This is a genomic window from Kitasatospora sp. NEAU-CNBT7 (genome assembly GCF_057220535.1).
Map to the genome: position 1 here is coordinate 1 of NZ_JBXQQB010000031.1, position 56,743 is coordinate 56,743.

Below are 56,743 nucleotides of genomic sequence, written 5' to 3' on the forward strand. Positions count from 1 at the left end.
TGCAGGAGACTGCCCTGGAGTTCCGCGCGCAGCGCGGGGGTGAGGACGGCTCCGGCACGGTCGACGAGGAGGGCCATCTCGTAGCCCACCAGACCGATGTCGGAGTCGGGGGAGGCGAGGACGGCCAGGGCCGATCCGTCGCTGACCGCCATCAGGAACAGGAAGCCCCGCTCCATCTCGACGACGGTCTGGTTGACCTCGCCGCCCTCGAAGATCCGGCTGGCGCCGGAGGTCAGCGAGGTCAGCCCGGAGGCGACCGCGGCGAGCTGGTCGGCGCGGTCCCGCGGGAAGCCCTCGGACATGCACAGCAGGAGACCGTCGGCGGAGACCACCACCGTGTGCGACACCCCGGGGGTGTTGTCCACGAAATTGGTGATCAGCCAGTTCAGGTTCTGTGCGGCCTGGCTCATCTGACTCAACTCAACGCTCCTGGTGCTCGGGGCCGAAGCCGTAGGTGCCATCGGCGTTGCGCTGCCCGTCATGACCGGGACGGTTGCCGCGTGCCGCGCCGCCGAAGCCGTCGAATCCCTGCTGGCCCTGGCCCTGGGGGGCACCCGGGGCCTGGCCGGCCGCCGGACCGGTGCCCGCCTGCCGGCCCTGCTGGATGCCGCGGCGCAGGTTGGTCAGCCGGCCGCGCACCTCCTCGGGGCTGCGGGAGACCTGCGGACCGGTCAGCGGGGCGGACTCCGCCGTGCCGGACACCAGGTTCGCCTGCGGGGTGCGGCGCGGGAGCCCGGAGGTGGTGAGACCACCCGTCGAGGGCTCGCGCAGCTGCTCGGCCCGCCGCCAGCGCTCGTCGTTGGCCGACGGGCGCCACGGGGCCTCCGGCTGCTGCGGCGCCTGCGCCTGCTGCTGCGGCCGGGCCTGGCCCTGCGGCTGCTGCGGCGCCTGGCGCTGCGGAGCCGGGCGGCCCTGCTGCGGCTGACCCTGCTGCGGGTGACCCTGCTGCGGGTTGCCCTGCGGGGCGATGCCGGGGGCCGAGGTGCCCGGGCGCTGCGGCTGGTAGGCCTGCGGGCGCTCGGCGGCCTGCTGACGGACCCACTGGGTGTCCTCGGGGCCCGGGCCGGTCGGCAGGGCCATCGGCTGCGGGCGCTCGGCGGCCTGGCGCTGCGGGGCCTGGCCCGGCTGCGGGTACGCCTGCTGGGCCTGGTCCTGCTGCGGCTGGCCGGCCGGTCCGGGGACGTTGGGCAGCACCGGCTCGACCAGACCGAGACCCAGCGGGTCGCGCGGGTCGATGTCGCTGGCCTCGAACCGGGGACGGGCGAACTGCGCGGTGGACTCGGCCGCGCTCTCGGCGGAGGCCTGCGGCAGCTGCTGCGGCTGCTGCTGCGGACGGCCCTGCGGGGCCGGCTGGCCCTGGGGACCCTGCGGGCGGCGCGGAGCCAGCCCGCCGCGGGCGGCGGGGCCGCCGGCCTGGGCCTGGTCGGCCCGGCCGTGCTGCGGACGCTCACCGAACAGGCCCGGGTTCTCGGGCAGTTCGGCACCGCCGCGGGGCTGCGGACGCTCGGGCGCGGGCCGGCGGGCGGCCTGCCCGTCCTGCGGCTGCGGGGGCTGCTGGGGCTGGCGGCGCGGCATACCGCCGGGGGCGCCGCCACCGTTCGCGGGCGCGCCCGGGGCACCGGAGGCGCCGGGCACCCGGCGCGGCGGCAGGCCGTCGCTGCGGTTGCCCTGCTGCTGGCCGCCCTGCTGCTGGTTGCCCTGCGGGGCGTTGCGCTGGGGCGCGCCGCCCTGCTGCGGCTGGCCGCCCTGGCCCGTCGGGCCGCTCTGCAGCGACTGGCCGACCTCACGGGTCGGCAGGCCGCCGGCGCGGCCGCCGGGGCCGCCGGACGGCTGGCCGCCCTGCGGACCGTTCTGGGCACCGCCCTGCGGGCCGCCGGCCGGCAGCGCGCCGAGCTGCGGACGCCCGGCGCCACCGGCACCCGGGCCCTGGCCCAGCGCGGCGGCCTGGCGGCCGGAGAGCGCGTCGGCCGCACCGGCCCGGCCCTGCTGGCGCGGGGTCGGGGCGACGCCGCGCTGCTGCTTGCCGCCCGGGCCGCCGGGACGGCCGCCCCGGCGGTCGGCGGAGTTGGTGACGTCGACCGGGAGCATGACCAGCGCGGTGGTGCCGCCGGAGTCGCTCGGACGCAGCTGGATCCGGATGCCGTGTCGCAGGGACAGGCGGCCGACCACGAACAGACCCATCCGGCGGGACACCGAGACGTCCACCACGGGCGGGCTGGCGAGGCGCTCGTTGATGTCCGCCAGGTCGTCGGGGGACAGGCCGATGCCGGTGTCGTGGATCTCGACCAGCACCCGGCCGTCGGGCAGGGCGTGGCCGGTGACCCGGACCCGGGTCTGCGGGGAGGAGAACGAGGTGGCGTTCTCCAGCAGCTCGGCGAGCAGGTGGACGAGGTCGTTGACGACGCGGCCGGCGACCTCGGTGGACGGGACGGCGGCGAGCTCGATGCGCTCGTACTGCTCCACCTCGGAGGCGGCGGCGCGGAGCACGTCGACCAGCGGGACGGGACGGGTCCAGCGGCGGCCCGGGTCCTCACCCGCGAGGACGAGGAGGTTCTCGCCGTTACGGCGCATACGGGTCGCGAGGTGGTCCAGCTTGAAGAGGCTGGCCAGCTGGTCCGGGTCGGCCTCGCGGCTCTCCAGCTCGGAGATCAGCGACAGCTGGCGCTGGATGAGGCCCTGGCTGCGGCGCGAGAGGTTGGTGAACATCGCGTTGATGTTGCCTCGCAGCAGCGCCTGCTCGGCGGCGAGGCGGACCGCCTCGCGGTGCACCATGTCGAACGCGTGGGCCACGTGGCCGATCTCGTCCGCGGAGTCGACGCCGACGGGCTCGACGGTGACGTCGACGTCCTGCGGGTCGCTCTCCGACAGGGTCTTGACCAGCTCGGGCAGCCGCCGCTCGGCGACGTCCTCGGCCGCGGTCTGCAGCCGGGTCAGCGAGCGCACCATCGAGCGGGCCATCAGGGCCGCGCCGGCGATGGCGACGATGAGGACGATCGCGACCAGCGCGGCGTTGATCAGGGCCTCGGTGTCGGCGTCGGACTGCAGCGCCTGGGCCTTGCCGTCGAGGTCGTCGACCAGGGAGGTCTCGATGTTGCGCTCGGCGGTGATCTTCGCCGAGGCGGCGTCGTACCAGTCCTTGTAGCTGCGGCTCTCGGCCTGCTGGATGCCGTTCGGGTTGAGCACGGCCTTGGTGAACCGGTCGGAGTCCGCGATCAGCTGGTTGTAGCTCATCTGGGCCCGCTTGGCCCGGGCCTCGCCCTCGCCGTAGATGGCGGTGAAGTTGGCGAGCGCGTTGTCCTCGTTGCCCTGCAGGCGGATGCCGAAGGTCTCGTCCGAGGCGATCAGGTCCGGCTGGCCGGGGCGGGCGAGCGCGGCGCTGATCAGCGCGCGCTGCATGGAGGTGGCCTCCTTGGCCAGCGAGAACTGGCGCAGCGCACGGGTGGTCTTGATCAGCTCGGTGCTGTTCGAGGTGATCGCAAGGTCCTGGATGATGTCGATCAGGTCCTTGATCATCACGTCGTAGCTGGTGATGGTCGCCTGGATGTTGTCGTTGTTGCGGTACGCGTTGGTCCGCGCCGCGGTCAGCTGGTTGAGGTCCTTGCGGACCTGCAGCAGCAGCGTCTTGCCACCGGCGAGGTCGAGCTCGTCGAACTTGTCGGCGCTGGCGTTGAACGCCTTGCTCAGCGCGTCGCTGTTCTTGCGGGCCTCGACCACCTCGGGGTCGGTGGCGTCCTGGCGGGCGGTGAGCGGACCGGCGCTGATGTCGCGCTCGGTCTGCAGCGCGTTGGCCAGGTTGGTGGCCTTGCGGGCGAGGTCCGCGAGGTCCTTCATCTGCGCCAGCTGGCGGGAGTTCTCCAGCGAGGTCTGCACCCGCAGGCCGCCCAGCACGAGCGCGACCATCACGGGCAGCAGCAGCAGGGCGATCAGACGCGTCCGGATCCGCCAGTTGCGCATCGCGAACCGGCTCATGCCGGTGGCCCGGCGGCGGTTCAGCGTTCCGCGCAGCCGGGATCGGCGGCTCTGCTTGTCGGCCTGCTCGGCGCTGTCCGCGCCGCTGCCGTTGTCGCCGGGTTCTGGCTCGGAGCCGCCGGAAGTCAACCGATCGGCGGCAGCGCCGGTCATCGGTGCTGCCTGGTGGGAGCCTGACATGGGCTCGCGCTGCTCCGGGTCACCCGCGGCGCCGCTGCCCCTCTTGAAACGTCCCTGCACTGGCGTCGCAACCTCTGGACCGGGCGCCCCTCCCGCCGGTGGCGGGATAGGGCGGTGTCGAGTTTTTCCGTGGCATTCCAGCACAGGCGGGGAAGTCCAACAAGGGGCGTTACCCGTCGGTGTCCTGGGCTACCCAGTGCGTGCGCCGCTTCACGGACTGTGCGGTAGGGGTGCCGGAATACGGCCCTTTTCGGACACTTGCCGGATGCATGCCAAGTGGGCTGCGGATTCCTCCGCGCGCCGGAGGTCCCAAAATGTCCGAGATATCCCCTATGTCGGCTGATTCCTCTCGCCGGAATTAACCGGGATCGCGGTAATTTTCCCGGCGATTGTGAGCAAAGTCACATCGCAATGTGTAGCTTTGGTCACGGCGGTTGTGACAAGAGATCCTTAGCCTGGCGGCGGCGGGCGCACCGGTGTGCGCCGCCGCTTTTTCAGCCTGCCCATCCCGAGGCGCGTCCAAAAGTCCCGGCCCGTGCCGGGGCGGCCGCCGTCGCGGACCCGACCAACGAACCCAAGGTGTGACGCCATGTCCGAGCCGACGAAGAAGGCTCCGAAGTCCACGCTCAACATCCGGCCCACGGCCAACCCGCGTAGGACGACCCTGGCCTCCGTCGAGGACTTCGGCCAGCTGCCCGGCTTCACCGCGCAGGCGCCCCGCGAGTACTCCACCGAGCTGCCGGGCAGCACCGCCAACCCGCGCCGCACGGTGCTGATGGTGGCCCCGGCCCCGCGCACCCCGCAGGACTGACCCGCCGGCCGCCGTACGCCGGCACCAGCGCCACCGAAGGGGCGCCGACCGCACACCGCGGCCGGCGCCCCTTCGCCGTCCGGGCCCGGGCCGGCTGCCGTCCGCCCGCGCCCGCCCGACGTCCGCCTGTCGCCCGCTGCGGGCGGCCCCGCCGTGCGGCGGCGGCCGACGGGCCACGCGATAGCCTGGGGATGATCGAGCAGGGCCCCGATCCGCGGGCCCCGCCAGCGTCCGGGCGCCCCGGCGGCCGACGAACCGAGAGGTTGCTGGGCAGTGCGCATTGCCAGGTTCTCCGTCCGGGAGGGAAGCCCTGCCGCCGGCAGCGTCTCCTTCGGCGTCGTCGAGGGCGATCCCTCGGACCCCGACTCGCTGGTGCTGCACGCACTGGCCGGGCACCCGTTCGGGACGCCCCAGCCGACCGGCGAGAGCTACCGCCACAAGGACGTCCGCCTGCTGGCCCCGATGCTCCCCAGCAAGATCGTCGCGGTCGGCCGCAACTACGCGGCGCACGCCGCCGAGCTGGGCAACGAGGTCCCGGCCGTGCCGCTGACCTTCTTCAAGCCCTCCACCTCGGTGGTCGGCCCGACCGAGGCCATCGCGTACCCGCCGTTCTCCTCGGACGTCCAGCACGAGGCCGAGCTGGCCGTGGTGATCGGCCGGATGTGCCGCGAGGTGCCCGTCGACCGGGTGCCCGAGGTGATCCTCGGCTACACCTGCGCCAACGACGTGACCGCCCGCGACGTGCAGCAGCGCGAGGGCCAGTGGGCCCGGGCCAAGGGCTTCGACACCGCCTGCCCGCTCGGCCCGTGGATCGAGACCGACCTGGACCCCGCCGACCTGGCGGTCACCTGCACGGTCAACGGCGAACTCCGCCAGGCGGGCCGGACCTCCCTGATGGTCCGTCCGGTCGCCGAGCTGATCGCCCACATCTCCGAAGCGATGACCCTGCTCCCGGGCGACGTCATCCTCACCGGCACCCCCGCGGGTGTCGGCCCCATCGGCGTCGGCGACGAGGTCGCCGTCACCATCGAAGGTATCGGCACTCTCGCCAACAAGGTCGTCTCCCGTGATTGAGGCTGTAAGCGTGGCTAACTCCGAGCTGGACCCGGCCGTCCGGGTCCGCTTCTGTCCCTCCCCGACCGGCAACCCGCACGTCGGCCTGGTCCGCACCGCCCTGTTCAACTGGGCCTTCGCCCGCCACCACGGCGGCACGCTGGTCTTCCGGATCGAGGACACCGACGCGGCCCGCGACTCCGAGGACTCCTACAACCAGCTGCTGGACGCGATGCGCTGGCTCGGCTTCGACTGGGACGAGGGCCCCGAGATCGGCGGCCCGCACGCGCCGTACCGGCAGTCGCAGCGGATGGAGATCTACGCGGACGTCGCGGCCCGGCTCAAGGCGGCCGGCCACGCGTACGACTGCTACTGCTCCACCGAGGAGCTGGACGCCCGCCGGGAGGCCGCCCGCGCCGCCGGGAAGCCCAGCGGCTACGACGGCCACTGCCGGGCGCTGACCGCCGACCAGGTCGAGCTCTACCGGCAGGAGGGCCGGCAGCCGATCGTCCGGTTCAGGATGCCCGACCACACCCTCACCTTCGACGACCTGGTCCGCGGCCCGGTCAGCTTCGACCCGAAGGACGTCCCGGACTACGGCATCGTGCGGGCCAACGGCGCGCCGCTGTACACCCTGGTCAACCCGGTCGACGACGCGCTGATGGAGATCACCCACGTGCTGCGCGGCGAGGACCTGCTGTCCTCCACCCCGCGTCAGATCGCCCTCTACGCGGCCCTCGCCGACATCGGCGTCGGCAACGGCACCACCCCGCGCTTCGGCCACCTGCCGTACGTGATGGGCGAGGGCAACAAGAAGCTGTCCAAGCGCGACCCGCAGGCCTCGCTCAACCTCTACCGCGAGCGCGGCTTCCTGCCCGAGGGCCTGCTCAACTACCTCGCGCTGCTCGGCTGGTCGCTCTCCGCCGACGACGACCACTTCTCGATGGACCAGCTGGTCGCCGCCTTCGACATCGCGGACGTGAACGCCAACCCGGCCCGCTTCGACCTCAAGAAGTGCGAGGCGATCAACGCCCGGCACGTGCGCGAGCTCGCGCCCGAGGAGTTCGTCCGCCGCCTGGTGCCCTACCTCCAGGCCCCCGGGCTGCTGCCGGCCGAGCCGACCGCCGAGCAGCTGGAGCTGCTGGCCGCGGTGGCGCCGCTCACCCAGGAGCGGATGGTCGTGCTGAGCGAGATCGTGCCGATGGCCGGCTTCCTGTTCGTGGACCCGGCCGCCTTCGCGGTCGACCCGGACGACGCGGCCAAGGTGCTGACCGCGGACGCCCGTCCGGTGCTGGAGGCCAGCATCACGGCGCTGGAGGAGCTCGGGGACTTCACCCCGGAGCCGATCCAGGCCGTGCTGCGCGAGGCGCTGGTGGACGGCCTCGGCATCAAGCCCAAGTTCGCCTTCACCCCGCTGCGGGTGGCCGTCACAGGCCGGCGGATCTCGCCGCCGCTCTTCGAGTCGATGGAGCTGCTCGGCCGCCCCGAGACGCTGCGCCGGCTGCGGGCCGCGCTGGAGCTCGTACCGGCCTCCTGAGCCGGACCGGGGCGCCTGCGGGCCTGGTGCGCTGACCAGGCCCGCAGGCGCCCACGGCGCTGCCTGCGGTTCTCAATTTTGGAGCGGGGCCGCGCGTCGGGTAATGTTCTTTCTGCGCCGCCCGGGCAGGGAGGCGCGGGACACCGAGGAAGGCCCCGCAGGGGTTGAACTCTGGTGGGGTATGGTGTAATTGGCAGCACGACTGATTCTGGTTCAGTTAGTCTAGGTTCGAGTCCTGGTACCCCAGCGCAGTACGCAGTAACAGGTAGTGCAAGCAGTACAGGCCCCCGTTGTGTAGCGGCCTAGCACGCCGCCCTCTCAAGGCGGTAGCGCCGGTTCGAATCCGGTCGGGGGTACGCAATGCAAATTGCAAACTGAATAAGGTTGACGAGTATGCCCCCGTTGTGTAGCGGCCTAGCACGCTGCCCTCTCACGGCAGTAGCGCCGGTTCGAATCCGGTCGGGGGTACTCAGCACCAGTGATGGTGCGGGCCCCCGTTGTGTAGCGGCCTAGCACGCTGCCCTCTCACGGCAGTAGCGCCGGTTCGAATCCGGTCGGGGGTACTTTTGGGGTATGGTGTAATTGGCAGCACGAGTGATTCTGGTTCATTTAGTCTAGGTTCGAGTCCTGGTACCCCAGCCAAACAGCTCCGGGTGACCGGGGCTTTTTTGTTTTTCCGGTGACCGCTTCCGCCGTGCCGCCGACCGTCGAAGGCCCGCCCCGATCCCGGGGCGGGCCTTCTCCGTGTCGTCGGCCGGGAACGGCCGGCTCAGCCGCGGCGCAGCGCCTCGGTGAGGCGGTTGGCGGCCTCGATGATGGCCTGGGCGTGCAGACGGCCCGGGTGGCGGGTGAGGCGCTCGATCGGGCCGGAGACCGACACCGAGGCCACCACGCGGTTGGAGGGCCCGCGCACCGGCGCGGAGACGGACGCCACGCCCGGCTCGCGCTCGCCGATCGACTGGGCCCAGCCGCGGCGCCGTACGCCGCTCAGCGCGGTGGCGGTGAACCGGGCGCCCTGCAGGCCGCGGTGCAGGCGCTCGGGCTCCTCCCAGGCGAGCAGCACCTGGGCGGCCGAACCGGCCTTCATCGGCAGCGTGGAGCCGACCGGGACGGTGTCCCGCAGACCCGAGAGCCGCTCGGCGGCGGCCACGCAGATCCGCATCTCGCCCTGCCGGCGGTAGAGCTGGGCGCTCTCGCCGGTGACGTCGCGCAGGTGCGTGAGGACCGGGCCGGCGGCGGCCAGCAGGCGGTCCTCGCCGGCCGCGGCGGAGAGTTCGGAGAGCCGGGGGCCGAGGATGAAGCGGCCCTGCATGTCCCTGGTGACCAGGCGGTGGTGTTCGAGTGCGACGGCGAGCCGGTGGGCCGTGGGCCGCGCCAGACCGGTGGCGGCGACCAGCCCCGCCAACGTGGCGGGGCCCGACTCCAGTGCGCTGAGCACCAGAGCGGCCTTGTCGAGAACGCCGACGCCGCTTGTGTTGTCCATGGCTCGATACTGCAGTCTCAGTACGCGAGACGCAAGTTCAATTCGGCGAGAAAAGCGCCACTCTGGATGCAGCAGCCCGGGAGACACCCAGGATGGACCCCTCACCAGGTGTCCACATCCTGGACACGATCCGGCGTGCAGGTCGCCCTGGGGCGAGCCTCACCAGGGTGGCTCGGGACACGACCTCGACGACACGAGAAGGCCGGCAATGCGGCCGGCTGGAGGGAAAGCGATGGGACGGACACTGGCGGAGAAGGTCTGGGACGACCACGTCGTCCGGCGCGCCGAGGGCGAGCCCGACCTGCTCTACATCGACCTGCACCTGCTGCACGAGGTCACCAGCCCGCAGGCCTTCGACGGGCTCCGGCTGGCCGGCCGCACGGTCCGCCGGACCGATCTGACGATCGCGACCGAGGACCACAACACCCCGACCCTCGACATCGACAAGCCCATCGCCGACCCGGTCTCCCGGGTCCAGCTGGAGACGCTGCGCCGCAACGCCGAGGAGTTCGGCGTCCGGATCCACTCGCTGGGCGACATCGAGCAGGGCGTGGTGCACGTGGTCGGCCCGCAGCTGGGCCTGACCCAGCCGGGCACCACCGTGGTCTGCGGCGACTCGCACACCTCCACCCACGGCGCGTTCGGCGCGCTGGCGTTCGGCATCGGCACCAGCCAGGTCGAGCACGTGCTGGCCACCCAGACGCTGCCGCTGGCCCCGTTCAGGACGATGGCGATCACGGTCGAGGGCGAGCTGCCCGAGGGCGTCACCGCCAAGGACCTGATCCTGGCCGTCATCACGAAGATCGGCACCGGCGGCGGCCAGGGCTACGTCCTGGAGTACCGCGGCTCCGCCATCCGCAGCCTCTCCATGGAGGCCCGGATGACCGTCTGCAACATGTCGATCGAGGCGGGCGCCCGGGCCGGCATGATCGCCCCGGACCGGACCACCTTCGACTACCTGAAGGGGCGCCCGCACGCCCCCCAGGGCGAGGACTGGGACGCCGCGGTCGCGTACTGGGAGACCCTGGCCACCGACGAGGACGCGGTCTTCGACCACGAGATCTTCATCGACGCCGCCGAGCTCACCCCGTTCGTCACCTGGGGCACCAACCCCGGACAGGGCGCCCCGCTGGGCGCCGACGTGCCGGACCCGGCGTCCTTCGAGGACCCGCAGGAGCGGATCGCCGCCGAGAACGCGCTGAAGTACATGGGCCTGACGGCCGGTACGCCGCTGCGCGAGGTCAAGGTCGACGCGGTCTTCGTCGGCTCCTGCACCAACGGCCGGATCGAGGACCTGCGGGCCGCCGCGGCCATCGTCGAGGGCCGCACCATCGCCGAGGGCGTGCGGATGCTGGTCGTCCCCGGTTCGGTGCGGGTCGCGCTGCAGGCGGTCGAGGAGGGCCTGGACAAGGTCTTCACCGCCGCCGGCGCCGAATGGCGGCACGCGGGCTGCTCGATGTGCCTGGGCATGAACCCGGACCAGCTGGCCCCGGGGGAGCGCTGCGCCTCCACCTCGAACCGCAACTTCGAGGGCCGCCAGGGCAAGGGCGGCCGCACCCACCTGGTCTCGCCCCAGGTCGCCGCCGCGACCGCCCTGCTGGGCCGGCTGGCGGCCCCCGCCGATCTGTCGTCCAACGTCGCCGTGGAGGCCTGAGCAGCATGGAGAAGTTCACCACCCACACCGGCCGGGCCGTCCCGCTGCGCCGCAGCAACGTCGACACCGACCAGATCATCCCGGCGCACTGGCTGAAGAAGGTCACCCGGACCGGCTTCGAGGACGGGCTGTTCGAGGCCTGGCGCAAGGACGAGGACTTCGTCCTGAACCGGCCCGAGCGGGCCGGCGCCACCGTCCTGGTGGCCGGCCCCGAGTTCGGCACCGGCTCCTCCCGCGAGCACGCCGTCTGGGCCCTGCAGAACTACGGGTTCCAGGCGGTCGTCTCCTCCCGCTTCGCCGACATCTTCCGCGGCAACTCGCTGAAGAACGGCCTGCTGACGGTGGTTCTCCCGCAGGAGACGGTGGAGCGGCTGTGGGCGCTCACCGAGGCCGACCCGACCGCCGAGATCACGGTCGACCTCGAGGCCCGCGAGGTCCGTGCCGAGGGCGTCCGGGCCTCCTTCGAGCTGGACGACAACGTCCGCTGGCGGCTGCTGAACGGCCTGGACGACATCAGCATCACGCTGCAGAACGAGGACGCGATCTCGGCCTTCGAGGCCACCCGCCCCGCCTTCAAGCCGCGCACCCTTCCGGCGGCCTGAGAACGCGCTTTCTGATGCTTCGCCGGTTGACCCGCTCCCCGTCGGGGGGGCGGGTCTTCGGCTGTTCGGGACGGGGAGTTCGGCCCGCTGCACCCGGCTGCATAAACCCCCGGGGCAGCGCAACTCCGTACAGATGGCACAATCGTTGCATGCACCGGTTCCCCGAACCTCCGTACCCGGGTGGCGAACCCGCGTCGCCGGAGGGGACGGACGGTGCAGCCGGCAGTCGAATTGACGACCGGACGGACCACCACACCTCACCTGCTGAGGAACCGGACGACTCGGAAGTCACGGCGCTCTACGCGCTTGTGGCCGAGCGGTTGAAGCAAGCACACGCTCGCGTTTCTGCGCTGAACGTGTCAACCGATGCAAAGACCGCTCTCACTCGTCAACTGCTGATCGTCACGGAGACCGCGAAGCGCGATCTCCCCGAGGCGGCGCGGCGGTTGAGTCGCTTTGTGCATGACCTCGACGAGGGGCGCCGGCCGCACCTGTGAGGTCGCCGACGCGCAAATCCATTGCGACACTAGGGTGATTCACGCGTTCGGTAATTGAAAGTCCGCAGATACATACCTAACGTGCGAAATGAACGGATGGATTCATCCGGCGCCCGTTTCCGAAGGGGAAGACGTGAACAAGGCTCAGCTTGTCGAAGCGGTGGCCGAGCAGCTGGGCGGTCGCAAGGCTGCCGCAGAGGCCGTCGACGCAGTGCTCGACACCATGGTGCGTGCCGTTGTGGCAGGAGACCGCGTGTCGGTCACCGGTTTCGGCACCTTCGAGAAGGTGGAGCGCTCGGCGCGCTTCGCCCGCAACCCGCAGACCGGCGAGCGCGTCAAGGTCAAGAAGACCTCCGTGCCGCGGTTCCGCCCGGGCCAGGGCTTCAAGGACCTGGTCTCCGGCAGCAAGAAGCTGCCGAAGGAGGGCCCCTCGGTGAAGAAGGCCCCCAAGGGCTCCCTCACCCCGGGCAAGGGCGGCACCACCGCTGCCGTGAAGCGCGCCGCCACCAAGCGCGCCGCTGCCGCCGCCGCCGCGCCGGCCGCCGCCGCGGCCAAGAAGACGGCCGCCCGCAAGGCGACCACCACCGCGAAGAAGGCGGCGGTCAAGAAGACCACCACCGCCCGCTCCGCCGCCTCCAAGACCACCGCGTCGAAGACCGCGGCGGCCAAGACCACCGCGGCCAAGACGACGGCGGCCAAGACCACCGCGGCGAAGACCACCGCGGCCAAGAAGGCCACCACCGCGAAGACCGCGGCGGCGAAGAAGACCACCACCGCGAAGAAGGCGACCGCGACGGCGAAGAAGACCGCGCCGGCCAAGAAGACCGCGACGCGCAAGACCACCGCGCGCAAGGCCACCGCCAAGTAAGGCCCTGGCGACCCCTCAGCCGACGGCCCCTCAGTACGCGGGGGAGCCCCGGCGGCGGGAGCGGCACGCGTGGCGCTGGTTTCACCGACGGCCGTGGCGGCCCGGACCCGGGAGCATCTCCGGGGCGGGGCCGCCGCGGCCGTTCGCCGTCCGGGGGTGGGCTGTTCGGGGGTACCCGGGGCTGCCGGGGGGCTGGGGGCAGTAGGCGCTCGGGGCCGAGGTGCTGCCCGGGCGCGCGCCGGCCTGATACCGGGTCAGCCGGGTCGGCCGGGTCAGCCGGGTCGGTCCGTTGAGTCCCGCCGGCCGCCGGCGACCGGGAGCTCGTAGACGATCTCCCAGCGGGCGTCCGGGATCACCAGGTCGGCGGTCTCCACCGCCCGCCCGTCGGTGTCCAGGTAGGTGCGCTCGACCAGGGTCACCAGGTCGCCGGCCGAGATGCCGAGCAGGTGCGCCTGCTCCTGGGTGGCGCGGGCCGGGCGGGGGCGCTCCACCACGTGGTCGACCACGACGCCGATCGAGGCCATCCGCTCCACCACGCCGCGCCCGGCCAGCGGTCCGAGCTCCGGCAGCAGCACCGGGGTGCCGTCGGTGAGCGCCATCGGCTCCCAGCTCTCCGCGGTCTGCACCGGACGGCCCTCGGCCAGGAACTCGTAGCAGGTGCGGACGGTCGGCTCGCCCGGCGCGATGCCGAGGCGGGCCGCGATGTGCGCCGGGGCCGGGGTGCGGGCGTAGCTGTGGGCGTCCCAGCTGTCCTGCGGGCCGCGGTCGCCTGGGTCGAGCCACGGCGGGGTGGGGCCGTGCGGCCGGCGGAGCCCCGAGCGGACCATCCGGCGGCGCTCGGTGGGCACCCGGACGTAGGTGCCGGACCCGGCCCGGCCCTCCAGCAGCCCCTCGGCGATCAGCAGTTCCTGCGCCCGCTGGAGCACGTTCGCGCCCACGTCGTAGCGCACCGCGAGCCGGGCGCGGGACGGCAGTCGCTCGCCGACCTGCCACTCGCCCCGGGTCACCCGGTGGCGCAGGTCGTCGGCGATCCGCAGGTACGGGGGCTCCTGTGAGGGCATCCGGCACTCCCGGCGGCAGGCGCGGCCCCTGCCGCGTTCGGCAGGGTGGGTGACTCAGCGTTGACAAGCTAATGCATCAGGTGGAATCTAATGCCTTAGATTCACGTTGCGTGATCGATCAGTGACCGACTGCATGCATGGAGAGGCGTCGCGTGCGGAGCACCTGGGCGTTTGACCTCGCCGGACGTCTCGCAGGCCGGATCGCGGCCGCCACCGGGACCAGGGCCCGGGTCCGCCGGAGACCGGAGGGCGGCGGCTACCGGGTGGAGGCGGAGCTCCCCGAGGGACTCGGCGACGTGGCCCATCTGGTGCTGCTCTCGGTGCTGGCCGAGGCGGACCGCTACGGCCACCGCTACTGCGGGGAGACGGACCTGGTCTGGGCCGAGGTCGACGACGACCGGGCGGGCCGCGGGGCGGCCGGCGGGAGCGGCTGAGCCGGGACGCCGTCCGCGCACCGGTGTCGGTCCCGGACTCAGGACTCCGCGCCCGGGTCGGGGAAGGTCTGCAGGGTCAGGAAGACCACCCGGCGCGCGTCGCCGGCGCCCTCGGTGCGGATCCGCACCCGTTGGCCGGGGCGGAGCAGCCGCAGGCCGCCGGCGTCGAAGGCCGCGGCGTCGAAGGGCACCGGGGTGCCGTCGTCGAGCAGCACGGAGCCCGCCCGGGTCGCCGGGTCGAAGGTGAACGAGGTGGCCTGCATGCCAGCAGCATAGCGAGCGGGCGGGGCCCGGCCGGCGGTCCGTCCGGGGCGCGGACCCGGCCCGCGGGGCCTCGGGCCGGGCGGGACCGGCGAGTTCGGGGCGGCCGCGGGCGGGTGCGGGTCGCAGGCGCCGGCACGGAGCGGCGAACCGGGCCGGTGCGGGTCCGGCGACCCTCCGGGCGGCGGGCGGGACTTCGTGCACGCGGCCTACCCCAGGCCGGCCGCGGCCTCGGCGGTGTGGCGGCCGACGCCCAGGGCGAGTGCCTCGGCCAGGTCGCTGCCGGTGTCCACGTCCCGGCGTACGGACGGGACGCCGGGGAGCGGGAGTTCACGGGCGCCGAGGGCGGCGTGGCGGTGGCGGGAGCCGGGGCCGAAGGCGGGCCGCAGGCGGTGGCCCGGGGGGCAGGCGAGCAGGGTGGTGCCGGTGCCGGGGGTGTCGGAGAGGAAGGCGCGGTGGTCGGGGGGTGCGGCGGCGAGCACCAGGGCGAGTTCGGCCGGCCGCAGGGCGGGCAGGTCGGCGGAGAGGGTGGCGACGGGGGCGTGCGGCGCGAACAGCCGCGCACGCGCGACGCCGTGCGCCAGCGCCGGGTTGAGTCCGCCGAGCCGGCCGGCGGGCTCGTCGTCGACCACCACCGCGCCCAGCGCGCGGACCGGTCCGGCCACCGCCGGGTCGCCGGTGACCACCAGGACCCGGGCGACGGACGGGCAGGCGAGCGCGGCGGTGACGGTGTCCAGGGCGAAGGCCAGCGCGAGTTCGGCCCGGCGCGCCCCCGCGTACGGTGCGAGCCTGCTCTTGGCCACCTCCAGCGGTTTGACCGGCAGGACCAGGGACCAGCGGGGTACGGCGGCGCCCCCCGGACCGGGCCCGGGCGGGGAGGGTGCGGGCGTGAGCGGCCCGGCGGGGCGTACGGTGTCCTCGGTCATCGGCGCCATTGTGGCGCCGCGTCCCGGGGCCTGGCCAGCGCCGCCGTCCTCGCCGACGTGCGGTTGCTCACGTGCCCGCGGCTGTCGGGCAGGTCCGCTCGACAGTCGGTCCGCCCGCGGGTGAGACTGGTCCGCGCCAAGAGGCGCAGGTCAGCCCCCACCCGTTCACGGCAGCGCTGCAGTGGCAGTGCCGCAGCGGCGGTGCGGGGTGCGGGACGGGGCCGGTGGCCCTGGCCGGTGCAGGCCTGGGGTGACATGGGACGTGCGGCACCTCGGTGCCGCACCGGATGAGGAGGAGCTGGGGTGGCCCGCCGCTCGTACGCCAGGTTCGGCAACGCCGACTACGGCATCTGGTACCGCTTCGCGGCCGTGCTGGTGAAGCCGGTGACCACCGCCCTGGTGAAGCCGCAATGGCGCGGATGGGAGCACCTCCCGAAGGAGGGCGGCTTCATCGCCGCGGTCAACCACAACTCGGTGATCGACCCGGTGGTCTACGCGCACTGGCAGTACAACAGCGGACGGCCGCCGCGGATACTCGGCAAGTCCCAGCTGTTCTCGGTGCCGTTCATCGGCTTCATGCTGCGCAAGACCGGCCAGATCCCGGTGTTCCGCGAGTCCACCGACGCCGCCGAGGCGTTCCGGGCCGCGATCGACGCGATCGAGCGCGGCCAGTGCGTCCAGTTCTACCCGGAGGGCACCCTCACCCGGGACCCCGAGCTGTGGCCGATGACCGGCAAGAGCGGCGCCGCGCGGGTCGCGCTGATGACCGGCGCGCCGGTGATCCCGGTGGCGCACTGGGGCGCGCACGAGATCGTGCCGCCGTACGGCCGGGGCGGGAAGAGCAAGTTCAACCTCTTCCCCCGGCACAAGGTGACGGTCGCGGCGGGCCCGCCGGTGGACCTCAGCCGCTACCAGGGCAAGGAACTCACCGCCCAGGTGCTGCGCGAGGCCACCGAGGACATCATGACGGCCATCACCGAGGTGCTGGCCGGCATCCGCGGCGAGCAGCCGCCGGCCGTCCGGTACGACATGCGCCGGGCCGCCCGGGAGCGGGCCGCCGCGGCCGAGGGCAAGGGCGACCGGGCGGCGGCCAAGGAGACCGGTACCGAGGAGCAGGCCCAGTGACCCGTTGTGCGGTGTTCGGGAACGGGTCCTGGGGGACCGCCTTCGCGATGATCCTGGCCGACGCGGGCTGCGAGGTCTCGCTGTGGGGCCGCCGCAAGGAGCTGGCCGACGCGATCAACCAGACCCGGGTCAACCCGGACTACCTGCCGGGCGTGGTGCTGCCCGACGCGGTGCGGGCCACCGCGGACCCGGCCGAGGCGCTGGCCGGCGCGGACTTCGCGGTGCTCGTGGTGCCTTCCCAGACGCTGCGCGAGAACCTGGCCGCCTGGGCGCCGCTGCTCGGCCCCCGGACCGTCCTGGTCAGCCTGATGAAGGGCATCGAACTGGGCACCGCCAAGCGGATGACCGAGGTGCTGCAGGAGGTCGCCGGGGTCGGCCCGGAGCGGGTCGCGGTGGTCAGCGGCCCCAACCTGGCCCGTGAGATCGCCAACCGGCAGCCCGCCGCGACGGTGGTGGCCTGCTCCGACGAGTCGGTCGCCAAGCGGCTCCAGACGGCCTGTCACACCCCGTACTTCCGCCCGTACACCAACACCGACGTGGTCGGCTGCGAGCTCGGCGGGGCGGTCAAGAACGTGATCGGCCTGGCGGTCGGCATGGCGGACGGCATGGGCCTGGGCGACAACACCAAGGCCACCCTGATCACCCGCGGCCTGGCCGAGACCACCCGGCTCGGGGTGGCGCTCGGCGCCGACCCGCTCACCTTCGCGGGCCTGGCCGGCATGGGCGACCTGGTGGCCACCTGCTCCTCGCCGCTGTCGCGCAACCACACCTTCGGCACCAACCTGGGCCGCGGGATGACGCTGGCCGAGGCGACCGCCGCCACCAGCCAGACCGCCGAGGGCGTCAAGTCCTGCGAGTCGGTGCTGGACCTGGCCCGGCGCAGCGGCGTCGACATGCCGATCGTCGAGGCGGTGGTCGACGTGGTGCACAACGGCCGGCCCACCCACGAGGTGCTGAAGGGCCTGATGGCGCGTTCGGCGAAGCCGGAGCGCCGGTGACGGGAACAGGCAACATCCGCACGGTAGTCTCAAAAGCGATATGAGCATCGAAAAGACCTCCCCGGACCACGCGGCCAAGCCGCGCGTCGCGATCGTCTTCGGCGGCCGCAGCTCCGAGCACCCCATCTCGGTCGTCACGGCCGGCAGCGTGCTCCGCGCGATCGACCGGAGCAAGTACGAGGTGCTGCCGATCGGCATCACCCATGAGGGCCGCTGGGCGCTGGTCGGCGACGAGCCGGACCGGATGGCCATCAGCGACGGCAGGCTGCCCGACGTCGACCAGGTCGCCGAGTCCACCGAGGGCCAGGTCGCGCTGCCGGGCAGCCCGGCCAGCCGCGAGGTGGTCTGGAGCGAGCCCGGTGCCGCGCCGAAGGTGCTCGGCGAGGTGGACGTGGTGCTGCCGCTGCTGCACGGCCCCTGGGGCGAGGACGGCACCATCCAGGGCCTGCTGGAGCTCTCCGGGGTGCCGTACGTCGGCTCCGGGGTGCTTGCCAGCGCGGCCGGCATGGACAAGGAGTACACCAAGCGGATCCTCGCCTCGCACGGCATCGGCGTGGGGGACTGGACCGTGGTCCGGCCGCGCGAGTGGGAGAGCGAGCAGGGCCGGGCCGCCGCCCGGGAGCGGATCGCCGCGCTCGGCCTGCCGCTGTTCGTGAAGCCGTGCCGGGCCGGTTCCAGCATGGGCATCACCAAGGTCAAGGACCTGGCCGCGCTGGACGCCGCGATCGAGGAGGCCCGCCGCCACGACCCGAAGATCATCGTGGAGGCCGGGGTGACCGGCCGCGAGATCGAGTGCGCGGTGCTGGAGTTCGAGGACGGCCCGCGGGCCAGCGTGCCGGCCGAGATCATGGTCGGCGGGGACTTCGAGTTCTACGACTTCGAGGCCAAGTACATCGACTCCTCCGAGGTCGAGATCCCGGCCCGGCTCGACGACGCGCAGACCGCCGAGATCCGCCGCCAGGCCGTGGCCGCGTTCGAGGCGCTCGGCTGCGAGGGGCTGGCCCGGGTGGACTTCTTCCTGCTGGAGGACGGCAGCTGGATGGTCAACGAGATCAACACCATGCCCGGCTTCACCCCGATCTCGGCCTACCCGAAGATGTGGGAGGCCAGCGGGGTGCCGTACCCGGAGCTGATCGACCGGCTGCTGCAGGCCGCGCTGCGGCGCTCCACCGGACTGCGCTAGCCCGTACCACGGCGGGCGGGGAACCCCCCCGCGGGGGGGGGGTCCCGCACCCGGTGGGTCCCCGGACCTCCCCTGTGGCGTCCCCCCCCGAGATGGATCCACCCCGCCCACCGGCGTCAGGACACCCCCCCTGGGGGGGGGGTCCCCGCCCGCCGTCGGGTCCCGGACCGTCCGTGGTCACAGACCGTCCGGGATGGTCGCCTTGATGGCGTCGGTGAGCGAGCTGAGCGGGTCGGCGTAGTTCGGGTAGGCGCCCTTGGGCACGTACACCTCGACGTACGCCTTGCGGAGCGTGGTGACGAAGCGGTAGCCGCCGTCGTCGCTGCCGGACGTGCCCCACTGCACGTCGTTGACCTCGGGGGAGTTCTTCAGCGGGTCGTCGTCCAGGTAGCCGGGGCGCTCCAGGCCGCAGCGCAGCACCGTCCGGGGCGAGCTGCCCCAGGCGGCGGTGTACGGGGAGGCCGGCGACGGGTCCTGCCGGGGGTGGCCGAGGACCGTGGCGGGCAGCGCCTTGTCCAGGGCCTCGCAGTACCGGGCCGCTTCGGCGCGCGGCGTCGGCGGCGTGACGTCGGCGGGGCCGGTCCAGGCGGCGGTGAGCAGCACGATGCCGCCCAGCAGTACCACCGGCGGGGTCAGCCAGCGGACCGGGGCGGGCAGCGTGGTCAGGCGGGAGGTCAGGGCCATCCGCCGATGCTAACCGGGCTTTACAGGTGCACCACCGGGCAGGTCAGGGTGCGGGTGATGCCCTCGACCAGCTGGACCTGGGCGACCACCAGTCGTCCCAGGTTGTCCATGGTGTCGGCCTCGGCGCGGACGATCACGTCGTAGGGACCGGTGACGTCCTCGGCGGTGACGACACCTTGGATCTTGGAGATGGACTGGGCCACGGCCGTCGCCTTGCCCACCTCGGTCTGGATCAGGATGTATGCATGGACCACAGGGACCTCCAGGCGGCTCGGAACGGAGATCGCCCTCCGGGTCCGGCCAGGGTGGTGCGACGGGCCGACCGGCAGGCTGATCACCACGCTACCGCGCGGTGCGGCCGCTGCGGGAGTCCCCTGCCGGGCCCGAGGGCGTACGCTGCGCGCGGGGGCGCACGGTACCTGACGGGCGCAGGGGCGCCGACCACGGCCGCGGAGCCATCCGCCGGGCCGGACGAGTTGAGTTGAGAGGACGGCAGATGCAGGGGACCGTGGGCGAGCTGGGCGAGTTCGGACTCATCCGGGAGCTGACCGCCAGGCTGCCGCTGACCCCGGCCGTGGAACTCGGACCGGGCGACGACGCCGCCGTGGTGAAGGCCTCCGACGGACGGGTGGTGGCCACCACCGACGTGCTGATCGAGGGCCGGCACTTCCGCCGCGACTGGTCCACCGCCTACGACGTCGGCCGCAAGTCCGCCGCGCAGAACCTGGCCGACGTGGCCGCCATGGGCGCCGTGCCGACCGCCATCCTGCTCGGCCTGGTCGCCCCCGCCGACCTGCCCACCACCTGGGCCACCGAGCTGATGGACGGGCTGCGCGACGAGTGCCAGGTGGCCGGCGCCACCGTGGTCGGCGGCGACGTGGTGCGCGGCGAGACCATCACGCTGGCCATCACCGCGCTCGGCGACCTGCAGGGCCGCGCCCCCGTGCTGCGCTCCGGCGCCACGGTCGGCGACGTGGTCGCGGTGACCGGGTGGCTGGGCTGGTCGGCCGCCGGGCTCACGGTGCTGCAGCGCGGCTTCCGTTCGCCGCGCGCCTTCGTCGAGGCGCACCGGCGCCCCGAGCCGCCGTACCACGCGGGCCCGGCCGCCGCGGACCTCGGCGCCACCGCGATGGTCGACGTCAGCGACGGGCTGGTCGCGGACCTCGGCCACGTCGCCAAGGCCAGCGGGGTCGACATCGACCTGCGCGCCGCCGACTTCGACGTGCCGGCGCAGATGGCCGACATCGGGCAGGCGGTCGGGGTGGACCCGCTGCTGTGGGTGCTCTCCGGCGGGGAGGACCACGCGATCGTGGCCACCTTCCCGAAGTCGGTCCAGCTGCCCGCCCGTTGGCGGGTGGTCGGCGAGGTGGTGCGGATCGCGGGGGCGGCGCGCGGCGGGCGGGTCACGGTCGACGGGGCGCCCTGGGACCGGGTCGGCGGCTGGGACCACTACGCGCAGGACTGACCCCGGGCCGCGGGCGGCCGGTCCCCGTCGCACGGGGGAGTGACGGGGCCGTCCGCGGTGGCGCGGGAAGCCGGGTCCGGGCGGCCCGGGTGCGTAGGCTTGCGCTGTTGCCGGCCGGCCCGGCCGCCTGCACCGGGCCCCACACAGCGGGAGAGCACACCCACATGCGCATCGGTGTCCTGACCAGCGGCGGCGACTGCCCCGGCCTCAACGCGGTGATCAGGTCGGTGGTCCACCGCGGCACCGACGTGCACGGGGACGAGATCGTCGGGATCGAGGACGGCTTCCTCGGGCTTATCGAGGGCCGCAGCCGGGTGGTCTCGCACGACGACGTCACCGGCCTGCTCACGCTGGGCGGCACCATCCTGGGCTCGGCCCGGGTCAAGCGCGAGCGGATCGAGTGGGCCGTCGACAACGCCCGGATCCTGGCCCGCAACATCGGCGTCGACGCGCTGATCGCGATCGGCGGCGAGGGCACGCTGACCGCCGCCCGGATGTTCAGCGCGGCCGGGCTGCCGGTGGTCGGGGTGCCCAAGACCATCGACAACGACATCGACGCCACCGACGTCACCTTCGGCTTCGACACCGCCGTGCACGTGGCCACCGACGCGATCGACCGGCTGAAGACCACCGCGGAGTCCCACCAGCGGGTGATGGTGGTCGAGCTGATGGGACGCCACACCGGCTGGATCACCCTGACCGCGGGGATGGCGGGCGGCGCGCACGGGATCCTGATCCCGGAGAAGCCGTTCGACATCGAGGCCGTCGCCCGGATGATCGAGGAGCGGTTCCGGCGCGGCAAGACCTTCGCCATCATCGCCGTCGCGGAGGGCGCCGAGCCGCTGCCCGGCACCCTGCGCTTCGAGCACGGCCACGTCGACCAGTACGGCCACCGGACCTTCGGCGGGATCGGCACCCGGCTCGCCAACGAGCTGGAGGGCCTGCTCGGCAAGGAGGCCAGGCCGGTCATCCTGGGGCACACCCAGCGCGGCGGCACCCCGACCGCCCGCGACCGGGTGCTCGCCACCCGGTTCGGCTGGCACGCCGTGGAGGCCGTCCACAAGGGGGCGTTCGGGCACTTCACCGCACTGCGCGGCAACGACATCCGGCTGGTGTCGATCGGGGACGCGGTCACCCGGCTCAAGACCGTGCCGACCGCCCGCTGGCTGGAGTCCGAAGCGGTGCTCTGAGCGCGGTGCCCCGGGCGCGGGCCGGTAGGTTGGCGGCATGGTTTCGACAGTCCACCCCACCCCCGCGCCGCCGCGGGTGCTGACCGTGGCCGGTTCCGACTCCGGCGGCGGCGCCGGCATCCAGGCCGACCTCAAGGCGATGCTGGCGCTCGGCGTGCACGGCATGAGCGTGATCACCGCGGTCACCGCGCAGAACTCGCTCGGCGTCCAGGGCTACTGGGAGCTGCCCGCCGAGGCGGTCCGCGCGCAGTTCCGCAGCGTCGTCGACGACATCGGGGTGCAGGCGGTGAAGACCGGCATGCTGGCCTCGGTCGAGCTGGTCGCCACCGTGTCCGAGCTGCTGGCCGGCGTCGGGGCGCCGGTCGTGGTGGACCCGGTCGGCGTCTCCAAGCACGGCGACGCGCTGCTCGCCGCCGAGGCCGTCGCCACCGTGCGCGAGCTGCTGCTGCCGGTCGCCACCCTGGCCACCCCCAACCTGCACGAGGTGGCCCAGCTCACCGGCATCGAGGTGGGCGGGGAGCGCGACATGCGGGCCGCGGCCGAGGCGCTGCTCGCGCTCGGGCCCGGCTGGGTGCTGGTCAAGGGCGGCCACCTGGCCGGTGACGCCGCCGACCTGCTGGTCGGCGCCGACGGCGGCGAGCACTGGTACCGCGCCCCGCGCTACGACAACCGGCACACCCACGGCACCGGCTGCACCCTCGCCAGCTCGATCGCCGCCGGGCTGGCCCAGGGCGCCGCGGTGCCGGACGCGGTCGCCGCGGCCAAGGAGTACATCACCGGCGCCATCGCGGCCGGGTTCCCGCTGGGCGCGGGCATCGGTCCGGTCGACCACGCCTGGCGCTGGCGCTGACCCTGGTCCCGGACGGGTCCGGACACGACACTGCGGGGGTCAGGAGTGGTGACTCCTGGCCCCCGCAGCGCCGTGCAGGACCGGAACAACAGAGCAGCCGACCCACCCGAGGATGGATCGGCTGTCCGGAGGACCGGCTTACCGGTCTGCGCGTCAGCGCGAGACCTTACCGGCCTTGATGCACGAGGTGCAGACGTTGAGCCGCTTCGGCGTCCGCCCAACCACAGCGCGCACCGTCTGGATGTTGGGGTTCCAACGACGAGGGGTACGGCGGTGCGAGTGGGAGATGCTGTTGCCGAAGCCCGGCCCCTTGCCGCAGACGTCGCAGTTGGCAGCCACAGGAGTCACTCCAAGACTTCAGATCAGGTACGTTCGAAAACCCCGGCTGAGCGAACGCCCCACTCGCGTGGGGTGAATCGGTTCAAGGGGTGAGCCCGGGTTGTTCCAGGCAACCGCAGAAGCATACATCGGGTGCTCCCGCTGAACGAAACTACCATGCTCAGGGCCGTGATCGTTCCGGTCGGCGGCACCGCCCGCCGCCGGGGCCGCGCGGGCGTCGCGGGGCCGGGCACCGATAACCTGCCTGCATCGCCCTAGCCACCGCGTTCAGTCGCGTTCCCGTGGCGTTCACCCGGAGGAGACCTGGTGCTGGACACGCTCGACGCCGCGGCCGTCCGCACCTGGTACCGGCTGGCGCTGGCCGCCCTCGGCCAGGCCCGCGAGGAGATCGACGCGCTCAACGTCTTCCCGGTCCCCGACGGGGACACCGGCACCAACCTCTACCTGACCGTCGAGTCCGCGGCCGCCCACGCGGAGACCCTCTTCGCCGACCACCCCGAGCCCGGCCTCGGCCCGGTGACGGCCGCCGTCTCCCGCGGCGCGCTGGTCGGCGCCCGCGGCAACTCCGGCGTCATCCTCGCCCAGTGGCTGCGCGGCGCCGCCGCCGCACTGGCCGACGGCGGCGGGCCCGAGCAGCTCCGGCGGGCGCTGGCCGGCGCCGCCGAGGCCGCCTACCAGGCGGTCGCCGAGCCGGTCGAGGGCACCCTGCTGACCGTCGCCGCCGCGGCCGCGCGCGGCGCCCAGGCCGGCCCCGGCACGCTGCCCGCCGTCGCCGAGGCCGCCTACCGGGCCGCCCGCGAGGCGCTGGTGCGCACCCCGCAGCAGCTGGACGTGCTGGCCGACGCGGGCGTGGTGGACGCCGGCGGCCGCGGCCTGGTCACCGTCCTCGGCGCCCTGGTGGACGCCGTCAGCGGCCAGACCCCGATGGGCCCGGTCGCGCTGCGCGCGGCGGCCGCCGTACCCGCCCCCGGTCCCGCGGCCGGCTGCGACGGCCACGAGCGGCCGGCCGGCCCCGGCCACCCCGCCTTCGAGGTGATCTACCTGCTGGACGCGCCCGACGAGGCGCTGCCGGGACTGCGCACCCGGCTCGCCGGCCTCGGCGACTCGCTGGTGGTCGGCGGCGGCGACGGGCTGTGGAGCGTCCACGTGCACGTCGACGACGCCGGGGCCGCCGTCGAGGCCGGGATCGAGGCCGGCCGGCCGCACCGGATCCGGATCACCCACTTCGCGGAGGCCGCCGCCCGGGCCGGCGAACGCGCCGGCGAGCCCGCCGAACCCGCGCCGAGCGGCCGCGCGGTGCTCAGCGTGGTCACCGGCAGCGGCCTCGCCGAACTCTGCGAACAGGCCGGCTCCGCGGTGCTCTTCGCCGACCCCGACCACCCGCCCGCCAGCGTCGAACTGGTCGAGGCGGTCCGCCGCTGCGCCGCCCGCGAGGTGGTCCTGCTGCTCAACGACCCCGAACTGCGCGCCGCCGCCGGGGCCGCCGCCGACCAGCTGCGCGAGGAGGGGCTGCGGATCGCCGTCCTGCCCACCCGCTCCCCGGTGCAGGGCCTGGCCGCGCTCGCCGTGCACGAGCCGGCCCGCCGCTTCGACGAGGACGTGGTCGCCATGACCTCCGCGGCCGGCGCCACCCGCTACGCCGAACTCGCCGTCGCCGAGGGCGAGTCCTGGACCATGGCCGGTGTCTGCCAGGCCGGCGACGTGCTCGGCCTGATCGACGGCGACGTCGCGCTGATCGGCACCGAGCTGGCCGACACCGCACGCACCGTGCTCTCCCGGATGCTCGCCGCCGGCGGCGAACTGGTCACCCTGGTCCTGGGCGAGGGCGCCCCCGACACCCTCGCCGCCCTGCTCGACGCGCACGCCCGCCGGCAGCGGCCGGAGGTCGACACCGTGGTCTACCGCGGCGGCCAGGAGTCGGCGCCGCTGCTGATCGGGGTGGAGTAGCCCGTCCTGTCCGTGCCGTGGTGTCCAATAGGTGCTGATGGGCGCTCTCGACGAATCACTGACCAAGCTGGTCGGCGACCGCACCGCCAAGGTGCTGGCCGACAGCCTCAAGCTGCGCACGGTCGGCGACCTGCTGCACCACTACCCGCGCCGGTACGTCGAGCGCGGCTCGCTCACCAGCCTGGACGAGCTCGAGGTGGACGAGCACGTCACCGTGCTGGCCCGGATCGAGAAGGTCACCCTGATCCCGTTCAAGGGGCGCAAGGGCGACCGGCTGGAGGTGGTGGTCACCGACGGCCGCAGCCGGCTCAGCCTGGTCTTCTTCAACCAGGGCTGGCGGCAGAAGGAGCTGCGCCCCGGCGCCCAGGGCCTGTTCGCGGGCAAGGTCGGCCTGTTCAACCGCACCCGCCAGCTCGCCTCGCCCGACTACCAGCTGCTGGACGAGGACGCCGGGTCCGAGGCCGCGCAGCAGTTCGCCGGGCGGCTGATCCCGGTCTACCCGGCCAGCGCCCAGCTGCCCAGCTGGAAGCTGTCGCTGTGCGTGCAGACCGCGCTCGACAAGCACCTCGGCGACGTCGGGGAGCCGCTGCCCGCCGCCCTGCGCGACAAGCACGGCCTGATCCCGCTGCCCGAGGCGCTGGAGCTGATCCACCGGCCGCGCAACCAGGCAGACCGCGAGCGCGCCCAGAGCCGGCTGCGCTGGGACGAGGCCTTCGTCCTGCAGGTCGCGCTCGCCATGCGCCGGGCCGCCGACTCCGCGCTGCCCGCCGTCGCCCGCCGGGCCCGCCCCGGCGGCCTGCTCGACGCCTTCGACGCCCGGCTGCCGTTCACCCTGACCGAGGGCCAGCAGAAGGTGTGCGGCGAGATCTTCGCCGACCTCGCGAGCGAACACCCGATGCACCGGCTGCTGCAGGGCGAGGTCGGCTCCGGAAAGACCCTGGTCGCGCTGCGCGCCATGCTCGCGGTGGTCGACGCCGGCGGCCAGGCCGCCCTGCTGGCCCCCACCGAGGTGCTCGCCCAGCAGCACCACCGCTCGATCGTCGAGATGATGGGCGACCTCGCCGAGGGCGGCATGCTCGGCGGCGCCGAGGCCGGCACCAAGGTGGCGCTGCTGACCGGCTCGATGGGCACCGCGGCCCGCCGCCAGACCCTGCTGGAGATGGCCTGCGGGGACGCGGGCATCGCGATCGGCACCCACGCCCTGATCGAGGACAAGGTGCAGTTCCAGGACCTCGGGCTGGTCGTGGTCGACGAGCAGCACCGGTTCGGCGTCGAGCAGCGCGACGCCCTGCGGGCCAAGGGCGAGCGGCCCCCGCACCTGCTGGTGATGACCGCCACCCCGATCCCGCGCACCGTCGCGATGACCGTCTTCGGCGACCTGGAGACCTCGGTCCTGGACCAGCTGCCGGCCGGCCGCTCACCCATCTCCACCCACGTGGTCCCCGCGGTGGAGAAGCCCAACTTCCTGGCCCGCGCCTGGGAGCGGGTCCGCGAGGAGGTCGGCAAGGGCCACCAGGCGTACGTGGTCTGCCCGCGGATCGGCGACGAGCCCGAGGACCCGAAGAAGCGCCGCAAGGCGCTGCCCGACGACCCGGAGGACCTGGGCGCGGCGAGCGACGAGCGGCGGCCGCCGCTGTCGGTGGTGGAGACCGCCGAGATGCTCACCGAGGGGCCGCTGGCCGGGCTGCGGGTGGAGATCCTGCACGGCCGCCTCACCCCCGAGGCCAAGGACGAGGTGATGCGCCGCTTCACCGCCGGACAGGTCGACGTGCTGGTCGCCACCACCGTGATCGAGGTGGGCGTCAACGTCCCCAACTCCACCGCCATGGTGATCATGGACGCGGACCGGTTCGGCGTCTCCCAGCTGCACCAGCTGCGGGGCCGGGTCGGCCGCGGCAGCGCGGCGGGCCTGTGCCTGCTGGTCAGCGACATGCCCGCGGGCAGCTCCGCGCGGGCCCGGCTGGACGCGGTGGCCGGCACCCTGGACGGCTTCGAGCTGTCCCGGATCGACCTCGAGCAGCGCCGCGAGGGCGACGTGCTCGGCCAGGCCCAGTCCGGCGTACGGTCCTCGCTCAAGGTGCTCTCGGTGCTGGACGACGAGGACGTGATCGCCACCGCCCGCGAGGAGGCCACCGCGCTGGTCGCCGGCGACCCCGCGCTGGAGCGCCACCCGGAGCTGCGCACCGCGCTGGAGAGCCTGCTGGACGAGGACCGCGCGGAGTACCTGGAGAAGGGCTGACGGTACGCCAACTGTCAGTGGTCCGGTGGACGATGGCGGTGTTCAGGGCGCACCGGGCGGTGCGCCGCCGGCCCGGCGCGTCCAGGGGGCTCTGTCATGGCATTCGACCGGATCGACGAGATCCCGTCCGTCGGCACGGTGTTCCGGGTCGAGACCGTCGGCGGGCGGGGCAGCGAGGTGGTGCTGACCGTCAGCGGCCCCGGCGCGCTCGGCCGGCTCCGGCTCCCGGCGGCGGACGTCGCCGGGCTGCGCAGCGCCCTCGACCGGGCCCTGGCGGCCGCGGCCGAGCCCGGAGCGCCGCTGCCCGAGGAGGGGCTGGTCCGCCGCTTCCACGCGGGGGAGAGCATCGCCCGGCTGGCCGCCCGGTACGGCCGCACCCCCGACGCGGTCCGGGCCCGGCTGCGCGAGCTGGGCCACGACCCGCGGCGGCCGGAGCACTGCCCGCAGTCGGGCGGCCAGGGTCGCGGCGAGCCGGGCGAGCTGCGCGCCGCGGCGGCAAATCCGGATAGCGTGGTGGGCGCCTAGGAAAGGACCCACCACCCCATGACCCGCGTGATCGCCGGTACGGCCGGCGGCCGTCGACTGGCCGTGCCGCCCGGCCGCACCACCCGCCCGACCTCGGACAAGGCGCGGGAGGCGATGTTCTCCACCCTCGCGGCGCTCCGCGGGACGGTGCACGGCGCCCGGATGCTCGACCTGTTCGGCGGCTCGGGCGCGGTCGGCCTGGAGGCGCTGTCGCGGGGGGCGGTCCACGCCCTGCTGGTGGAGTCCGACCCGAGCGCGGCCCGGGTGATCCGGGAGAACGTGCGCACCCTCGGCCTGCCGGGCGCGGAGGTGCGCGCCGACCGGGCCGAGCGGGTGATCGCGGGCCCGGCCCCGGCCGTCCCCTACGACCTGGTGTTCCTCGATCCGCCGTACTCCGTGACCGACGACGAGGTCCGCGAGATGCTGATCACACTCGGCTCGGGGGGCTGGCTCGGCGAGGACGCACTCGTCACCGTGGAACGCAGCACCCGGGGCGGCGAGTTCGGCTGGCCGGAGGGATTCGAGCCGCTGCGCTCGCGCCGCTACGGCGAAGGCACCCTCTGGTACGGTCGCGCCGCTGCCGAGGCCGACCAGCACCCGTAGCACCAGCAACCCCCACAAGGGAGCACACGCCATGCGCCGCGCCGTCTGTCCGGGGTCCTTCGACCCCATCACCAACGGGCACCTCGACATCATCGAGCGCGCCTCGAAGCTGTACGACGTGGTCCATGTCGCCGTGCTGATCAACCGGAACAAGCAGGGCATGTTCACCGTCGAGGAGCGCATCGCGCTGATCGAGGAGACCTGCGGCCGGCTGGGCAACATCGAGGTCGAGGCGCACAGCGGCCTGCTGGTGGACTTCTGCCGGGAGCGCGGGATCCCGGCCATCATCAAGGGCCTGCGCGCGGTCAGCGACTTCGACTACGAGCTGCAGATGGCCCAGATGAACCACGGCCTGACCGGGGTCGAGACGCTCTTCGTGCCCACCTCGCCGACCTACAGCTTCCTGTCCTCCTCGCTGGTCAAGGAGGTCGCCTCGCTCGGCGGCGACGTCTCCCACCTGCTGCCGGAGACGGTCAACCGCCGGCTGATCGCGCGGATCGCCGAGCGCCGGGGCTGATCCCGGCCGATCCCGCCGCAATCCGGACACTCCTGGCGAACTGTCACATCCTGTCCGCCTGTCGGGTGGCGCGGGGGCCTCGGGCGTTGTGAGCTCCGGGTGCACTGGCCGTACAGTCTGTATCCCCGCCCCGTGGGCGCTGCCGAGCCGACGGGGACTGCCCCCGCCGCACCTCGGCGGCACACGGAAAGACTGATGCGCCCGTGGACGTGCAGCAGAAACTCGACGAGATCGTCGCCGTGGTGGAGAACGCCCGCGCGATGCCGATGTCGGCGTCCTGCGTGGTCAACCGGGCCGAGTTGGTCGGGCTGCTCCGGGACCTCCGCGAGACCATGCCGGCCGAACTCGCCCAGGCCCAGTCGGTGGTCGCCGACCACCAGCAGCTGGTGGCCGACGCGCAGGCGCAGGCCGACCACATCATCCGCGGCGCGCACGACGAGCGCGGCTCGCTGATCTCCGACACCGAGGTGGTCCGCCAGGCCCAGGCGGAGGCGGACCGGATCCTCGGCGAGGCCCGCACCGAGGCGCAGACCAAGCGCGCCGAGGCCGACGACTACGTCGACAGCAAGCTCGCCAACTTCGAGGTGGTCCTCACCAAGACGCTCGGCGCCGTCGGCCGCGGCCGCACCAAGCTGCGCGGCGCGGCGGGCGTCTACGAGGCCGACGGGCAGGGCGAGGGCGACGGCGAGGAGTTCCAGCCGCACGCCACCCCGAGCCCCGAGGTCGACGAGTACGTCGATGTGAAGCTCGCCACCCTGGAGGCGGTCCTCAGCAAGACCCTGGAGGCCGTCGGCAAGGGCCGCGACACCCTGCTCGGCAAGGCCCCGATCGACGAGCTCGGCGCCTACCTGGCCGCCGCCGACGAGGCCCAGCAGCTGAAGGCCCGCGCCGAGGCGGTGGCCTCCGGCTTCGCCGAGGACGGCGAGGAGCAGCCCTGGTACCGCGAGGAGGCCGTGCCCCAGCAGCAGAGCTGGCCGGACCAGACCCCCGCCGCGGCCGGCTGGCAGGCCCCCGGCGAGGAGGGCTACGCCGCACCGCAGTACGCGGAGGTCTACGGCGGCGGCTACGACCCGTCCGGTGCCCCGCAGACCGACCAGTGGGGCAACCCGCTGCAGCCGGGCGACGGCGGCCAGTACGGCTACCAGCAGCAGCCGGCGTACCCGGGCCAGGACCCGTACTACCAGCAGCAGGGCGGCTACCAGCAGCAGCCGCAGTACGACGCCTGGGGCAACCCGGTGCCGGACGGCTCGGGCGGCTACCCGCAGCAGCAGCACCAGCAGCAGGCCCAGGTGCCGCAGCAGGCCGGGCTGGACGAGACCAGCTTCTTCGACACCAGCATGATCGACATGACCCGCCTGCGGGAGCTCGGCGGCCGCTGACGGCGGCCGCCCGCGGCGGGCGGTGCGGGGCCGAAGTTGGGCCTGGCCGCACTCTCCGGTAGTCTGACCACTCGGCCTGTTCCGGGGCCGTCGGCTGCCCGCAACACGGCGGCAACACACTCTTCAGCAAACCGCGGCACCCGCGACAGCGGGGCCGCCGCCAGGAAGTCAGGACACCTTGAACCGCCTCGACCACCGCGACCCGCTCGTGTTCGACACGCATGAGCTCGGCCGTCGCCCCGGTTCGCTGCGCAGGGTCTCCCGCACCCTCCCGGCCCCCGAGGGCCTCGGCATCGAAGACGTGATCGGCGTCCCGGGCAAGAGCGAGATCGCCCTGGAACTGCGGATGGAGTCCGTGGTCGAGGGCGTCCTGGTGACCGGCACCGCCGAGGCCAAGGTCGAGGGCGAGTGCGTGCGCTGCCTGGAGCCGGTGGAGGACGACCTGGAGGTCGACTTCCAGGAGCTGTACTACTACCCGGAGTCCGACGACCGCGGCCGCGGCCGGGCCACGGGTGGCGACGAGGACCTCGACGAGGACTCGGACGACGAGACTTACCGCCTGGAGGGCGACTTCTTCGACCTCCAGCCGGTGCTGCGTGACGCGGTGGTGCTCGCACTGCCGCTGCAGCCGGTGTGCCAGGACGACTGCCTGGGTCTGTGCGTCGAATGCGGCGCACGCCTGAGCGACGACCCGTCGCACCACCACGACGCCGCCGACCCCCGGTGGGCGGCTCTGCAGGGACTCTCCGCCGCCCCCGGCGACGAGGGTGACGGAATCAAGAACAGCGGTACCCGTGAGGGTCTCGCCGAGAACCAGGAGAAGTAGCCGTGGCTGTTCCGAAGCGGAAGATGTCGCGCAGCAACACGCGCCACCGCCGTTCCAACTGGAAGGCCGTCGTTCCGGCCCTCGTGGCGTGCGACCGCTGCCACGAGCCGAAGCTCGGTCACATCGCGTGCCCCAGCTGCGGCACGTACAACCGCCGCCAGGTCCTCTCGGTCTGATCGGCAGGGTGCACGGATCGATGTCGGAGAGCAACTCCCCCCGCAAGCAGGCTCCCAGCGCGAAGGACTCTTCCAACGGGAGCAAGGGCGGCGGGCCGGCGTCGACCGAATACGACGTCCTGGAAGGGCGCCTCGGGTACACGCTCGAGCGCGCCCTTCTGGTGCGTGCCCTCACCCACCGTAGCTACGCCTACGAGAACGGTGGACTGCCCACCAACGAGCGCCTGGAGTTCCTCGGCGACTCGGTGCTGGGCCTCGTGGTGACCGACACCCTCTACCGCCTCCACCCGGAGGTCGCCGAGGGCACGCTCGCCAAGCTCCGCGCCGCGGTGGTCAACTCCCGCGCGCTCGCCGAGGTCGGCCGCGGCCTGGACCTCGGTGCCTTCATCCGGCTCGGCAAGGGTGAGGAGGGGACCGGCGGACGCGACAAGTCCTCCATCCTCGCCGACACCGTCGAGGCCGTGATCGGCGCCGTCTACCTGGACCAGGGCCTGGACGCCGCCACCGCCTTCGTGCACGGGCTGTTCGACCCGCTCATCGCGGAGTCCGCCCAGCTCGGAGCGGGCCTCGACTGGAAGACCAGCCTCCAGGAGCTGACCGCCTCGGTCGGCATCGGAGTGCCGGAGTACGTGGTCACCGAGTCCGGTCCGGACCACGAGAAGACCTTCACCGCCGCGGCCCGGGTGGCCGGCGAGGACTTCGGGCACGGCAGTGGCCGCTCGAAGAAGGAAGCAGAGCAGAAGGCCGCGGAGAGCGCCTGGCGGGCCATCAAGGCCAAGTACGCCGACGACCGCCCCGGCGCCGCAGTCTGACCGGGCCGGGGGGCCGAGGTGCCTGAACTTCCCGAGGTCGAGGTGGTCCGGCGGGGTCTCGCCCGCTGGGCGGCCGGCCGTACCGTCTCCCAGGTGCAGGTCCTGCACCCGCGCTCGGTGCGCCGCCAGCCCGGCGGCGCCGCCGAGTTCGCCGCCCGGCTGACCGGCAGCACCCTCGGCGAGGCCCACCGGCGCGGCAAGTACCTCTGGGTGCCGCTCGGCGACCACCAGTCGATGACCGGCCACCTCGGCATGAGCGGCCAGCTGCTCGTCCAGGACCCGGCCACCCCGGACGAGACCCACCTGCGGGTCCGGCTGCGCTTCACCGACGGCGGCCGGGAACTGCGCTTCGTCGACCAGCGGACCTTCGGCGGCCTCGCCGTCGAGGAGGCCGAGCCCGACGACCCCGAGCACACCCCGGTCTCCATCGCGCACATCGCCCGCGACCCGCTCGACCCGCGCTTCGACGACGCGGCGTTCATCGCCGCGCTGCGGGCCAAGCGCACCACCGTCAAGCGGGCGCTGCTGGACCAGACCCTGATCAGCGGCGTCGGCAACATCTACGCCGACGAGTCGCTGTGGCGCGCCGCCCTGCACTACGACCGGCCGACCACCGGCCTGACCCGCCCGAAGGCCGCCGAACTGCTCGGGCACGCCCGCGACGTGATGACCGCGGCGCTGGCCGTCGGCGGCACCAGCTTCGACAGCCTCTACGTCAACGTCAACGGTGAGAGCGGCTACTTCTCCCGCGAGCTCGACGCCTACGGGCGGGAGGGCGAGCCCTGCCGCCGCTGCGGCACCGCGATCCGCCGCGACCCGTGGATGAACCGCTCCAGCTACTTCTGCCCCCGCTGCCAGCGGGTGCCGCGGGTCCGCTAGACACGGCCCAGGCCGCACGGGCGGGACCCGGTCACGGCCCGTGGATCTCCCCGGCTCAGTGGCCGGCGGGCTCCGGCAGCTTGGGCTGGGCGCCGTGCAGTTCGGCCTCGCTCTGGCCGAAGTACGCCACGCCGACCGCGCTCACCACCGCGAGCACGAAGCCGACCACCGCCAGCCAGCCCAGTCCGGCCCGGGAGGTGTCGCCCAGCCAGAGCACCCCGACCGCGCCCGGCACCACCGTCTCACCGACCACCAGCGCGGCGGTCGCCCCGTTCACCGAGCCGACCTGCAGCGCCACCGTGTGCAGGTACATCCCGCCGAGGCCGCCGACCAGGATCGCGTACAGCGCCGGGTCGCCGACCAGGGCGACCAGGTCGAACGGCTGGACGCCGTCGAGGATCCGCACGCCGATGCCGAGCGCGCCGAAGCCGAGCCCCGACAGCAGACCGGCCACGATCGCCGCACCGCGCCCGAGCCGCCGCACCAGCAGGCTGCCGCCCGCGATCACCACCACCGAGGCGCCCAGCAGCCACCAGTGGAAGGAGCGTGCCGCCTCGTGCCCGCCCTCGGGGCCCGCCGCGACGGCCAGCAGCACCAGGGCGCCGCACAGCATCGCGATCGAGATCCACTCCAGCTGCCGCAGCCGCAGCCCGAGCAGCTTGATGCTGAGCAGCGCGGTGATCACCAGGTTGGCGCTGATGATGGTCTGGGAGAGGAACAGCGGCAGCAGCCTGGCGGCCAGCGCGCCCAGCCCGAAGCCGACCAGGTCGAGCACCGTGCCGACGATGAACTCCCAGGTCACCGCGGCCTTGGCGGTGGACGACAGGCTCGGTCCGCCGTGCTCGGTCTCCCCGGCCCCCAGGCCGCGGGCGGCCACCTCCTCGCGGGCCGACCGGCGGGTGCCGACGGCCTGCAGGACGGAGCCGGTGCCGTAGCAGACGGAGGCCGCGACGGCGGTGACGAGTCCGATGATCACCAAATGCTCCGATCAGGGCGGGCCGGGGGTGGGAGAGCAGGCACCACTATGCCTGGTCACGGTGGTGGTGGATCACTCCGGCGCCCAAGACCGGCCGCTCGGCGGGGGGCGGGTCAGCCTGAGGTACCGGGGCGGGTCCGTCTGAGGTATCGGCACACCACCGGCCCCGGAAGGTACGGTCGGTCCCATGAGAACCGTTCCCCGCCGGACCGCCGTCACCGGCCCGGCCGTCCTGCTCGCCGCGCTGCTCGGCCTGCTGCTCCTGCTGGCCGGCCCGGCCTCGGCCGCGTCCGGGGTGGACCAGGCGGCCGCCGCGCTCAAGCAGGGGCAGGTGTACGTCGACCCGGCGATGACCGGCCGGTTCTCCGAGGCCCAGGCCGCCGCACTGACCCGGCGGATCGAGCAGGCCGACAAGCCGATCTTCGTCGCGGTGGTCCCGGCCGACGCGAACTACCCGGCGAAGACCGTGGCCCAGGACCTGCGGACCAAGGTCGGCATCGTCGGCGTGTACGCGATCTGGCGCGGCGACGAGTTCCGGGCCTTCGCCGACCGCCAGGCGCTCCCGGTCGGCACCCCCGACCGGCTGGCCGGCGCCGCCGCCCGCTCGCACCCCGGCGACATCGGCGCCACCCTCGACGACTTCGTCGGCCAGGCCGCCGCCCAGACCAAGGGCCACGGCGTGGACTCCGGCGGGATCAGCACCGCCGCGATCGTGATCCCGGCCGCGCTGGTCGCCCTGGCGGCCGGCGGCGGCTTCCTGCTGCTGCGCCGCTCCAAGCGGCGCAAGCTCGCCCGGGAGCAGGCCGAGCTGGCCCAGCTGCGCACCGTCGTCGACGAGGACATCACCGCCTTCGGCGAGGAACTCGACCGCCTGGAGTTCAGCCCCGGCGCCGCCGACGCGGACGACGCCCAGCGCGCCGACTACACCCACGCCCTGGACTCCTACGAGCGGGCCAAGCAGACCATGGACGCGGCTCGTCGGCCCCAGGACGTCCGCCCGGTCACCGAGGCGCTGGCGGACGGCCGGTTCGCGCTCGCCGCGCTCGCCGCCCGGCGCGAGGGGCGGCCGCTGCCGGAGCGCCGGCTGCCCTGCTTCTTCGACCCCCGGCACGGTCCGTCGGTCCAGGACGCCGACTGGGCCCCGCCCGGCGGTGCGCCGCGCACCGTCCCGGTCTGCGCCGCCGACGCGGCCCGGCTGGCGAGCGGCCAGGACCCGGACATCCGGACCGTGCGCACCGACCACGGCGACCAGCCGTACTGGAACGCCGGCCCGGCGTACAGCCCCTGGGCGGGCGGCTACTTCGGCTCGGGGATCCTGCCCGGCCTGCTGGTCGGCACCCTGCTCGGCTCGGCGATGAGCCCCGGTACCGCGTGGGCCGGCCAGGACGGAACGGGCGGCTACGACGGCAGCAACGGGGTGGACCCCGGCGACTACTCGGGCGGCGACTTCAACTCCTCCGACTTCGGCGGCGGCTTCGGCGACTCGGGCGGCGGCGATTTCGGCGGCGGCGACTTCGGGGGCGGCGGGGACTTCGGCGGCTTCTGAGCGGCGCCCGGCCCGGTCCGCGGGCCTGCCCGGCCCCGGCGGCGGAGCGGGCCTGCCGATAGGGTCGACGCATGCACGGTGATCACAGTCAGCAGCCGGTCCGGGTCACCGCGTGGGTCCGCGGGCGGGTCCAGCAGGTCGGGTTCCGGTGGTGGACCCGGGCGCGGGCGCTGGAGATCGGCCTGACCGGCTACACCAGCAACCTCGGCGACGGCCGGGTGCAGGTGGTCGCCGAGGGGCTGCACGCCGAGTGCGAGGAACTGCTCGCGGCGCTGCGCGGGCCAGGCACTCCGGGCCAGGTCAGCGGTGTCACCGAGATCTGGAGCGCGACCGGGGACGGTTATCCGGGGTTCGAGATCCGCTGATCGTCAAGCCGGTGCGGCCGAGTGTCCCCCGCTCGGGGCAACTGCCGGTGTCATGCGGTTGCCAACCGGGCAGACTCGTGGTTGACTCCGCACCGAGCAGTGATCCACCGGGCCCCGGTGGGCCCACCCCGCCCCCCTTGGCGTGACCGTCCCGCCATGCAGGTGACAGGGGTTCGGTAGCGTGCCGTGATCGTGTTGACCCGTACCGTCTTTGGTGAGACTCTGGAAACCCGCACACGTCCGCGTTTTCCCGGTCGGGTCATTCCGTCGTGGGCCCAGCTCACTGTGGTCGTCCCGAGTGCCCAGCCAGCACAGCCGGTCGCGCCGTCGGGTGCGAGTTCCCTTCCCCCTAGACCAGTACCGCTCCCGGTTCGGTCACTCAGCGTGGAGGACCATTCATCATGGCAAAGGCGCTTCTCGGGTACGTCGGCGGCCCCGACCCGCGAATGCTCTCCGAGATGCGACGGCTCCAGCAGCGCGTCCAGGACCTGGAGGCCGAGCTCACCCGGCTCCAGACGGAGAACGACGCACTACTCGCTGTCGCTGACGAGCACTCACTGCTCAGCAGCATCGAACTGGACCACCGGGAGCCCGCCCTCACCTGAGCCCGCCCGGTCCTCGAAGATCGACGCTGTCGTGCACTGAGCCCCCCGATTCGGGGAAAGCAGCCTGCAAGGGACGTCCTGGGACGTCCCTTCGTCGTGTCCGGCCATCAGTCGCATGCGGTCTTTATTTCCGGTAAAGGTGCCCAGCCCCGGCGTGGTCAAACCGGCTCCTGACGACCGACTGTCCGCAACGGCGGCTACAGTCGCCGACAGAGCCGGATCGCCGAGGTCGGAAGGGCCCGCGCGTGCACCTGAAAAGCCTGACCCTGCGCGGGTTCAAGTCCTTCGCCTCGGCCACCACGCTGCGCTTCGAACCGGGCATCACCTGTGTCGTGGGCCCGAACGGCTCCGGCAAGTCCAACGTGGTGGACGCGCTGTCCTGGGTGATGGGCGAGCAGGGCGCCAAGTCCCTGCGCGGCGGGAAGATGGAGGACGTCATCTTCGCCGGGACCAGCGGCCGCGCGCCGCTCGGCCGGGCCGAGGTGAGCCTGACCATCGACAACGCCGACGGCGCCCTGCCGATCGACTACTCCGAGGTGACGATCACCCGGACCATGTTCCGCAACGGCGGCAGCGAGTACGCCCTCAACGGCACCACCTGCCGCCTGCTCGACATCCAGGAGCTGCTCTCCGACTCCGGCATCGGCCGGGAGATGCACGTCATCGTCGGCCAGGGACAGCTCGACTCCGTCCTGCACGCCGACCCGATGGGCCGGCGCGCCTTCATCGAGGAGGCGGCCGGCGTCCTCAAGCACCGCAAGCGCAAGGAGAAGGCGCTGCGGAAGCTGGACGCGATGCAGGGCAACCTCAACCGCGTCCAGGACCTCGTCGCCGAACTGCGCCGCCAGCTCGGACCGCTCGGCCGGCAGGCCAGGATCGCCCGGCGGGCGGCCGGGATCCAGGCCGACCTGCGCGACGCCCGGCTGCGGCTGCTCGCCGACGACCTGCTGACCCTGCGCGAGGCCGTCCAGGCCGAGATCGCCGACGAGCTGGCGCTGAAACTCCGCCGCTCCACCGTCGAGCAGCAGCTGGCCGGGGCACTGCAGCGCGAGGCCGTCCTGGAGGCGCAGGTCGAGCAGCTCGGCCCGCAGCTGGAGGCGGCCCGGCAGACCTGGTACCGGCTGTCCGCCCTGGCCGAACGCACCCGCGGCACCATCGGCCTGGCCGAGGCGAAGGTGCGCCACGCGCTCGGCGGCGGGGCGCAGGAGGAGCGGCGCGGCCGCGACCCGCAGGAGCTGGAGCGCGAGGCCCAGCAGGTCCGCGAGGAGGAGCAGGCGCTCGCCGAGGCCCTGGAGCAGGCGCAGTACGCGCTCGCCGAGGCCGTCGAGGAGCGGTCCGAGCTGGAGGCCGCACTCGCCGAGGAGGAGGGCCGGCTGAGGGCCGCCGCCCGGGCCGTCGCCGACCGCCGGGAGGGACTGGCCAGGCTGCAGGGCCAGGCGGCCGCCGCGCGCTCCAGGGCGGCGGGCGCCGAGGCGGAGATCGGCCGGCTGGCCGAGTCGGCGCAGGAGGCGGCACTGCGGGCCGAGGCCGCCCACCAGGAGTACGAGGAACTGCGCGAGCAGGCCGAGGAGGCCCACGGGGGCGACGAGGCGCTCGACGACACCCACCGCCGGACCGCCGAGGAGCTGGCCCTGGCGGAGCACGTCCTGGCGGACGCCCGCGAGACGGCCGGAGCCGCCGGACGGGAGCGCGCGGCCCTGACGGCGCGGCACGAGACGCTGGCGCTCGGCCTGCGCCGCAAGGACGGCACCGGCGCGCTCCTCGGCGAGGACGGTCCGGCGGGTGTGCTCGGCCCGGTCGCCGAACTGCTCACGGCGGCGCCCGGCCACGAGGTGGCGGTGGCGGCGGCGCTCGGCGCGGCCGCGGACGCGGTGGCCGTGGACGGGCTCGGCCCGGCCGCCGAGGCGCTGCAGCGGCTGCGCACCGGGGACGCGGGCCGGGCCGCCCTGCTGATCGCCGGGCCCGGGCCGGACGGTGGGCCGGTGCCGTCGCGGCCGCCGCTGCCGGAGGGCGCCCGCTGGGCGGTGGAGCTGCTCACCGGGCCCGCCGGTCTGCTGGCCGCCGCCGGCGCCCTGCTGGCGGACACCGTCGTGGTGGCCGACCTCGCCGCGGCCCGTCGGCTGGTGGGGGAGCGGCCGGCGCTGACCGCCGTCACGGCCGAGGGCGACCTGCTGGCGGCGCACCTCGCGCAGGGCGGCTCGGCCGGCCCGCCGAGCCAGTTGGAGACCCAGGCCGCCGTCGACCGGACGGCGGGGCTGATCGAGGAGTGCGCGCAGCGGGAGACCGCCGCGGCCGCGCTGCTGGCACAGGCCACCGAGCGGCGGCGGGAGCTCTCCGCCCGGCTGGAGGAGCTGGCCACCCGGCGTCGGCAGGCCGAACGCGAACGGGCGCAGCTCGCCGGTTCGCTCGGCCGGCTCGGCGGGCAGGCCCGGGCCGCGGCGGGGGAGGCCGAGCGGCTGGCTGCGGCGGCCGCCCGGGCCGAGGACGGGCTGGCCGAGGCGCTGGCGGCCGCCGAGGAGCTGGCCGGGCGGCTGGCCGCGGCCGAGGAGTCCGCCGACGCCGACGAGGAGCCGGACGCCGCCGAGCGCGACCGGCTGGCGGCCGCCGGGTCGGCGGCCCGGCAGGCCGAGCTGGAGGCCAGGCTGGCGGTGCGCACCCATGAGGAGCGGGTGCGGGCGCTCGCGGGCCGGGCCGACCAGCTGGACCGGGCGGCCAGGGCCGAACGGGAGGCCCGGGCCAGGGCCGCCGAGCGGCGCGAACGTGCCCGCCGGGACGGCGCGGTGGCGACCGCGGTCGCGGCGGGCGCACGGCAGCTGCTCGGCCGGCTGGAGCTCTCGCTGGGCCGCGCGGAGGCGGAGCGCACCGCCGCGGAGCAGGCCAGGGCGGAGCGCGAGAGCGAGCTGCGCGCCGGGCGGGAGACCGGCCGCGAGCTCAAGTCCGAACTCGACCGGCTGGTCGACGCGGGCCACCGCGACGAGGTGCTGAGGGCCGAGAAGCGGCTGCGGATCGAGCAGCTGGAGGCCAGGGCACTGGAGGAGTTCGGCATCGAGGGCGCCGAACTCCTCGCCTCGTACGGGCCGGCGGTGCCGGTGCCGCCGTCCGCCCCGCAGGAGGGCGAGGAGCCGGGGGAGCCGGTGCCGTACGTCCGGGCCGAGCAGGAGAAGCGGCTGCGGGCGGCCGAGCGGGCGTACCAGCAGCTGGGCAAGGTCAATCCGCTGGCGCTGGAGGAGTTCGCGGCGCTGGAGGAGCGCCACCAGTTCCTCGGGGAGCAGCTGGACGACCTGCGGCGCAGCCGCCGCGACCTGATGGACATCGTGCGGGACGTGGACGTGCGGGTGGAGCAGCTGTTCACGGCGGCGTACCACGACACCGCGGCGCAGTTCGAGGGGGTGTTCTCGCGGCTGTTCCCCGGCGGGGAGGGGCGGCTGGTGCTGACCGACCCGGAGTCGATGCTGACCACCGGGGTGGAGGTGGAGGCCCGGCCGCCCGGGAAGAAGGTGAAGCGGCTGTCGCTGCTGTCGGGCGGTGAGCGCTCGCTGACGGCGGTGGCGCTGCTGGTCGCGATCTTCAAGGCGCGGCCCAGCCCGTTCTACGTGATGGACGAGGTGGAGGCGGCGCTGGACGAGACCAACCTGCGCCGACTGGTCTCGATCATGGAGGAGCTGCGGGAGAGCTCCCAGCTGATCGTGATCACCCACCAGAAGCTGACCATGGAGTCGGCCGACGCCCTCTACGGCGTCACCATGAAGGGCGACGGCATCTCCCAGGTGATCAGCCAGCGGCTGCGCGAGGGCGCGAAGCCCGGCCGCGCCGCCGAGGGGGCGTCGGCCGCACGGCCGGGCGAGGGGGACGGGCGGGCGCGGCCCGGGCTGCCCCGGCAGCAGGAGTCCGCCGCCGCCGTCGGGCCGACGGACTGATCCACCCGCCGACACCCGGGGCGTTGGCGCCCGCCGCGGGCCCTTCGCGGATACTGGACGGGTTGTGACTCCTCCCCCTCGCGACCGAGGGGGCTTCTCACCGGGCCGCCCCCACCGGGCCGCGGCGCCCAGGGCCGACGGTGAGGCGGCGGTGCGTCGTGCGCCGGTGACCGAAGGATCACGTGGACCGGTCGGTCCGGGTCGTGGGATTCAGCGAAGGAGATGGATGTGGAGTATGTGATCCTCGCGGTCGTCATCGCGGTGCTTGCCGTCGGTGCGGTCGCGGGCCTGGTGGTGTCGGGCCGACGGCGCAAGGAGCTGCCGCCGAAGGCGCAGACCCCGGTCGTCGCACCGCCCACGCCCCGCGCGCCCGAGGTCGGTGAGGCGCCCGCCGAGGCGCCCGCGGAGACGGCGCCGGTCACCGGGGCACCGGACGAGGCGGCCACCGCCGAGGGCACCGCGGTCGAGGAGACCGCGGTGGAGGAGGCCACGGTCGAGGAGGCCGTCGCGCCGCCCGCCATCGAGGTCCCCGAGCCGACGGCCGGCCGGCTGGTCCGGCTGCGCTCGCGGCTCTCGCGCTCGCAGAACACGCTGGGCAAGGGCCTGCTGACGCTGCTCTCCCGGGACCGCCTGGACGAGGACACCTGGGAGGAGATCGAGGAGACCCTGATCACCGCCGACGTCGGTGTGGCCGCCACCCAGGAGCTGGTGGACAGCCTGCGCACCCGGGTCAAGGTGCTCGGCACCCGCACCCCCGCCGAGCTGCGCAAGCTGCTCGCCGAGGAGCTGACCGGGCTGATCGGCGCCGACACCGACCGTTCGCTGAGCACCGCCAGGCACGAGGACGGCCGTCCGGCCGTCGTCCTGGTGGTCGGCGTCAACGGCGTGGGCAAGACCACCACCTCCGGCAAGCTCGGCCGGGTGCTGGTGGCCGACGGCCGCAAGGTGGTGCTCGGCGCCGCCGACACCTTCCGTGCCGCCGCCGCCGACCAGCTGCAGACCTGGGGCGAGCGGGTCGGCGCGCAGACCGTGCGCGGCCCGGAGGGCGGCGACCCGGCCTCGGTCGCCTTCGACGCGGTCAAGGAGGGCATCGCCGAGGGCGCGGACACCGTGCTGATCGACACGGCGGGCCGGCTGCACACCAAGACCGGCCTGATGGACGAGCTCGGCAAGGTCAAGCGGGTGGTCGAGAAGCACGGCCCGGTCGACGAGGTGCTGCTGGTCCTGGACGCCACCACCGGTCAGAACGGGCTGGTGCAGGCCCGGGTCTTCGCCGAGGTCGTCGACATCACCGGCATCGTGCTGACCAAGCTGGACGGCACCGCCAAGGGCGGCATCGTGATCTCGGTCCAGCGCGAGCTGGGCGTACCGGTCAAGCTGATCGGGCTCGGCGAGGGCGCGGACGACCTGGCGCCGTTCGAGCCGGCCGCGTTCGTGGACGCGCTGATCGGCGACTGACCGGAGCCGGCCGCGGCCGCCAGGGCGCGTCCGCAGCGTCGCGTCGGACCAAGGGCCGTCTTCCCCGGGCACGGGGGAGGCGGCCCTCCGTCGTCCCCGTGCCCGGGGACCGGTCCACGCGGTGGGTCAGGATGCCAGCCAGGCCGGCTCGGCCGTACGGGCCCGGCTGCGGTGGCAGGCGTACGCCAGGGTGCCCAGCAGCAGCCGGGCCTCGGGCGGACAGGCGGCGCTCTCCCGGCACGGGCGGCGCAGCCAGCGCATCGGGCCGAGCCCGGCGAGCACGGTCGGCGGCGCGGCGACGTAGCTGCCGGCGCCGTGGCAGACCAGGTCGAGGGCGGCGTCGTCCCAGCCCATCCGGTACAGCAGCTCGGGCAGCTGACCCGCGGTGCCGGGGGCGACGAAGAACAGCAGCCGGCCGGTCGGGGCGGCCAGCACCGGGCCGACCTGGGTGCCCATCCGCTCCAGCCGGACCAGGGCCTGCAGGCCGGGCTGGGCCGGGACGTCCAGGACGTCGAAGGTCCGCCCGGCCGGGAGCAGCAGCGGCGCCCCGCCGCTGCAGCGGGCGGCCAGCTCCGCGGCGGCGGTACCGGCCGGCAGCTCCGGCCCGACCGCGTCGTGCAGGCCGGGGGCGGCGCAGTACGGGGCGGCGCAGCCGCAGCCCGTCGCGCCCCGGGGGCGGCCCGGACCGGTGGCGCCCACGGCGACCGACCAGCCCAGCCGGCCGGTGTACTCGGTGGCCGCCTGGAGCGAGGTGGCGCGGGTGCGGCGGGTACCGCGCGGCGCCGGCCACAGGGTGCCCAGCCGGAGATCGCCGAACAGGTTGTCCATGCCTCCCCCAACAGGTTCGGGTTGCCGGTGGTTACGGGACCGTGACATCGGGTCAATTGTCCGGTGTGGTGCACGTGGTGCGTTGGCGGCGCGCAGTGGGCGCCGTGCGCCAATTCGGGTGGCGCGCGCCAGGAGTCGCCTTGCACTGGCCCGCCGGATGCCGGATCGTCGTTGCTGCACGAGGTGCCTCCGTCGTCCCGAGGGCGGCAACCCGCCTTTTCCTTACGGAAGTTGGCCGCATTCGGCGGCGCGTGGAGCCTCCTCGGCCGACCCGGCATGTGCCGGAGTCACGCCGGGCTGACTACCAGTGAACCGCTCACGGTGCGCGCGTAGTTCACCCGTGGGGGTGGCGAAAGGTGGCGTTTTCCGAGCCATGCTCCCCCGGATGGCCGATGGAGCGTTACGTTCGGCCTACGGAAAGCAATGAACCGGTCACTTCGGTGGCCGGTATCGAGGCATGGCACAGCGCACCTAGGCACGGCCCAGCACCAGGCACCACAGGCAAGAGGCACCACAGGCACGGCACGAGCACGGCACGTCGAGCACAAGAGCCCGCAACCGTCGGGCACACGATCGGGGCCCCGGCCGGGGCCGGGCGGGATGGGCGTTCGCATGGGAGACAAGCAACCGAACGAGAAGCTCACCTCGTGGTTCACCCGCAGCGGGTGGTCGAAGGGCGAGCTGGCCCGCCAGGTGAACCGCAAGGCGCGGCAGATCGGTGCGCACCACGTCAGCACCGACACCTCCCGGGTGCGCCGCTGGCTCGACGGCGAGCAGCCGCGCGAGCCGATCCCCAAGATCATGTCCGAGCTGTTCTCCGAGCGGTTCGGCTCGGTGGTCTCGGTCGAGGACCTCGGGCTGCGCGCCGCGGTCCCGGTCTCCACCGTCGGCGGCGGGGTCGACCTGCCGTGGAGCGGCGAGCAGACCGTCCAGCTGATCAGCGAGTACTCGCGCAGCGACCTGATGCTCAACCGCCGGGGCTTCCTCGGCACCTCGCTGGCCCTGACGGCCGGCGCCGCGCTGATCGAACCGATGCAGCGCTGGCTCACCCCCGGTCCCGGCGGAGCACCGATGCCCATCCTCACCGCGGCCAACGGCGGCGAGCCGCACACCGGCCGGCTCTCCGAGCCCGAGCTGCAACTGCTCGAGCAGACCACCGAGATGTTCCGCCAGTGGGACGCCCAGAACGGCGGCGGCCTGCGCCGCAAGGCCGTGGTCGGCCAGCTCCACGAGGTCACCGACCTGCTCCAGGAGACCTACCCCGAGCAGACCACCCGGCGGCTGTTCCGGCTCACCGCCGAGCTCGCCCACCTGGCCGGCTGGATGTCGTACGACGTCGGCATGCACCCGAGCGCGCAGAAGTACTACGTGCTCGCGCTGCACGCCGCCAAGGAGGCGGGGGACCGCCCGTTCGGCGCGCTGATCCTCACCGACATGAGCCGCCAGATGATCCACCTCAACCGGGGCGAGGACGCCCTTGAGCTGATCCACCTCGCCCAGTACGGCAGCCGCGACACCGCCGGCCCGCGCCAGCAGGCCCTGCTGTACGCGATGGAGGCCCGCGCCTACGCGACCATCGGCGAGGTCAACCGCTGCGCCCGGGCCGCCCGGCTGGCCGAGGACACCTTCAGCGACTGCCGGCCCGGCGACGACACCCCGGACTGGCTGAAGTTCTTCTCCGAGGCCGAGCTCAACGCGGAGAACGCGCACTCCTTCCGCGACCTGGCCTACCACTCCTCCCGCAGCCCGCTGTACGCCTCGATGGCCTCCCCGGTGATGGAGCGCGCGGTCGACCTGTTCCGGCAGGACGGCGAGCACGTCCGCTCGTACGCCTTCAACCTGGTCGGCATGGCCAGCGTCCACCTGCTGCAGAACGAGCCCGAGCAGGCCGCCGTGATGTGCGGGCAGGCCGTGGACATCGCCAAGAAGGTGCGCTCGGAGCGGCTCAACACCCGGGTGCGCAAGACCTCGGAGGCGGCCACCCGGCAGTACAAGGGCGTCCCGGAGGTCTCCCGGCTGGCCGAGCGGGTGGTGCAGGACATCCCGGAGTTCGCCGCGACCGCGATCTGACCACCTGGCCACCTGGCCACCTGGCCGTCCGACCGACCCGCGATCCGACCGCAGTGCCGCCGCGCCGGCCGTCCCCGCGCGCGATCCGGCCATGGTCCACCGAGGCTCCGACCGTGGAGGCCGTCGAAACTCGCATCATCCGAACGGGCTCCCCCGCCCCCGCAGCGAGACGGCCTCCACGGTCGGTGACGTTTCCGGCACGTCCGGTGCCGCGCGGCCGCACGGTATCGCAAGATCTGTCATGGCACGGCCGTAGTTCACGCCCTCGTAACGCGCGCGTCAACCACGTCACTGCGGTGAAACACCGAGCCGCATCGGCCGAAACCCGCCTTCGGCACTCTCCTCTTCATCGCCGACACCCCGGGTGGGCACGGGACAGGGATCCCGGGTGTGGAGCGGCTTTCATCCCAGAGGAGACGCCGATGCCGGACGGCTTCAGCGCGGGCGATACCGCCTTTGTGTTCATCTGTGCGGCCCTGGTCATGTTGATGACCCCGGGTCTGGCCTTCTTCTACGGAGGCATGGTCAGGGTCAAGAGCACACTCAACATGCTGGTCATGAGCTTCATCTCGCTCGCGATCGTCAGCGTGCTCTGGGTCCTGTACGGCTACACGCTGGCCTTCGGCCCGGACGCCGGGGCCGGCCTGATCGGCAACCTCGACTTCCTCGGGATGCGCGGGATCGGCCTGAACGACATCACCGGGACCATCCCGGTCACGGCGTTCTCGGCCTTCCAGCTGATGTTCGCGATCATCACCCCGGCGCTGATCAGCGGCGCCGTCGCGGACCGGACCAAGTTCACCGGCTGGGCCCTGTTCGTGGCCCTGTGGGTGACCGTCGTCTACTTCCCGGTCGCGCACTGGGTGTTCTTCTTCGACGGCGGCAACGGCGGCTGGCTCGGCGACCGCAACGGCGTGATCGACTTCGCCGGCGGTACCGCGGTGCACATCAACGCCGGTGTCGCGGGCCTCGCCCTGTGCCTGGTGCTCGGAAAGCGGGTCGGCTTCAAGAAGGACCCGATGCGGCCGCACAGCCTGCCGCTGGTGATGCTCGGCTCCGGCCTGCTCTGGTTCGGCTGGTTCGGCTTCAACGCCGGCTCGGCGCTGGCCGCCAACGGCGTGGCCGGCATGGCCTTCCTGAACACCCAGGTCGCCACCGCCGCGGCCGTGCTCGGCTGGCTCGCCTACGAGAAGATCAAGCACGGCGCGTTCACCACGCTGGGCGCCGCCTCCGGCGCGGTGGCCGGCCTGGTCGCCATCACCCCCGCCTGCGGCTCGGTCTCGCTGCTCGGCGCGATCGCGATCGGCATCATCGCCGGCGCCGCCTGCGCCGCCGCGATCAGCCTCAAGTACCGCTTCAACTTCGACGACTCGCTCGACGTGGTCGGCGTCCACGCGGTCGGCGGCATCATCGGCTCGCTGGCGATCGGCCTCTTCGCCACCGGCCACGTCGGCCAGAGCGCCCAGGGCCTGTTCTACGGCGGCGGCCTCGGCCAGCTCGGCAAGCAGGCGATGGGCGTCGGTGTGGTCGCGGTCTACTCCTTCGTCCTGTCCTGGCTGCTCGGCCAGGCCATCCACAAGACCATCGGCCTGCGGGTCTCCGAGGACGTCGAGGTGGCCGGCATCGACCAGGCCGAGCACGCCGAGTCCGCCTACGACTTCTCCGCCGTCGGCGCCAGCCTCGGCCGGGCCGTCTCCGCCCCCACCGCCGCCCACTCCACCGCCGCCGCCAAGAAGACCGAGGTCGACGCCTGATGAAGCTCATCACCGCAGTCATCAAGCCGCACCGCCTCGACGAGGTGAAGGACGCCCTGCAGGCCTTCGGGGTGCACGGCCTGACCGTCACCGAGGCCAGCGGCTACGGCCGGCAGCGCGGCCACACCGAGGTCTACCGGGGCGCCGAGTACACGGTGGACCTGGTGCCCAAGGTCCGGATCGAGATCCTGGTCGAGGACGACGACGCCGAGCAGCTGATCGACGTCGTGGTCAAGGCCGCCCGCACCGGCAAGATCGGCGACGGCAAGGTCTGGTCCGTCCCGGTCGAGACGGCGGTCCGGGTCCGCACCGGGGAGCGCGGGCCCGACGCGCTCTGACGCGCTCCCACCCGACGCCGGTCCGACGCGAACCGTCGGACTGGCCCTACCATTCAGCACCATCGGCCCCAGGCGGACCTGCCCACAGCAGGTCCGCCACCGGCGTATCCGGCAGCGTCGCCGACGCGTACGTGGGGCACCGCCGCCGAGGCGCGCGAGGTACTGCGGCCGCAGGCGTACCAGGCACCCGCTTGCCACACGGATGGGGACCACGACGTGACCACGACCGACACCCACCCCTCCGGCCCGGCCCGCCCGAGCGACGACCACGGCGCGGACCGCGCCCGGCTGCTCGCCGACCCGGCCCTGTCCGGCGCCGAACGCCGCACCGCGCTGGCCGGGCTGACCGACCGCTGGCTGACCGGCCTGCACCGCAAGGCCGGCGCCCCGCCCGGCACCGCCCTGGTCGCGGTCGGCGGCTACGGCCGCGGCGAACTCTCCCCGCGCAGCGACCTGGACGTCCTGCTGCTGCACGACGGCGCACTCGACCCCGAACTGCCCGAACGCCTCTGGTACCCGGTCTGGGACTCCGGCGCCGCCCTCGACCACTCGGTCCGCACCCTCGCCGAGGCCCGCGCGGTGGCCGCGGAGGACCTGAAGGCCCAGCTCGGCCTGCTCGACGCCCGGCACGTCGCCGGCGACCCGGAGCTGACCGCGGCCCTGCGTTCGGCCGTCCTCGCCGACTGGCGGGCCGCCGCGCCCACCCGCCTGCCGGAGCTGCACGAGCTCGGCCGCGCCCGGGCCGAGCGCCACGGCGAGCTCTCCTTCCTCCTCGAACCCGACCTCAAGGAGGCCCGCGGCGGCCTGCGCGACGTGGTGGCGCTGCGCGCCATCGCCGCCACCTGGCTGGCGGACGCCCCGCGCGACGGCCTGGAGGCCGCCGCCGCCCGGCTGGCCGACGTCCGCGACGCCCTGCACCTGGTCACCGGCCGGGCCACCGAGCGGCTCAGCCTCCAGGACCAGGACCAGGTCGCCGCCCGGCTCGGCGTACTCGACGCGGACACCCTGCTCCGGCAGGTGTACGAGGCCGCCCGCACGATCACCTACGCGGGCGACGTCACCTGGCGCTCGGTCGACCGGATACTGGCCGCCCGCAGCGGCCGGGGCCGCCGGATCGCCCGCTTCGCCTTCCCGTTCGGCGGCGCCGGCCGGACCGGCGGCCCGGCCGCCAGGGGCGCGGTCGCCAGGGGCACCGTCGAACGCCGGCCGCTCGCCGAGGGCGTGGTGGAGCAGGACGGCGAGGCGGTGCTCGCCCAGGCGGCCCGTCCGGCCCAGGACCCGGTGCTGCCGCTGCGCGCGGCGGCCGCCGCCGCGCAGGCCGGGCTCACCATCTCGTACGCCACCGTGCGGCGGCTGGCCGCCGAGACCAGGCCGCTGCCGGTGCCGTGGCCGGACGAGGCCCGCGAGCAGCTGGTGACCCTGCTCGGCGGGGGGGAGGCCTGTCTGCCGGTCTGGGAGGCGCTGGAGGCGGAGGGCCTGGTCAGCCGGATGCTGCCGGACTGGGAGCGGGTCCGCTGCCGCCCGCAGCGCAACGCGGTGCACCGCTGGACGGTCGACCGGCACCTGATCGAGACGGCGGTCAGGGCCGCCGCGATGACCCGCCGGGTGGCCCGGCCCGACCTGCTGCTGGTCGCCGCGCTGCTGCACGACATCGGCAAGGGCTGGCCGGGCGACCACTCGGAGGCCGGCGAGGTGATCGTGCGCGACGTGGCGGCCCGGATGGGCTTCGACCCGGCGGACACCGAGACGCTGGCCCTGCTGGTCAGGCACCACCTGACCCTGATCGACACGGCTACCCGGCGGGACCCGGACGACCCCGCCACGGTCGACCTGATCACCAAGGTGGTGGGCGGCCTGCCGCAGCTGGAACTGCTGCACGCGCTCACCGAGGCGGACGCCACCGCGACCGGCCCGGCGGCCTGGAGCAGCTGGCGGGCCTCCCTGGTCTCCGGCCTGGTGGCCCGTGCGGCCGCCCAGCTGGCGGGCGACACCGGCTTCCCGGCCGACGCCGAGCCGACCGCCGACGAGGAGCGCCTCGCCGTCGAGGCCGCCCGCACCGGCGGCCCGGCGCTCGCCCTGCACGCCGAGACCGACCACGAGGCGCCGGCCACCGAACCGATGGGCGTCGAGCTGACCCTCGCCATCCCGGACCGCCCCGGCCTGCTGGGCACCGTCGCCGGGGTGCTCGCCCTGCACCGGCTGCGGGTGCGGGCCGCGAGCCTGCGCGAGCTCGACCCGGTCGGCGCCGGCCCGGTGCTGGTGATCTCCTGGACGGTCGCCGCCGAGTACGGCGAGCTGCCCGAGACCGCCCGGCTGCGGGCCGACCTGCGGCGCGCGCTGGAGGGCTCGCTGGACGTGTCCCGCAAGCTCGCCGAGCGGGACGCCGCCGCGCCGCGCCGCCGGGGCATCACCACCCCGCCGCCGGTGGTCGCCGTCGCCCCGGGCGCCTCGCGCAGCGCCACCATCCTGGAGGTCCGCGCGCACGACGCCCCCGGCCTGCTGCACCGGATCGGCCGGGCGCTGGACGCCGCGGGCGTGCGGGTACGGACCGCGCACGTGTCCACCCTGGGCGCGGACGCCGTCGACGCCTTCTACGTCACCGACCCGGCCGGGCGGGCGCTGAGCACCGAGCGGGCCCGCGAGGTGGCCCGGGAGGTGCAGCAGGCGCTGGCCTGAGCGGCGGCGGGCCCCGGGTGGCCCGGGCGGACCCGCCGGTGCCGACGGAGGTGCTGGTCAGTGCGGTGTCCGCCGGCCGGGGGACCGCGCGCTGGGACGGGGTGGAGACCGTTCGGCGGGTGGGCGGATACCCTGGGGGCGACGACAGTACCCGTACCGATGCCGCAAGGGACCCGCGACCGACGTGTTCGACACTCTTTCCGACCGCCTCGCAGCGACGTTCAAGAACCTCCGGGGCAAGGGCCGCCTCAGCGAGGCGGACATCGACGCCACCGCGCGCGAGATCCGGATCGCCCTGCTCGAGGCGGACGTCGCGCTCCCCGTCGTGCGGGCCTTCATCAAGCAGATCAAGGACCGCGCCCTCGGTTCCGAGGTCTCCGGCGCGCTGAACCCGGCCCAGCAGATCATCAAGATCGTCAACGAGGAGCTCATCAGCATCCTCGGCGGCGAGACCCGCCGCCTGCGGTACGCCAAGACCGGCCCGACCGTGATCATGCTGGCCGGTCTGCAGGGTGCCGGTAAGACCACCCTGGCGGGCAAGCTCGGCCACTGGCTGAAGAGCCAGAAGCACACCCCGCTGCTGGTCGCCTGCGACCTCCAGCGCCCGAACGCCGTCACCCAGCTCGGCGTGGTCGCCGAGCGCGCCGGGGTGGCCTTCTACGGCCCGCAGCCGGGCAACGGCGTCGGCGACCCGGTGCAGGTGGCCCGCGACTCGATCGAGTACGCGAAGCAGAAGCAGTTCGACGTGGTCATCGTCGACACCGCCGGCCGCCTCGGCATCGACGCCGAGCTGATGCAGCAGGCCGCAGACATCCGCGCCGCCGTCAACCCGGACGAGGTCCTGTTCGTCGTCGACGCCATGGTCGGCCAGGACGCGGTCACCACCGCGCAGGCCTTCCTCGAGGGCGTCGACTTCACCGGTGTGGTGCTCTCCAAGCTGGACGGCGACGCCCGCGGCGGCGCCGCCCTCTCGGTGGCCCACGTCACCGGCCGCCAGATCATGTTCGCCTCCAACGGCGAGAAGGTCGACGACTTCGACGCCTTCCACCCGGACCGGATGGCCTCGCGCATCCTCGGCATGGGCGACATGCTCAGCCTGATCGAGAAGGCCGAGCAGACCTTCTCCCAGGCCGAGGCCGAGAAGATGGCCGCCAAGCTGCAGGGCGGCGGCAAGGACTTCACCCTCGACGACTTCCTGGGCCAGCTGGAGCAGGTCCGGAAGATGGGCTCGATCTCCAAGCTGCTCGGCATGCTGCCCGGCATGGGCCAGATCCGGGAGCAGATCAACAACATCGACGACAAGGACGTCGACCGCGTCGGCGCCATCATCAAGTCGATGACCCCGGCCGAGCGGGCCGACCCGAAGATCATCAACGGTTCGCGCCGGGCCCGTATCGCCAAGGGTTCGGGCTCGGGCGTCGGCGAGGTCAACAACCTGGTCGAGCGCTTCTTCGAGGCCCGCAAGATGATGTCCGCGATGGCCTCCGGGAAGGGCATCCCCGGCATGCCGGGCATCCCCGGGATGGGCGGCGGCGCCAAGAAGTCCGCCAAGAAGGCCCAGCCCGCCAAGGGCCGCAAGAAGTCCGGCAACCCGCTGAAGCGGGCCCAGGAGGAGGCCGCGGCCGCCGAGCGCCGCGCGCTCGGCCCCGGCGGCGCCCAGCAGGCCCCGGCCCCCGGCGGTGCGTTCGGCCTCGGTGCGGGCAAGGGCCCGGCCGACTTCGAGCTGCCCAAGGAGTTCCGCGACCTGATCTGACGGTCCGCCTCCCGCGACGCGTACGGCCCGCCGCCCTCCGGGGTGGCGGGCCGTCGCCGTCCCGGGCGGCGGGGCGTTGCTGTCCTGGGTGGCGCGGCGTTGCCGTCCCGGGTGGCGGCCGGTGGGTGGCGGGGCGTGGTGGGGCCGCGGTCGGGACTCGCCCGCCCGGCGGCGGGGGGAATGGCCGATGATGGTCCGATGCGAGTGAGGATCCGGGCGCCGAGGCCCGCAGACGCTGAACCGTACGCCGAGGCGGTGCGCCGGTCCGCCGACCACATCGGCCGCTGGAACCCGGTCGAGCCGGACGGGCTGCCGGAGCTGCTGGAGCGTCAGGGGCCGGGGCTGCGGACGTACCTGATCGAGGACATCGCCACCGGCGGCCTGGTCGGCAAGTGCAACGTCGCCAACATCGTGCTCGGCCGGTTCTGCAACGCCGCCCTCGGCTACGACTCCTACCTGCCGTTCGCCGGCACCGGGCTGATGACCGAGGGCATGCGGCTGGTGGTCGGCCGCTGCTTCGCCCCGCCCGAGCGGGGCGGTCTCGGCCTGCACCGCCTGGAGATCAACGTCCAGCCCGACAACGAACGCTCGATCGGCCTGGCCCGCAGGCTCGGATTCCGGCACGAGGGCTTCACCCCGCGGATGCTCTACCTGGCCGGCGCCTGGCGGGACCACGAGCGCTTCGCCCTCACGGCCGAGGAGTGGCCCCCGGCCGGGCCCGACGGCCACTGACCCGGCCCGGCGCCCGGGGCCGGACCCCCGGGGCCGGCGCCCCGGGCCGGACCCCCGGCTGCCCCCTGGTGCGGCCGCTGGTCCGGCGGCCGTCGGCCTGGCCGGGGTGCCGGGTGCCGGGTGGGCCGTCAGCGCGGCTGTTCGGCCACCACGTAGCGGAACAGGTTGACCATCCGCACCGAGCCGTCCGGCCGCACGTACGGGTGCAGCGCCTCCTCCAGCTCCTTGCGGACCAGCGTGGGCCCCGAGTCCTCGACCGCGCTGTCGAACAGGCCGGTCGACAGCATGCCGCGCACCGCGCTCTCCGGATCGGGGTACGCGAACGGGCAGTTCACCCGCCCGCTGCCGGCCGGTCGCAGACCGGCGCCGGTCAGCAACTGCTCCAGCCCGCCCGGGCCGCTGAGCGCGAACGGCGCGTGGGCCCGGGAGCGCACCGACAGCCGGCGCGCGACGTCCAGCGCGCCCGCGCTCTCGCAGCGTTCGGCCGGTCCCCAGGAGGCGAGCACCAGGTGCCCGCCCTGGAGCGTCAGGCCGGCCGCCTCGGCGACCAGCGCGGCCGGGTCACGGACGTAGGGGAGCTGCTCGAAAACGGTGACCAGCGAATGGGCCGCCCGGGGGATGCCGTACGCCGACCGGGTGAGACGCCCGGTACCGCGTCCACCCCCCGCCGACTCGGACAGCACCCGCAGTCCGCGGCCCTCCGCGAGCTCCCTCAGCTCGGCCTCCGGTTCCTGCCCCGACACCTGCGCCCCGCGCTCCTCGGCGAGCAGCAGGGCCAGGCCCGACCGGCACCCGAGACTGAGCACGCTGGTGGCCGGGCCGACCTCCAGCCGCTCGTAGACCGCCTGGTAGAGCGGTACCAGCATGCGCTCCTGGATCTCCGCCCAGTCCCGCGCCCGGCCGTGCGACCCCGCCGTGCCGTCGGTGTCGGGGCGCTGTGCGGTCGTGCCGGCCACGTGCGCTGAAGCCATCGCGGACTCCCATCCGGTTCTGGATTCCGATGTCTGCATCGGCGTCTGTTTCGGTGTCTACAGCTCCCCCCGACGACCCCGCCCCGCATCCAGCGAACAGCGGCCGGGGCCCGGCGTCCAGAGGGGTGCGAGCAGGTATCCGCGCGCCGCGGTGGTGCGCCGGTGGGATGCGCCGGTGGGTCCCGTCCGCGCGGGCCGCCCGTTCGGCAGGTAAACCGATTCACAGTCGGCGGCCGAGTCCCCGTACCATCTGCCCCATGGCTAAGGCACCCGTTCTCACCCCCCAGGCGGACGACTTCCCCCGCTGGTACCAGGACCTCATCAACAAGGCCGAGCTGGCCGACAACGGTCCGGTGCGCGGCACCATGGTCATCCGACCGTACGGCTACAGCCTGTGGGAGCGGATGCAGCAGGAGATGGACGCGCGGATCAAGAAGGCCGGCGCGCAGAACGCCTACTTCCCGATGTTCATCCCGCAGTCGTACCTGACCCGGGAGGCCGAGCACGTCGAGGGCTTCGCCCCCGAGCTGGCGGTCGTCACCCACGGCGGCGGCAAGCAGCTGGAGGAGCCGGTCGTCGTCCGGCCCACCTCCGAGACGATCATCAACGAGTACTTCTCCAAGTGGATCCAGAGCCACCGCGACCTGCCCCTGCTGATCAACCAGTGGGCCAACGTGGTCCGCTGGGAGCTGCGCCCGCGCGTCTTCCTGCGCACCACCGAGTTCCTCTGGCAGGAGGGCCACACCGCCCACGCCACGTACGAGGACGCGCGTGAGTACGCCTCGCGGATCCACACCGACGTCTACGGCGACTTCATGACCAACGTGCTGGGCATCGACGTGGTGCTCGGCCGCAAGACCGCCAAGGAGCGGTTCGCCGGCGCGATCAACACCCTCACGCTCGAGGGCATGATGGGTGACGGCAAGGCCCTGCAGATGGGCACCAGCCACGAGTTGGGCCAGAACTTCGCCAAGGCCTTCAACACCACCTTCCTGTCCGGCGGGGACCAGCGCGACCACGTCTGGCAGACCTCCTGGGGTGTCTCCACCCGCATGGTCGGCGGCCTGATCATGTCCCACGGCGACGACAACGGCCTGCGCGTCCCGCCGCGGCTGGCCGCCGTCCAGGCCGTCGTCCTCGCCATCAAGGGCGACGACGCGGTGCTGGCCAAGGTCCGCGAGATCGGCGCCCAGCTGGAGGCCGTCGGCATCCGGGTCGTGGTCGACGACCGCACCGACACCCCGTTCGGCCGCCGCGCCGTCGACTGGGAGCTCAAGGGCGTACCGCTGCGCATCGAGGTCGGCCCGCGCGACCTGGAGAACGGCACCGCCATGCTGGCCCGCCGCATCCCCGGCGGCAAGGAGCCGGTGGCCGTCGACGCCCTGGCCGCGCTGCTGCCCGGGATCCTGGAGGAGGACCAGGCGCTGCTGCTGCGCCAGTCCCGCGAGCGCCGCGAGTCCCGCACGGTCGACGTCAAGAACCTGGACGAGGCCGTCGAGGCCGCCGCCACCGGCTGGGGCCGGATCTCCTGGGCCGAGCTCGGCCCGGAGGGCGAGGCCAAGCTGGCCGAGCAGGGCGTCTCGGTGCGCTGCATCATCGCCGCCGACGGCTCCGTGCCGGCCACCGACGACCAGGACGGCAACATCGCGATCGTGGCCCGCGCCTACTGACATCCGGGCCCGCGCCCACTGACGCGGTCCGGCTCCCGAGCCGGTGGGCCCGGACCGACCGGTCCGGGCCCACCGGCGCAGGGGCGGCCACGCTGCGCGGAGGGCTCCGGTGCTTGGTGCGGGGCCCGCTCCGGGGCCTGCTCCGGTGTCTGCCCAGCGGCCCGCTCCGGTGGTCCGGCGGTCCGGGTGGGCGGGTCCGGTGGTCCGCTCCGGCGGTCCGGGCGGGTGGTGCGGCGGGTTCGGCGGTGGGCGGTGCAGCAGTGCGGCGGGTGCTTCGGCGAGGGTGTCCGGTCGGCCTGTTCCACGGCCGGACTTTTCGGTATCCACGGACGTTGACGTCCGTTCGAATGCCGTTCGCCATCTCGTCCGTGTTCTCTGCTGAGACTACTCACCAGTCAACTGCCGGTCGCGCTGAACTAGCGGTACGGTATACGGCCCGTGGCCCTGTCAATTTCGGTCAGGCCACGGGCCGTACGTCCAACGGGCGTCGGCGCCCTGGGGCGATAGCCGAGAGTCCGTCGAATCCGGCGGACCGAGAGTTGCAGGGGGTTGGTCTTGCGTCAGATCCGAGCAGCGCAATTCGCGCACAGCTGTGTATTCCTGAGAGTTTCCTGGGAATTCCCCGCGAACGGGAACTCGTGGAACACCGGCTCTCTTCCCAACGTTGGTACAGCGTGAGCACGACACAGCCTCTCGTCCTGGCGGCCGAACTGGCCGCCGCCTGGAGCGACATCCAGGCCCACCACCAGGACCTCCCCGACCTGGCCTCGCCCGAGGCGCTGATCGGTGAGTCCTCCTCGGCCTGCGGCACCCGGCTCGACTTCGAGCGGCTGCTGCACGAAGCCGCCCACGGCCTGGCCGCCGCCCGCGAGATCCGCGACACCTCCCGGGCCGGCCGGTACCACAACAGGCGCTTCCTGATGCTCGCGTCCGAGCTCGGGCTGGCCCACCCGGTGGAACCGCACGCCAGTAGCGGCTTCTCCCAGGTGACCATGCTCAACGACACCCGGGACCGCTACTCCAGCACCATCGAGCGGCTCGACCGCGCGCTGGGCGCCCACCAGCTGGCCGTGGCCGGCGAAGGCGGGCACCGGGCGTTCCGCGGCCCGGCCGCGCGGCACGGTTCGTCGGGTGGCGGCGTGCGCGTCAAGGCCGTCTGCGGTTGTGGCCGGAACGTGCGGGTGGTTCCGTCGGTGCTCGCCCAGGCCTCGATCGTCTGCGGTGCCTGCCAGCAGCCGTTCAAGATCTCGTAACGCAGCGCCGGCACCGACCGCCGCGGTCCCGTACTCGGTACACCGCACTCCTCGCTCAGACTCCGTACTCTGCCGCCTGCCCGTGCGGTGGGTGCGCAACCGCCGGCCACGGCGGGTGCGACGGGTAGCAGACCACGGAGCGTGACCTCCACCGACGGCCCGGCCCGTACGGGCCGACACCGGAGGGTGCGGGAGGGCGTGGCGAAGAGGCGAAGGACAGCGGCACGGCAGTAACCAGCAGCACCGATGTACCAGCAGCACAGAAACACCAGCAGCACCAGCAGCACCGATGTACCTGGAGTGGCTGCGCGCGGGCGCAGGCACAGACGCAGAGGCTGAACCGAAGCAGTTGCAGTAGCAGCAGAGGCTGTACGACCTGAGGGCGACAGCGCCGGGCCGGTCCCACCGGTGGGCGATCCAGTCGGCCGACCGTCCGAGGCCGCTGTCCCACTGCCGCCGTGTGGCTGTTCGGCTCTACCGGGGGCGGGGACCCTCGGTCGGGCCGACCTGCCCCGGTATGGCAGAATGGACAGCTGAGTACTCGGCAGCCGAGCAGGACCCCTCTCTCCTACGGCTGGCGTGTCCCTTGAACGGCCGGGCCCGCAACCCCACGCGGAGCCAGTGGTCGCTCACCCACGTCAACACCAGGAGAATCCACTCCCGTGGCAGTCAAGATCAAGCTCAAGCGTCTCGGCAAGATTCGCTCCCCGCACTACCGCATCGTCGTCGCCGACTCGCGCACCAAGCGTGACGGCCGC

Annotated in this window: 50 protein-coding genes and 5 tRNA genes (1 of these 55 cut by a window edge); 43 read left to right on the forward strand and 12 right to left on the reverse strand. The window is 73.8% G+C overall.

Annotation, left to right across the window (positions count from 1 at the left end; all coding sequences use genetic code 11):
* Together AC2TEW_RS30305 and AC2TEW_RS30310 are read right to left on the reverse strand one after the other, a co-directional pair.
* On the reverse strand, positions 1-410 hold a 410-nt coding region (locus tag AC2TEW_RS30305; RefSeq protein ID WP_033822066.1), incomplete at its 3' end, for a roadblock/LC7 domain-containing protein.
* A 10-nt stretch (positions 411-420) separates the two neighbouring features.
* Positions 421-4,122, reverse strand: coding sequence for a sensor histidine kinase (locus AC2TEW_RS30310; RefSeq protein WP_484626554.1), 3,702 nt, complete (start codon positions 4,120-4,122; stop codon positions 421-423).
* A 616-nt stretch (positions 4,123-4,738) separates the two neighbouring features.
* Between AC2TEW_RS30310 and AC2TEW_RS30315 the strand changes: the two genes are divergently transcribed.
* The 8 genes from AC2TEW_RS30315 to AC2TEW_RS30350 all read left to right on the forward strand — a co-directional run bounded on the left by AC2TEW_RS30315 (position 4,739) and on the right by AC2TEW_RS30350 (position 8,192).
* Positions 4,739-4,960, forward strand: coding sequence for a hypothetical protein (locus tag AC2TEW_RS30315; protein WP_484626555.1), 222 nt, complete (start codon positions 4,739-4,741; stop codon positions 4,958-4,960).
* Between the two features lie 273 nt (positions 4,961-5,233).
* Complete coding sequence (locus AC2TEW_RS30320) at positions 5,234-6,034, forward strand: fumarylacetoacetate hydrolase family protein (protein ID WP_484626556.1); 801 nt, start codon at positions 5,234-5,236, stop codon at positions 6,032-6,034.
* A gap of 10 nt (positions 6,035-6,044) precedes the next feature.
* Entirely contained in the window at positions 6,045-7,550 is a 1,506-nt protein-coding gene (gene gltX / locus AC2TEW_RS30325) for a glutamate--tRNA ligase (protein WP_484626557.1), read from the forward strand.
* Positions 7,551-7,725: 175 nt separating this feature from the next.
* Positions 7,726-7,797 (forward strand) — tRNA-Gln (locus tag AC2TEW_RS30330).
* Positions 7,798-7,833: 36 nt separating this feature from the next.
* Positions 7,834-7,906: transfer RNA gene (locus AC2TEW_RS30335), tRNA-Glu, on the forward strand.
* A gap of 39 nt (positions 7,907-7,945) precedes the next feature.
* Positions 7,946-8,018, forward strand: a tRNA-Glu gene (locus AC2TEW_RS30340).
* A 22-nt stretch (positions 8,019-8,040) separates the two neighbouring features.
* Positions 8,041-8,113, forward strand: a tRNA-Glu gene (locus AC2TEW_RS30345).
* 4 nt (positions 8,114-8,117) lie between these two features.
* Positions 8,118-8,192: transfer RNA gene (locus AC2TEW_RS30350), tRNA-Gln, on the forward strand.
* A 127-nt stretch (positions 8,193-8,319) separates the two neighbouring features.
* Here the strand turns inward: AC2TEW_RS30350 and AC2TEW_RS30355 are convergent.
* Positions 8,320-9,033: an IclR family transcriptional regulator gene (locus AC2TEW_RS30355; RefSeq protein ID WP_033823066.1), complete on the reverse strand. Its 714-nt coding sequence runs from the start codon at positions 9,031-9,033 to the stop codon at positions 8,320-8,322.
* A 232-nt stretch (positions 9,034-9,265) separates the two neighbouring features.
* On the opposite strand from AC2TEW_RS30355, the gene leuC reads away from it, so the two are divergent.
* The 4 genes from leuC to AC2TEW_RS30375 all read left to right on the forward strand — a co-directional run bounded on the left by leuC (position 9,266) and on the right by AC2TEW_RS30375 (position 12,654).
* Positions 9,266-10,687, forward strand: a complete 1,422-nt coding sequence (gene leuC, locus AC2TEW_RS30360) for a 3-isopropylmalate dehydratase large subunit (protein WP_484626558.1) — start codon at positions 9,266-9,268, stop codon at positions 10,685-10,687.
* Between the two features lie 5 nt (positions 10,688-10,692).
* The gene (leuD, locus tag AC2TEW_RS30365) at positions 10,693-11,289 is read left to right on the forward strand and encodes a 3-isopropylmalate dehydratase small subunit (RefSeq protein WP_484626559.1); all 597 of its coding nucleotides are present in this window, start codon (positions 10,693-10,695) and stop codon (positions 11,287-11,289) included.
* Positions 11,290-11,438: 149 nt separating this feature from the next.
* Entirely contained in the window at positions 11,439-11,786 is a 348-nt protein-coding gene (locus tag AC2TEW_RS30370) for an SCO5555 family protein (RefSeq protein ID WP_484626560.1), read from the forward strand.
* Between the two features lie 133 nt (positions 11,787-11,919).
* Positions 11,920-12,654, forward strand: coding sequence for an HU family DNA-binding protein (locus AC2TEW_RS30375; protein ID WP_033823069.1), 735 nt, complete (start codon positions 11,920-11,922; stop codon positions 12,652-12,654).
* A 272-nt stretch (positions 12,655-12,926) separates the two neighbouring features.
* On the opposite strand, the gene AC2TEW_RS30380 is transcribed toward AC2TEW_RS30375, so the two are convergent.
* The gene (locus AC2TEW_RS30380; RefSeq protein WP_484626561.1) at positions 12,927-13,715 is read right to left on the reverse strand and encodes a GntR family transcriptional regulator; all 789 of its coding nucleotides are present in this window, start codon (positions 13,713-13,715) and stop codon (positions 12,927-12,929) included.
* A 152-nt stretch (positions 13,716-13,867) separates the two neighbouring features.
* Between AC2TEW_RS30380 and AC2TEW_RS30385 the strand changes: the two genes are divergently transcribed.
* Positions 13,868-14,149: a hypothetical protein gene (locus tag AC2TEW_RS30385; protein WP_484626562.1), complete on the forward strand. Its 282-nt coding sequence runs from the start codon at positions 13,868-13,870 to the stop codon at positions 14,147-14,149.
* 38 nt (positions 14,150-14,187) lie between these two features.
* Here the strand turns inward: AC2TEW_RS30385 and AC2TEW_RS30390 are convergent, their stop codons facing one another.
* Complete coding sequence (locus tag AC2TEW_RS30390; protein WP_484626563.1) at positions 14,188-14,412, reverse strand: hypothetical protein; 225 nt, start codon at positions 14,410-14,412, stop codon at positions 14,188-14,190.
* A gap of 207 nt (positions 14,413-14,619) precedes the next feature.
* The gene (gene cofC / locus AC2TEW_RS30395; protein WP_484626564.1) at positions 14,620-15,336 is read right to left on the reverse strand and encodes a 2-phospho-L-lactate guanylyltransferase; all 717 of its coding nucleotides are present in this window, start codon (positions 15,334-15,336) and stop codon (positions 14,620-14,622) included.
* 303 nt (positions 15,337-15,639) lie between these two features.
* On the opposite strand from cofC, the gene AC2TEW_RS30400 reads away from it, so the two are divergent.
* The 3 genes from AC2TEW_RS30400 to AC2TEW_RS30410 are packed head-to-tail and all read left to right on the forward strand — an operon-like array spanning position 15,640 to position 18,642.
* Entirely contained in the window at positions 15,640-16,461 is an 822-nt protein-coding gene (locus tag AC2TEW_RS30400; protein ID WP_484626565.1) for a lysophospholipid acyltransferase family protein, read from the forward strand.
* Positions 16,458-17,459, forward strand: a complete 1,002-nt coding sequence (locus AC2TEW_RS30405) for an NAD(P)H-dependent glycerol-3-phosphate dehydrogenase (protein ID WP_484626566.1) — start codon at positions 16,458-16,460, stop codon at positions 17,457-17,459. Before AC2TEW_RS30400 ends, AC2TEW_RS30405 begins: the two co-directional genes overlap by 4 nt.
* A 40-nt stretch (positions 17,460-17,499) precedes the next feature.
* Positions 17,500-18,642: a D-alanine--D-alanine ligase family protein gene (locus AC2TEW_RS30410; RefSeq protein WP_484626567.1), complete on the forward strand. Its 1,143-nt coding sequence runs from the start codon at positions 17,500-17,502 to the stop codon at positions 18,640-18,642.
* Between the two features lie 177 nt (positions 18,643-18,819).
* Here AC2TEW_RS30410 and AC2TEW_RS30415 read toward each other — a convergent pair whose 3' ends face one another.
* Entirely contained in the window at positions 18,820-19,326 is a 507-nt protein-coding gene (locus AC2TEW_RS30415; protein ID WP_484626568.1) for a DUF3515 domain-containing protein, read from the reverse strand.
* A 20-nt stretch (positions 19,327-19,346) separates the two neighbouring features.
* Positions 19,347-19,580, reverse strand: a complete 234-nt coding sequence (locus tag AC2TEW_RS30420; RefSeq protein WP_033823072.1) for an Lrp/AsnC ligand binding domain-containing protein — start codon at positions 19,578-19,580, stop codon at positions 19,347-19,349.
* Positions 19,581-19,822: 242 nt separating this feature from the next.
* On the opposite strand from AC2TEW_RS30420, the gene AC2TEW_RS30425 reads away from it, so the two are divergent.
* From AC2TEW_RS30425 to thiD, 3 genes are all read left to right on the forward strand, one after another.
* Positions 19,823-20,791 (forward strand): thiamine-phosphate kinase, encoded by a 969-nt coding sequence (locus AC2TEW_RS30425; protein ID WP_484626569.1) that lies wholly within the window; start codon positions 19,823-19,825, stop codon positions 20,789-20,791.
* Between the two features lie 164 nt (positions 20,792-20,955).
* Entirely contained in the window at positions 20,956-21,981 is a 1,026-nt protein-coding gene (locus AC2TEW_RS30430) for an ATP-dependent 6-phosphofructokinase (protein ID WP_484626570.1), read from the forward strand.
* 37 nt (positions 21,982-22,018) lie between these two features.
* Positions 22,019-22,831, forward strand: a complete 813-nt coding sequence (gene thiD / locus AC2TEW_RS30435) for a bifunctional hydroxymethylpyrimidine kinase/phosphomethylpyrimidine kinase (protein WP_484626571.1) — start codon at positions 22,019-22,021, stop codon at positions 22,829-22,831.
* 153 nt (positions 22,832-22,984) lie between these two features.
* Here the strand turns inward: thiD and rpmB are convergent, their stop codons facing one another.
* Entirely contained in the window at positions 22,985-23,170 is a 186-nt protein-coding gene (gene rpmB, locus AC2TEW_RS30440) for a 50S ribosomal protein L28 (protein ID WP_073813963.1), read from the reverse strand.
* A 306-nt stretch (positions 23,171-23,476) separates the two neighbouring features.
* Between rpmB and AC2TEW_RS30445 the strand changes: the two genes are divergently transcribed.
* The 10 genes from AC2TEW_RS30445 to mutM all read left to right on the forward strand — a co-directional run bounded on the left by AC2TEW_RS30445 (position 23,477) and on the right by mutM (position 33,073).
* Positions 23,477-25,117, forward strand: a complete 1,641-nt coding sequence (locus tag AC2TEW_RS30445; protein ID WP_484626572.1) for a DAK2 domain-containing protein — start codon at positions 23,477-23,479, stop codon at positions 25,115-25,117.
* A gap of 37 nt (positions 25,118-25,154) precedes the next feature.
* Entirely contained in the window at positions 25,155-27,356 is a 2,202-nt protein-coding gene (gene recG, locus AC2TEW_RS30450; RefSeq protein ID WP_484626573.1) for an ATP-dependent DNA helicase RecG, read from the forward strand.
* A 96-nt stretch (positions 27,357-27,452) separates the two neighbouring features.
* Positions 27,453-27,881 carry a hypothetical protein gene (locus tag AC2TEW_RS30455; protein ID WP_484626574.1) on the forward strand — a complete coding sequence of 143 codons (429 nt, stop codon included), beginning with the start codon at positions 27,453-27,455 and terminating at the stop codon, positions 27,879-27,881.
* Positions 27,882-27,899: 18 nt separating this feature from the next.
* Complete coding sequence (gene rsmD, locus AC2TEW_RS30460; protein WP_484626575.1) at positions 27,900-28,484, forward strand: 16S rRNA (guanine(966)-N(2))-methyltransferase RsmD; 585 nt, start codon at positions 27,900-27,902, stop codon at positions 28,482-28,484.
* A 31-nt stretch (positions 28,485-28,515) separates the two neighbouring features.
* Complete coding sequence (gene coaD, locus AC2TEW_RS30465; protein WP_033818757.1) at positions 28,516-29,001, forward strand: pantetheine-phosphate adenylyltransferase; 486 nt, start codon at positions 28,516-28,518, stop codon at positions 28,999-29,001.
* Positions 29,002-29,204: 203 nt separating this feature from the next.
* Positions 29,205-30,380, forward strand: a complete 1,176-nt coding sequence (locus tag AC2TEW_RS30470) for a F0F1 ATP synthase subunit B (protein ID WP_484626576.1) — start codon at positions 29,205-29,207, stop codon at positions 30,378-30,380.
* Positions 30,381-30,558: 178 nt separating this feature from the next.
* Positions 30,559-31,206 (forward strand): YceD family protein, encoded by a 648-nt coding sequence (locus tag AC2TEW_RS30475; RefSeq protein WP_484626577.1) that lies wholly within the window; start codon positions 30,559-30,561, stop codon positions 31,204-31,206.
* 2 nt (positions 31,207-31,208) lie between these two features.
* Positions 31,209-31,382 carry a 50S ribosomal protein L32 gene (gene rpmF / locus AC2TEW_RS30480; protein WP_030056747.1) on the forward strand — a complete coding sequence of 58 codons (174 nt, stop codon included), beginning with the start codon at positions 31,209-31,211 and terminating at the stop codon, positions 31,380-31,382.
* A 20-nt stretch (positions 31,383-31,402) separates the two neighbouring features.
* Complete coding sequence (gene rnc, locus AC2TEW_RS30485; protein WP_033818760.1) at positions 31,403-32,194, forward strand: ribonuclease III; 792 nt, start codon at positions 31,403-31,405, stop codon at positions 32,192-32,194.
* An 18-nt stretch (positions 32,195-32,212) separates the two neighbouring features.
* Positions 32,213-33,073: a bifunctional DNA-formamidopyrimidine glycosylase/DNA-(apurinic or apyrimidinic site) lyase gene (gene mutM / locus AC2TEW_RS30490; protein ID WP_484626578.1), complete on the forward strand. Its 861-nt coding sequence runs from the start codon at positions 32,213-32,215 to the stop codon at positions 33,071-33,073.
* A 55-nt stretch (positions 33,074-33,128) separates the two neighbouring features.
* On the opposite strand, the gene AC2TEW_RS30495 is transcribed toward mutM, so the two are convergent.
* Positions 33,129-34,049, reverse strand: a complete 921-nt coding sequence (locus AC2TEW_RS30495; protein WP_484626579.1) for a DMT family transporter — start codon at positions 34,047-34,049, stop codon at positions 33,129-33,131.
* A gap of 187 nt (positions 34,050-34,236) precedes the next feature.
* On the opposite strand from AC2TEW_RS30495, the gene AC2TEW_RS30500 reads away from it, so the two are divergent.
* The 5 genes from AC2TEW_RS30500 (at position 34,237) to ftsY (ending at position 41,940) form a co-directional block, all read left to right on the forward strand.
* Complete coding sequence (locus AC2TEW_RS30500) at positions 34,237-35,595, forward strand: hypothetical protein (protein ID WP_484626580.1); 1,359 nt, start codon at positions 34,237-34,239, stop codon at positions 35,593-35,595.
* 71 nt (positions 35,596-35,666) lie between these two features.
* Complete coding sequence (locus AC2TEW_RS30505; protein WP_033818763.1) at positions 35,667-35,960, forward strand: acylphosphatase; 294 nt, start codon at positions 35,667-35,669, stop codon at positions 35,958-35,960.
* A gap of 401 nt (positions 35,961-36,361) precedes the next feature.
* Positions 36,362-36,565 carry a hypothetical protein gene (locus AC2TEW_RS30510; RefSeq protein WP_033818764.1) on the forward strand — a complete coding sequence of 68 codons (204 nt, stop codon included), beginning with the start codon at positions 36,362-36,364 and terminating at the stop codon, positions 36,563-36,565.
* Positions 36,566-36,810: 245 nt separating this feature from the next.
* Complete coding sequence (smc, locus tag AC2TEW_RS30515) at positions 36,811-40,482, forward strand: chromosome segregation protein SMC (protein WP_484626581.1); 3,672 nt, start codon at positions 36,811-36,813, stop codon at positions 40,480-40,482.
* Between the two features lie 222 nt (positions 40,483-40,704).
* On the forward strand, positions 40,705-41,940 hold the full coding sequence (gene ftsY, locus AC2TEW_RS30520) for a signal recognition particle-docking protein FtsY (RefSeq protein WP_484626582.1): 1,236 nt from the start codon (positions 40,705-40,707) through the stop codon (positions 41,938-41,940).
* A 126-nt stretch (positions 41,941-42,066) separates the two neighbouring features.
* Here the strand turns inward: ftsY and AC2TEW_RS30525 are convergent, their stop codons facing one another.
* On the reverse strand, positions 42,067-42,768 hold the full coding sequence (locus tag AC2TEW_RS30525) for a bifunctional DNA primase/polymerase (RefSeq protein WP_484626583.1): 702 nt from the start codon (positions 42,766-42,768) through the stop codon (positions 42,067-42,069).
* Between the two features lie 612 nt (positions 42,769-43,380).
* Here AC2TEW_RS30525 and nsdA point away from each other — a divergent pair.
* From nsdA to AC2TEW_RS30555, 6 genes are all read left to right on the forward strand, one after another.
* Positions 43,381-44,838 carry a transcriptional repressor NsdA gene (gene nsdA, locus AC2TEW_RS30530; RefSeq protein WP_199520496.1) on the forward strand — a complete coding sequence of 486 codons (1,458 nt, stop codon included), beginning with the start codon at positions 43,381-43,383 and terminating at the stop codon, positions 44,836-44,838.
* Between the two features lie 422 nt (positions 44,839-45,260).
* Positions 45,261-46,592, forward strand: a complete 1,332-nt coding sequence (locus AC2TEW_RS30535) for an ammonium transporter (protein WP_484626584.1) — start codon at positions 45,261-45,263, stop codon at positions 46,590-46,592.
* The gene (locus tag AC2TEW_RS30540; protein WP_033824608.1) at positions 46,592-46,930 is read left to right on the forward strand and encodes a P-II family nitrogen regulator; all 339 of its coding nucleotides are present in this window, start codon (positions 46,592-46,594) and stop codon (positions 46,928-46,930) included. Before AC2TEW_RS30535 ends, AC2TEW_RS30540 begins: the two co-directional genes overlap by 1 nt.
* A 216-nt stretch (positions 46,931-47,146) precedes the next feature.
* Positions 47,147-49,606 (forward strand): [protein-PII] uridylyltransferase, encoded by a 2,460-nt coding sequence (locus AC2TEW_RS30545; RefSeq protein WP_484626585.1) that lies wholly within the window; start codon positions 47,147-47,149, stop codon positions 49,604-49,606.
* Positions 49,607-49,790: 184 nt separating this feature from the next.
* Entirely contained in the window at positions 49,791-51,359 is a 1,569-nt protein-coding gene (gene ffh, locus AC2TEW_RS30550) for a signal recognition particle protein (protein WP_484626586.1), read from the forward strand.
* A gap of 198 nt (positions 51,360-51,557) precedes the next feature.
* Positions 51,558-52,091 (forward strand): GNAT family N-acetyltransferase, encoded by a 534-nt coding sequence (locus AC2TEW_RS30555; protein ID WP_484626587.1) that lies wholly within the window; start codon positions 51,558-51,560, stop codon positions 52,089-52,091.
* 128 nt (positions 52,092-52,219) lie between these two features.
* Here AC2TEW_RS30555 and AC2TEW_RS30560 read toward each other — a convergent pair whose 3' ends face one another.
* The gene (locus AC2TEW_RS30560; protein ID WP_484626588.1) at positions 52,220-53,062 is read right to left on the reverse strand and encodes a class I SAM-dependent methyltransferase; all 843 of its coding nucleotides are present in this window, start codon (positions 53,060-53,062) and stop codon (positions 52,220-52,222) included.
* A gap of 257 nt (positions 53,063-53,319) precedes the next feature.
* On the opposite strand from AC2TEW_RS30560, the gene proS reads away from it, so the two are divergent.
* The 3 genes from proS to rpsP form a co-directional block, all read left to right on the forward strand.
* Positions 53,320-54,732, forward strand: coding sequence for a proline--tRNA ligase (proS, locus tag AC2TEW_RS30565; protein ID WP_484626589.1), 1,413 nt, complete (start codon positions 53,320-53,322; stop codon positions 54,730-54,732).
* A gap of 674 nt (positions 54,733-55,406) precedes the next feature.
* Positions 55,407-55,985 carry a hypothetical protein gene (locus AC2TEW_RS30570; protein ID WP_033824613.1) on the forward strand — a complete coding sequence of 193 codons (579 nt, stop codon included), beginning with the start codon at positions 55,407-55,409 and terminating at the stop codon, positions 55,983-55,985.
* A gap of 662 nt (positions 55,986-56,647) precedes the next feature.
* A protein-coding gene (gene rpsP, locus AC2TEW_RS30575; RefSeq protein WP_484626590.1) for a 30S ribosomal protein S16 crosses the window boundary here: on the forward strand, positions 56,648-56,743 show its beginning. The gene runs 333 nt beyond the window's last position; 96 of the gene's 429 nt are visible here — the first part of the coding sequence; the start codon lies at positions 56,648-56,650; its stop codon lies off the right edge, out of view.

What these genes read in the sequence shown, in the direction of transcription:
- ftsY (WP_484626582.1), top strand. Translation starts at nt 40,705, where the DNA reads ATGGATGTGGAGTATGTGATCCTCGCGGTCGTCATCGCGGTGCTTGCC.
- AC2TEW_RS30425 (WP_484626569.1), top strand. Translation starts at nt 19,823, where the DNA reads ATGCAGGGGACCGTGGGCGAGCTGGGCGAGTTCGGACTCATCCGGGAG.
- AC2TEW_RS30455 (WP_484626574.1), top strand. Translation starts at nt 27,453, where the DNA reads ATGGCATTCGACCGGATCGACGAGATCCCGTCCGTCGGCACGGTGTTC.
- AC2TEW_RS30510 (WP_033818764.1), top strand. Translation starts at nt 36,362, where the DNA reads ATGGCAAAGGCGCTTCTCGGGTACGTCGGCGGCCCCGACCCGCGAATG.
- AC2TEW_RS30500 (WP_484626580.1), top strand. Translation starts at nt 34,237, where the DNA reads ATGAGAACCGTTCCCCGCCGGACCGCCGTCACCGGCCCGGCCGTCCTG.
- AC2TEW_RS30380 (WP_484626561.1), bottom strand. Translation starts at nt 13,715, where the DNA reads ATGCCCTCACAGGAGCCCCCGTACCTGCGGATCGCCGACGACCTGCGC.
- AC2TEW_RS30560 (WP_484626588.1), bottom strand. Translation starts at nt 53,062, where the DNA reads ATGGCTTCAGCGCACGTGGCCGGCACGACCGCACAGCGCCCCGACACC.
- AC2TEW_RS30410 (WP_484626567.1), top strand. Translation starts at nt 17,500, where the DNA reads ATGAGCATCGAAAAGACCTCCCCGGACCACGCGGCCAAGCCGCGCGTC.
- recG (WP_484626573.1), top strand. Translation starts at nt 25,155, where the DNA reads ATGGGCGCTCTCGACGAATCACTGACCAAGCTGGTCGGCGACCGCACC.
- nsdA (WP_199520496.1), top strand. Translation starts at nt 43,381, where the DNA reads ATGGGAGACAAGCAACCGAACGAGAAGCTCACCTCGTGGTTCACCCGC.
- AC2TEW_RS30315 (WP_484626555.1), top strand. Translation starts at nt 4,739, where the DNA reads ATGTCCGAGCCGACGAAGAAGGCTCCGAAGTCCACGCTCAACATCCGG.
- AC2TEW_RS30525 (WP_484626583.1), bottom strand. Translation starts at nt 42,768, where the DNA reads ATGGACAACCTGTTCGGCGATCTCCGGCTGGGCACCCTGTGGCCGGCG.
- AC2TEW_RS30310 (WP_484626554.1), bottom strand. Translation starts at nt 4,122, where the DNA reads ATGACCGGCGCTGCCGCCGATCGGTTGACTTCCGGCGGCTCCGAGCCA.
- AC2TEW_RS30415 (WP_484626568.1), bottom strand. Translation starts at nt 19,326, where the DNA reads ATGGCCCTGACCTCCCGCCTGACCACGCTGCCCGCCCCGGTCCGCTGG.
- AC2TEW_RS30430 (WP_484626570.1), top strand. Translation starts at nt 20,956, where the DNA reads ATGCGCATCGGTGTCCTGACCAGCGGCGGCGACTGCCCCGGCCTCAAC.
- rnc (WP_033818760.1), top strand. Translation starts at nt 31,403, where the DNA reads ATGTCGGAGAGCAACTCCCCCCGCAAGCAGGCTCCCAGCGCGAAGGAC.
- AC2TEW_RS30535 (WP_484626584.1), top strand. Translation starts at nt 45,261, where the DNA reads ATGCCGGACGGCTTCAGCGCGGGCGATACCGCCTTTGTGTTCATCTGT.
- AC2TEW_RS30390 (WP_484626563.1), bottom strand. Translation starts at nt 14,412, where the DNA reads ATGCAGGCCACCTCGTTCACCTTCGACCCGGCGACCCGGGCGGGCTCC.
- AC2TEW_RS30505 (WP_033818763.1), top strand. Translation starts at nt 35,667, where the DNA reads ATGCACGGTGATCACAGTCAGCAGCCGGTCCGGGTCACCGCGTGGGTC.
- AC2TEW_RS30355 (WP_033823066.1), bottom strand. Translation starts at nt 9,033, where the DNA reads ATGGACAACACAAGCGGCGTCGGCGTTCTCGACAAGGCCGCTCTGGTG.
- proS (WP_484626589.1), top strand. Translation starts at nt 53,320, where the DNA reads ATGGCTAAGGCACCCGTTCTCACCCCCCAGGCGGACGACTTCCCCCGC.
- rsmD (WP_484626575.1), top strand. Translation starts at nt 27,900, where the DNA reads ATGACCCGCGTGATCGCCGGTACGGCCGGCGGCCGTCGACTGGCCGTG.
- AC2TEW_RS30540 (WP_033824608.1), top strand. Translation starts at nt 46,592, where the DNA reads ATGAAGCTCATCACCGCAGTCATCAAGCCGCACCGCCTCGACGAGGTG.
- thiD (WP_484626571.1), top strand. Translation starts at nt 22,019, where the DNA reads ATGGTTTCGACAGTCCACCCCACCCCCGCGCCGCCGCGGGTGCTGACC.
- coaD (WP_033818757.1), top strand. Translation starts at nt 28,516, where the DNA reads ATGCGCCGCGCCGTCTGTCCGGGGTCCTTCGACCCCATCACCAACGGG.
- leuC (WP_484626558.1), top strand. Translation starts at nt 9,266, where the DNA reads ATGGGACGGACACTGGCGGAGAAGGTCTGGGACGACCACGTCGTCCGG.
- AC2TEW_RS30555 (WP_484626587.1), top strand. Translation starts at nt 51,558, where the DNA reads ATGCGAGTGAGGATCCGGGCGCCGAGGCCCGCAGACGCTGAACCGTAC.
- leuD (WP_484626559.1), top strand. Translation starts at nt 10,693, where the DNA reads ATGGAGAAGTTCACCACCCACACCGGCCGGGCCGTCCCGCTGCGCCGC.
- AC2TEW_RS30370 (WP_484626560.1), top strand. Translation starts at nt 11,439, where the DNA reads ATGCACCGGTTCCCCGAACCTCCGTACCCGGGTGGCGAACCCGCGTCG.
- cofC (WP_484626564.1), bottom strand. Translation starts at nt 15,336, where the DNA reads ATGACCGAGGACACCGTACGCCCCGCCGGGCCGCTCACGCCCGCACCC.